This is a genomic window from Amycolatopsis vastitatis (assembly GCF_002234595.1).
Classification (GTDB): domain Bacteria; phylum Actinomycetota; class Actinomycetes; order Mycobacteriales; family Pseudonocardiaceae; genus Amycolatopsis; species Amycolatopsis vastitatis.
This window is the reverse complement of sequence record NZ_NMUL01000039.1, coordinates 56,644-114,314: the sequence shown is the minus strand read 5'-3', so window position 1 is coordinate 114,314 and position 57,671 is coordinate 56,644. Positions and strand designations below refer to the sequence as shown.

Annotated in this window: 50 protein-coding genes (2 of these 50 only partly in view); 28 read left to right on the top strand and 22 right to left on the bottom strand. The window is 71.6% G+C overall.

What is annotated here, in order from left to right; translation table 11 throughout:
• The 3 genes from CF165_RS33355 to araD all read right to left on the bottom strand — a co-directional run.
• Positions 1-5 carry the start of an MFS transporter gene (locus CF165_RS33355; protein WP_093951570.1) on the bottom strand. Its footprint begins 1,195 nt before the window's first position, so 5 of the gene's 1,200 nt are visible here — the first part of the coding sequence; it begins with the start codon at positions 3-5; its stop codon lies beyond the left edge, outside the window.
• Between the two features lie 51 nt (positions 6-56).
• A complete protein-coding gene (locus CF165_RS33350; RefSeq protein ID WP_093951569.1) occupies positions 57-1,838 on the bottom strand; it encodes a VanW family protein in 1,782 nt (593 codons plus the stop codon).
• Between the two features lie 114 nt (positions 1,839-1,952).
• On the bottom strand, positions 1,953-3,665 hold the full coding sequence (gene araD / locus CF165_RS33345; RefSeq protein WP_093951568.1) for an L-arabinonate dehydratase: 1,713 nt from the start codon (positions 3,663-3,665) through the stop codon (positions 1,953-1,955).
• Between the two features lie 74 nt (positions 3,666-3,739).
• Here araD and CF165_RS33340 point away from each other — a divergent pair, with 74 nt between their 5' ends.
• From CF165_RS33340 to CF165_RS33330, 3 genes are read left to right on the top strand one after another with little or no spacing between them, the layout of a single operon-like run.
• A complete protein-coding gene (locus CF165_RS33340; RefSeq protein ID WP_093951567.1) occupies positions 3,740-4,393 on the top strand; it encodes a GntR family transcriptional regulator in 654 nt (217 codons plus the stop codon).
• The gene (locus tag CF165_RS33335; protein ID WP_093951566.1) at positions 4,390-4,893 is read left to right on the top strand and encodes a metallophosphoesterase family protein; all 504 of its coding nucleotides are present in this window, start codon (positions 4,390-4,392) and stop codon (positions 4,891-4,893) included. Before CF165_RS33340 ends, CF165_RS33335 begins: the two co-directional genes overlap by 4 nt.
• A 9-nt stretch (positions 4,894-4,902) precedes the next feature.
• Positions 4,903-5,889, top strand: coding sequence for a PHP domain-containing protein (locus CF165_RS33330; protein ID WP_093951565.1), 987 nt, complete (start codon positions 4,903-4,905; stop codon positions 5,887-5,889).
• A 3-nt stretch (positions 5,890-5,892) separates the two neighbouring features.
• Here the strand turns inward: CF165_RS33330 and CF165_RS33325 are convergent, their stop codons facing one another.
• Together CF165_RS33325 and CF165_RS33320 are read right to left on the bottom strand one after the other, a co-directional pair.
• The gene (locus CF165_RS33325; protein ID WP_093951564.1) at positions 5,893-6,732 is read right to left on the bottom strand and encodes a chitosanase; all 840 of its coding nucleotides are present in this window, start codon (positions 6,730-6,732) and stop codon (positions 5,893-5,895) included.
• Positions 6,733-6,906: 174 nt separating this feature from the next.
• Positions 6,907-7,497: a TetR/AcrR family transcriptional regulator gene (locus CF165_RS33320; RefSeq protein ID WP_093951563.1), complete on the bottom strand. Its 591-nt coding sequence runs from the start codon at positions 7,495-7,497 to the stop codon at positions 6,907-6,909.
• 66 nt (positions 7,498-7,563) lie between these two features.
• Here CF165_RS33320 and CF165_RS33315 point away from each other — a divergent pair, with 66 nt between their 5' ends.
• Positions 7,564-9,042 carry a flavin-containing monooxygenase gene (locus CF165_RS33315; RefSeq protein ID WP_093951562.1) on the top strand — a complete coding sequence of 493 codons (1,479 nt, stop codon included), beginning with the start codon at positions 7,564-7,566 and terminating at the stop codon, positions 9,040-9,042.
• Here the strand turns inward: CF165_RS33315 and CF165_RS33310 are convergent.
• On the bottom strand, positions 9,029-10,189 hold the full coding sequence (locus tag CF165_RS33310) for a saccharopine dehydrogenase family protein (RefSeq protein WP_093951561.1): 1,161 nt from the start codon (positions 10,187-10,189) through the stop codon (positions 9,029-9,031). The genes CF165_RS33315 and CF165_RS33310 overlap by 14 nt on opposite strands.
• Positions 10,190-10,294: 105 nt before the next feature.
• On the opposite strand from CF165_RS33310, the gene CF165_RS33305 reads away from it, so the two are divergent.
• From CF165_RS33305 to CF165_RS33265, 9 genes are all read left to right on the top strand, one after another.
• A complete protein-coding gene (locus tag CF165_RS33305) occupies positions 10,295-11,458 on the top strand; it encodes a lactate 2-monooxygenase (RefSeq protein WP_093951560.1) in 1,164 nt (387 codons plus the stop codon).
• A 114-nt stretch (positions 11,459-11,572) separates the two neighbouring features.
• Entirely contained in the window at positions 11,573-11,821 is a 249-nt protein-coding gene (locus CF165_RS33300) for a hypothetical protein (protein WP_093951559.1), read from the top strand.
• Between the two features lie 169 nt (positions 11,822-11,990).
• A complete protein-coding gene (gene hrpA / locus CF165_RS33295) occupies positions 11,991-15,890 on the top strand; it encodes an ATP-dependent RNA helicase HrpA (RefSeq protein ID WP_093951558.1) in 3,900 nt (1,299 codons plus the stop codon).
• A gap of 132 nt (positions 15,891-16,022) precedes the next feature.
• The gene (locus CF165_RS33290) at positions 16,023-17,786 is read left to right on the top strand and encodes a sialidase family protein (protein WP_093951557.1); all 1,764 of its coding nucleotides are present in this window, start codon (positions 16,023-16,025) and stop codon (positions 17,784-17,786) included.
• Positions 17,787-17,999: 213 nt separating this feature from the next.
• The gene (locus CF165_RS33285) at positions 18,000-19,544 is read left to right on the top strand and encodes a sensor histidine kinase (protein ID WP_143268720.1); all 1,545 of its coding nucleotides are present in this window, start codon (positions 18,000-18,002) and stop codon (positions 19,542-19,544) included.
• Positions 19,545-19,546: 2 nt separating this feature from the next.
• A complete protein-coding gene (locus tag CF165_RS33280; protein WP_093951555.1) occupies positions 19,547-20,200 on the top strand; it encodes a response regulator in 654 nt (217 codons plus the stop codon).
• Between the two features lie 119 nt (positions 20,201-20,319).
• Positions 20,320-23,442 (top strand): efflux RND transporter permease subunit, encoded by a 3,123-nt coding sequence (locus CF165_RS33275; RefSeq protein ID WP_093951554.1) that lies wholly within the window; start codon positions 20,320-20,322, stop codon positions 23,440-23,442.
• A gap of 19 nt (positions 23,443-23,461) precedes the next feature.
• A complete protein-coding gene (locus tag CF165_RS33270) occupies positions 23,462-23,914 on the top strand; it encodes an efflux RND transporter periplasmic adaptor subunit (protein ID WP_093951553.1) in 453 nt (150 codons plus the stop codon).
• A gap of 16 nt (positions 23,915-23,930) precedes the next feature.
• Positions 23,931-27,077: an efflux RND transporter permease subunit gene (locus tag CF165_RS33265; protein ID WP_093951552.1), complete on the top strand. Its 3,147-nt coding sequence runs from the start codon at positions 23,931-23,933 to the stop codon at positions 27,075-27,077.
• On the opposite strand, the gene CF165_RS33260 is transcribed toward CF165_RS33265, so the two are convergent.
• On the bottom strand, positions 27,030-27,332 hold the full coding sequence (locus CF165_RS33260; protein WP_143268718.1) for a hypothetical protein: 303 nt from the start codon (positions 27,330-27,332) through the stop codon (positions 27,030-27,032). The two genes, CF165_RS33265 and CF165_RS33260, sit on opposite strands and share 48 nt — an antisense overlap.
• Here CF165_RS33260 and CF165_RS33255 point away from each other — a divergent pair.
• Entirely contained in the window at positions 27,331-28,002 is a 672-nt protein-coding gene (locus CF165_RS33255; RefSeq protein WP_143268717.1) for a hypothetical protein, read from the top strand. The two genes, CF165_RS33260 and CF165_RS33255, sit on opposite strands and share 2 nt — an antisense overlap.
• A gap of 102 nt (positions 28,003-28,104) precedes the next feature.
• Here CF165_RS33255 and CF165_RS33250 read toward each other — a convergent pair whose 3' ends face one another.
• The 6 genes from CF165_RS33250 to CF165_RS33225 are packed head-to-tail and all read right to left on the bottom strand — an operon-like array spanning position 28,105 to position 33,890.
• The gene (locus CF165_RS33250; protein WP_093951549.1) at positions 28,105-29,439 is read right to left on the bottom strand and encodes a sensor histidine kinase; all 1,335 of its coding nucleotides are present in this window, start codon (positions 29,437-29,439) and stop codon (positions 28,105-28,107) included.
• Positions 29,429-30,124, bottom strand: coding sequence for a response regulator transcription factor (locus CF165_RS33245; RefSeq protein WP_240521914.1), 696 nt, complete (start codon positions 30,122-30,124; stop codon positions 29,429-29,431). The genes CF165_RS33250 and CF165_RS33245 overlap by 11 nt, the downstream gene beginning before the upstream one ends.
• A gap of 26 nt (positions 30,125-30,150) precedes the next feature.
• Positions 30,151-30,660, bottom strand: a complete 510-nt coding sequence (locus CF165_RS33240; protein WP_143268716.1) for a hypothetical protein — start codon at positions 30,658-30,660, stop codon at positions 30,151-30,153.
• Positions 30,657-31,430, bottom strand: a complete 774-nt coding sequence (locus CF165_RS33235; protein WP_093951547.1) for an ABC transporter permease — start codon at positions 31,428-31,430, stop codon at positions 30,657-30,659. Before CF165_RS33235 ends, CF165_RS33240 begins: the two co-directional genes overlap by 4 nt.
• The gene (locus tag CF165_RS33230; RefSeq protein ID WP_093951546.1) at positions 31,427-32,161 is read right to left on the bottom strand and encodes an ABC transporter ATP-binding protein; all 735 of its coding nucleotides are present in this window, start codon (positions 32,159-32,161) and stop codon (positions 31,427-31,429) included. The genes CF165_RS33235 and CF165_RS33230 overlap by 4 nt, the downstream gene beginning before the upstream one ends.
• Before the next feature lie 40 nt (positions 32,162-32,201).
• On the bottom strand, positions 32,202-33,890 hold the full coding sequence (locus CF165_RS33225) for a bifunctional 3'-5' exonuclease/DNA polymerase (RefSeq protein ID WP_093951545.1): 1,689 nt from the start codon (positions 33,888-33,890) through the stop codon (positions 32,202-32,204).
• Between the two features lie 141 nt (positions 33,891-34,031).
• Between CF165_RS33225 and CF165_RS33220 the strand changes: the two genes are divergently transcribed.
• Entirely contained in the window at positions 34,032-35,666 is a 1,635-nt protein-coding gene (locus CF165_RS33220) for an acyl-CoA synthetase (protein WP_093951544.1), read from the top strand.
• Positions 35,667-35,722: 56 nt separating this feature from the next.
• Here the strand turns inward: CF165_RS33220 and CF165_RS33215 are convergent, their stop codons facing one another.
• Entirely contained in the window at positions 35,723-36,019 is a 297-nt protein-coding gene (locus CF165_RS33215) for a nuclear transport factor 2 family protein (protein WP_093951699.1), read from the bottom strand.
• 76 nt (positions 36,020-36,095) lie between these two features.
• Here CF165_RS33215 and CF165_RS33210 point away from each other — a divergent pair, with 76 nt between their 5' ends.
• Positions 36,096-39,062 carry a helix-turn-helix transcriptional regulator gene (locus CF165_RS33210; RefSeq protein ID WP_093951543.1) on the top strand — a complete coding sequence of 989 codons (2,967 nt, stop codon included), beginning with the start codon at positions 36,096-36,098 and terminating at the stop codon, positions 39,060-39,062.
• Between the two features lies 1 nt (position 39,063).
• Here CF165_RS33210 and CF165_RS33205 read toward each other — a convergent pair whose 3' ends face one another.
• Positions 39,064-39,984 carry a hypothetical protein gene (locus CF165_RS33205; RefSeq protein WP_093951542.1) on the bottom strand — a complete coding sequence of 307 codons (921 nt, stop codon included), beginning with the start codon at positions 39,982-39,984 and terminating at the stop codon, positions 39,064-39,066.
• 378 nt (positions 39,985-40,362) lie between these two features.
• On the opposite strand from CF165_RS33205, the gene CF165_RS33200 reads away from it, so the two are divergent.
• Genes CF165_RS33200 through CF165_RS33180 form a run of 5 tightly spaced genes read left to right on the top strand, consistent with a single transcriptional unit; the run spans position 40,363 to position 44,143 of the window.
• Complete coding sequence (locus CF165_RS33200) at positions 40,363-41,115, top strand: SDR family oxidoreductase (RefSeq protein WP_093951541.1); 753 nt, start codon at positions 40,363-40,365, stop codon at positions 41,113-41,115.
• Positions 41,112-42,170 (top strand): phosphotransferase family protein, encoded by a 1,059-nt coding sequence (locus tag CF165_RS33195; protein WP_093951540.1) that lies wholly within the window; start codon positions 41,112-41,114, stop codon positions 42,168-42,170. The genes CF165_RS33200 and CF165_RS33195 overlap by 4 nt, the downstream gene beginning before the upstream one ends.
• Complete coding sequence (locus tag CF165_RS33190) at positions 42,170-42,826, top strand: histidine phosphatase family protein (protein ID WP_093951539.1); 657 nt, start codon at positions 42,170-42,172, stop codon at positions 42,824-42,826. The genes CF165_RS33195 and CF165_RS33190 overlap by 1 nt, the downstream gene beginning before the upstream one ends.
• 10 nt (positions 42,827-42,836) lie before the next feature.
• Complete coding sequence (locus CF165_RS33185; protein WP_093951538.1) at positions 42,837-43,754, top strand: SMP-30/gluconolactonase/LRE family protein; 918 nt, start codon at positions 42,837-42,839, stop codon at positions 43,752-43,754.
• On the top strand, positions 43,754-44,143 hold the full coding sequence (locus tag CF165_RS33180) for a VOC family protein (protein ID WP_093951537.1): 390 nt from the start codon (positions 43,754-43,756) through the stop codon (positions 44,141-44,143). Before CF165_RS33185 ends, CF165_RS33180 begins: the two co-directional genes overlap by 1 nt.
• Positions 44,144-44,151: 8 nt before the next feature.
• Here CF165_RS33180 and CF165_RS33175 read toward each other — a convergent pair whose 3' ends face one another.
• The 5 genes from CF165_RS33175 to CF165_RS33155 form a co-directional block, all read right to left on the bottom strand.
• Positions 44,152-44,367 carry a hypothetical protein gene (locus CF165_RS33175; RefSeq protein WP_143268715.1) on the bottom strand — a complete coding sequence of 72 codons (216 nt, stop codon included), beginning with the start codon at positions 44,365-44,367 and terminating at the stop codon, positions 44,152-44,154.
• A 92-nt stretch (positions 44,368-44,459) separates the two neighbouring features.
• Positions 44,460-45,287, bottom strand: coding sequence for an enoyl-CoA hydratase family protein (locus CF165_RS33170; protein WP_093951535.1), 828 nt, complete (start codon positions 45,285-45,287; stop codon positions 44,460-44,462).
• Complete coding sequence (locus CF165_RS33165; protein WP_093951534.1) at positions 45,284-45,976, bottom strand: SDR family NAD(P)-dependent oxidoreductase; 693 nt, start codon at positions 45,974-45,976, stop codon at positions 45,284-45,286. Before CF165_RS33165 ends, CF165_RS33170 begins: the two co-directional genes overlap by 4 nt.
• Complete coding sequence (locus tag CF165_RS33160) at positions 45,973-47,493, bottom strand: benzoate-CoA ligase family protein (RefSeq protein ID WP_093951533.1); 1,521 nt, start codon at positions 47,491-47,493, stop codon at positions 45,973-45,975. Before CF165_RS33160 ends, CF165_RS33165 begins: the two co-directional genes overlap by 4 nt.
• Entirely contained in the window at positions 47,486-48,292 is an 807-nt protein-coding gene (locus tag CF165_RS33155; protein ID WP_093951532.1) for a creatininase family protein, read from the bottom strand. Before CF165_RS33155 ends, CF165_RS33160 begins: the two co-directional genes overlap by 8 nt.
• A 48-nt stretch (positions 48,293-48,340) precedes the next feature.
• On the opposite strand from CF165_RS33155, the gene CF165_RS33150 reads away from it, so the two are divergent.
• The 4 genes from CF165_RS33150 to CF165_RS33135 all read left to right on the top strand — a co-directional run bounded on the left by CF165_RS33150 (position 48,341) and on the right by CF165_RS33135 (position 52,372).
• Positions 48,341-49,156 (top strand): PaaX family transcriptional regulator, encoded by an 816-nt coding sequence (locus CF165_RS33150; RefSeq protein WP_093951531.1) that lies wholly within the window; start codon positions 48,341-48,343, stop codon positions 49,154-49,156.
• Complete coding sequence (locus CF165_RS33145; protein WP_093951530.1) at positions 49,153-49,947, top strand: tryptophan 2,3-dioxygenase; 795 nt, start codon at positions 49,153-49,155, stop codon at positions 49,945-49,947. The genes CF165_RS33150 and CF165_RS33145 overlap by 4 nt, the downstream gene beginning before the upstream one ends.
• Positions 49,944-51,137, top strand: a complete 1,194-nt coding sequence (locus CF165_RS33140; RefSeq protein ID WP_093951529.1) for a kynureninase — start codon at positions 49,944-49,946, stop codon at positions 51,135-51,137. The genes CF165_RS33145 and CF165_RS33140 overlap by 4 nt, the downstream gene beginning before the upstream one ends.
• 161 nt (positions 51,138-51,298) lie before the next feature.
• Entirely contained in the window at positions 51,299-52,372 is a 1,074-nt protein-coding gene (locus tag CF165_RS33135) for a Glu/Leu/Phe/Val dehydrogenase dimerization domain-containing protein (protein ID WP_093951528.1), read from the top strand.
• Between the two features lie 72 nt (positions 52,373-52,444).
• Here CF165_RS33135 and CF165_RS33130 read toward each other — a convergent pair whose 3' ends face one another.
• Complete coding sequence (locus tag CF165_RS33130; RefSeq protein ID WP_086839736.1) at positions 52,445-52,630, bottom strand: DUF5302 domain-containing protein; 186 nt, start codon at positions 52,628-52,630, stop codon at positions 52,445-52,447.
• A gap of 82 nt (positions 52,631-52,712) precedes the next feature.
• Positions 52,713-53,669 carry a winged helix-turn-helix transcriptional regulator gene (locus CF165_RS33125; RefSeq protein ID WP_093951527.1) on the bottom strand — a complete coding sequence of 319 codons (957 nt, stop codon included), beginning with the start codon at positions 53,667-53,669 and terminating at the stop codon, positions 52,713-52,715.
• A gap of 126 nt (positions 53,670-53,795) precedes the next feature.
• Here CF165_RS33125 and CF165_RS33120 point away from each other — a divergent pair, with 126 nt between their 5' ends.
• The 3 genes from CF165_RS33120 to CF165_RS33110 all read left to right on the top strand — a co-directional run.
• A complete protein-coding gene (locus CF165_RS33120; RefSeq protein ID WP_093951526.1) occupies positions 53,796-55,268 on the top strand; it encodes a carotenoid oxygenase family protein in 1,473 nt (490 codons plus the stop codon).
• 74 nt (positions 55,269-55,342) lie between these two features.
• Complete coding sequence (locus tag CF165_RS33115) at positions 55,343-56,974, top strand: class I adenylate-forming enzyme family protein (RefSeq protein ID WP_240521913.1); 1,632 nt, start codon at positions 55,343-55,345, stop codon at positions 56,972-56,974.
• Between the two features lie 4 nt (positions 56,975-56,978).
• Positions 56,979-57,671: the 5' portion of an acetyl-CoA acetyltransferase gene (locus CF165_RS33110; RefSeq protein ID WP_093951524.1), read on the top strand. 501 nt of this gene lie beyond the right edge of the window; 693 of the gene's 1,194 nt are visible here — the first part of the coding sequence; its start codon is at positions 56,979-56,981; its stop codon lies off the right edge, out of view.

Genomic DNA, 57,671 nt, shown 5'->3' with positions numbered 1-57,671 from the left:
GTCATGGGCACTCAGGGTACCGCCGTGGACGCCCAGCGTGAACGGCCGTTAGGAGGTCACTGATTCTCGCCGCACGTGATTTTCGGCTGCGGGTTGTAGTGGACGGTCCGGGTCGACCGGCTCACCTCGCGACCGGTGGCGGCGTCCTTGAGCACGCGGGTGTCGGTGGTGGTGAAGCCAGGGGCGCCGTTCGAGGCGTGGCAGTTCTCCGCCGGTCCCGGCTTGGGCTGCGGGTCGCTCTGGTTGGTCTGCGCGCCGGGGATCGATTCGACGGTGTAGCGCTTGGTGCCCCACAGCTTCACGGTGATCGACGACGACGTCCAGATCGTCTGGATCGCGATGCCGGAGGGCGAGTCGTTGGTGAACTTGAGGTCGATGACGCTGGCGCCGTCGGGGTTCTGGAACACCGTGGCTTCGCGCGCCGCGGGGTAGCGGCTGATGTAGTAGCTGTGTTCCTTGTGGCCCGCGTCCTTCAGGCCCGCGAAGTACGCCGCGTTGTAGAGCGTGGTCGCGAACTGCGAGATGCCGCCGCCGACCTCGCGCCCCGGGGCGCCGTCCTTGATCACGCCCGCTTCGACGTAGCCCTGCGCCTTGCCGCGCGGGCCGGTGAACCCGTTGAGGCTGAAGGTTTCCCCCGGCTTGACGATGGCGCCGTTCACCTTCTGCGCGACGACGCGGATGTTGACCCCGGACTCGGGGGCGAAGCCGCCGGTGGTGAACTCGCCGACGACCTCCTTGACGCCCAGCTGGTTCGCCTGGTCGGTGGTGACCTTCGCCGGGCTGTCCTTGTAGATCGCGGCGACCTCGCGGCCGTCGGTCTTCTTCAGCACGTCGGGCAGCGGCTTGAGGCTCGGGTCCCAGTCGATCGTCCGGCCGTCGGTGGACGGGTCGACCGCGGGCTTGCCGCCCTCGAAGACGGTGGTCGCGTCCTTGCCCGCCTTTTCGGTGGACTTCAGCTGCGGCCCGGCGGCTTCGGCGATCTTGGCGTTGTCGATCTTCGGGGTCAGGCCGCCGCCGTCGGCGGGCTCGAAGGTGATCGCCGCGGCGATCGCGTCCGGCTTCACGGTGGCGTTCTTGCCTTCGCCCTTGACCACGAGCGGGCCCGAGACGGCGGGGCGCGCGAACTGCTCCAGCGCGGCCTGGACGCCTTCGGGGGTGGTGCGGACCGGCGTGCTCGTCACCGGCAGCGCCAGGGTTTCCCCGCGCGCCCACTTCTCGATCACGGCGGCGGTCGCCCCCGGCACGTCGAGCTTCTGCCCGGCCTTCGGCGGCACGGCGACCGGCTCGGCGCCGTCGAACTTCACAGTGCCCTCGACCGGGTCGCGGTCGACCTGGCCGCGCAGCGACTCCAGCGCGGCGGCGAGCTTGGCGTCCTCGGCGTGGCTGACGACGCCGACCTCGCGGCTGGAGAACAGCGAAGAAAGGCGCGTGAACGGGTTGAGCGGCTGCTCGCCGGCCTGGTCCAGGGTCTGCGGCCAGTCCAGGCGCAGCCCGGCGAACGTCGGCGACAGCGTGCCCTGGACGTCGCCCGCGGTCACGGCGAGGGGACGGGTGAGCCGCGGCTCGATCTTCCCGCGCAGCTCCTGCTCGGCGGCGTCGCGGTCCATCCCGCCGACGTCGACCCCGGCCACGGTCACACCGCGCGGAACGCTGCCCTGGCTCACCAGCAGGTCGATCCCGTAGAGCGCGACGAGGAGACCGAACAGCCCGCCCGCGATCCAGCCGGCCTTGCGCAGGTTCCGGCGCCGCGGGGGCGTGGCTTCCGGTTCCGGCCGGACGACCGGGAGGACGTCCGTCTGCTCACCGTGGGAATCGGGCCAGCGCGGTTCGTACGGCAACTCTCCACCCCTTCGACGCGGCGCCGTTCGCGCCCGTGACGGGCCTCAGCGTACGGGGCACCCGGACAAGCCGTACGACTCGCCCTAACGGGGGATAAACCGGTCACAGATCGATTAACCGGCGTCGGGTTCCGGGTTGTGGCCGGCGCGGGACAGGAAGTCGAAGTCGCAGCCCTCGTCGGCCTGGGTGATGTGCTCGCTGTAGAGCGCGCCGTAACCGCGTTCGAACCGCGGCGCGGGCGCGGTCCATTCGGAACGCCGCCGCGAAAGCTCCTCATCGGACACTTCCAGCCGCAGCACGCGCGAGGGGACGTCGAGGGTGATCAGGTCGCCGTCGCGGACCAGCGCGAGCGGGCCGCCGACGTGCGACTCGGGGGCCACGTGCAGCACGCAGGCGCCGTAGCTGGTGCCGCTCATCCGCGCGTCGGAAATCCGGACCATGTCGCGGACGCCCTGTTCGAGCAGGTGCGCGGGGATCGGCAGCATCCCGTACTCGGGCATGCCGGGGCCGCCGAGCGGGCCGGAACCGCGCAGCACCAGGACCGAGTCCGCGGTGATCGCCGGGTCGTCGATCCGCTTCTTGAGGTCGGGGTAGTTCTCGAACACCACGGCCGGGCCGGTGTGCGTCAGCAGGTGCGGCTCGGCGGCGATGTGCTTGATCACCGCGCCGGACGGCGCCAGGTTGCCGTGCAGCACGGCGACCCCGCCCTCGGCGGCGACCGGCTTCTCCCGCGGCCGGATGACGTCGTCGTTGTGCACCTGCGCCTGGGACAGGTTCTCGCCGAGGGTCCGGCCGGTGACGGTGAGCCGTTCGGTGTGCAGCAGATCGGTCAGCCGCGACAGCAGCCCGGGCAGGCCGCCCGCGTAGTAGAAGTCCTCCATCAGCCAGTCGCCGCCAGGGCGGATGTTCGCCAGCACCGGCACGCGCCGGGCGATCGCGTCGAAGTCCGCGAGCGAGACCGGGATCCCGCTGCGGCCGGCCATCGCGATCAGGTGGATCACGGCGTTGGTCGACCCACCGAGGGCGAGCACGGTGGTGATCGCGTCCGCATAGGCCCGTTTGTCCAGCACCTGCGTGATCGTGAGGTCCTCCCAGACCATGCCGACGATCCGGGCGCCGCTCGCCGCGGCCATCCGGTGGTGCGCCGAGTCGACGGCGGGGATCGACGCCGCGCCCGGCAGGGTCACCCCGAGCACCTCGGCGGCCGACGTCATGGTCGACGCCGTCCCCATCGTCATGCAGTGCCCCGGCGAACGCGCGAGGCCGCGCTCCAGTTCGGACAGTTCGGCGTCGCCGATCAGGCCGGCGCGCTTGTCGTCCCAGTACTTCCACATGTCGGTGCCGCTGCCGAGCACTTCGTTGCGCCAGTGCCCGCGCAGCATCGGCCCGGCCGGGACGAAGATCGCCGGCAGGCCCGCGCTGGCCGCGCCCATCAGCAGGGCCGGCGTGGTCTTGTCGCAGCCGCCCATGAGGACGGCGCCGTCGATCGGGTAGGAGCGGAGGATCTCCTCGGTCTCCATGGCGAGCAGGTTGCGGTAGAGCATCGGCGTCGGCTTCTGGTAGGTCTCCGACAGCGTGGCCACCGGGAACTCCAGCGGGAAGCCGCCTGCCTGCCAGACGCCGCGCTTGACCTGCTCGGCGCGTTCGCGCAGGTGCATGTGGCAGGGGTTGATGTCCGACCAGGTGTTGAGGATGCCGATGACCGGCTTGCCGAGGTGCTCTTCCGGGTTGTAGCCGAGCTGGCGGCTGCGGGCGCGGTGGCTGAAGTTGCGCAGTTCGCCGCCGCCGAACCACCGGTGGCTGCGGAGCTCCTCGGGTCGCTTCATGCGATCCAGTATGGCATCTGATATACGATCTGACGGGCCTGGTTGAATGGGACCACAGATCGAGGGAGCGCGCTATGACCGGGACGTTCAGCCTGCCCGCCTCCCGGACCGAAGTGGTCCTGGAGGAGATCCGCCGCGGCATCCTGACCCGGGAGCTCCTCCCCGGTCAACCGCTGGTCGAGGCCGAGCTGGCCGCGCGGCTCGGGGTGTCGAAGACGCCGGTGCGCGAAGCGCTGAAGGTGCTGTCCAACTCCGGGCTGGTCACCTTCAGCCCGTACAAGGGCGCATCCGTGGTCAAGGTCGACGCCGAGCTCGCGAAGTCCGTCTACGACGTGCGGATGGTGCTCGAGCCGGAGGCCGTCCGGCGGACGGTCGGGCGGCACGACCCCGAGCTGCTCGAAGACGCGGCGGAGGCGCTGAAGGAGGCGTCCTCGGCGATCGCGGACAAGGACCAGGCCGCGCTGAGCCTGCTGAACCGCCGGTTCCACCGCGCCCTCTACCGCGGCTGCGGCAACCCGCTCATGGTCACCATCCTCGACGACCTCAAGGACCGCGCGGCCTTGATCAGCGTCGTCGGCTGGGAGGCCAACCCGAGCTGGAAGAAGGAGTGGAACGAGCACAAGGCGGTCCTCGCGGCGGCCAAGAAGGGTGACGCCGACGGCGCGGCCACGCTGCTGCGCGACCACATCGGCGGGTTCCTGGAACGGGTCCTCAAGGCCATCGGATGAGGCTGCTGCTCGTCTCGGACACGCACCTGCCCGCGCGCGCCCGCGAGCTGCCGTCGCAGGTGTGGGCCGAGGTCGAGGCCGCGGACGTCGTCGTGCACGCCGGCGACTGGATCGACGTCGCCCTGCTCGACGAGCTGGAGGAGCGCAGCAAGCGGCTGATCGGCGTGTACGGCAACAACGACGGCCCGGCGCTGCGGGCGCGGCTGCCGGAGATCGCGCGGGCCGACCTCGACGGTGTCCGCCTGGCCGTGATCCACGAGACCGGCGCCAAGCAGGGCCGCGAGCAGCGGTGCGATGCGCTGTTCCCGGACACCGACGTGCTGGTCTTCGGGCACAGCCACATCCCGTGGGACACGACGACCCCGGCCGGGATGCGGCTGCTCAACCCGGGTTCGCCGACCGACCGGCGGCGCCAGCCGTACTGCACCTACCAGACCGCGTCGATTTCCCACGGCCGGTTGACGGACGTCGAGCTGCGTCGACTGCCCCGCAGGGGGTAGACAGGGCGTATGGATCCGGCATGGGCTTTGCGGGAGATCGCGTTCCAGCTCGAACGCGCGGGTGAACCGACCTATCGCGTCCGCGCGTTCCGCAACGCGGCCGCGACGGTCGACAAGGCCGGTGTCGAGAAGCTCTCTCAAATGGCCGCCAACGGCACGCTGACGTCGTTGCCGGGGATCGGCAAGGCCACCGCCGGGGTCATCGAGGACGTGCTCGCCGGGCGCGACCCGGCGTACCGGGCGAAGATCGTCGAGAAGAAGCTCCCGGACGGCGAGCCGCTGCGGTCGGCGTTGCGCGGCGACTGCCACACGCATTCCGACTGGTCCGACGGCGGCAGCCCGATCGGCGAGATGGCCGTCGCGGGCCGGGACCTCGGGCACGAGTGGATGGTGCTGACCGACCACTCGCCGCGGCTGACCGTCGCGAACGGGCTCTCGGCCGACCGGCTGCGCATGCAGATGCAGGTCGTGGCGAAGGCCAACGAACTCATGGCGCCCTTCCGGCTGCTGCACGGCATCGAGGTCGACATCCTCGACGACGGCTCCCTCGACCAGGAAGAGGAGCTGCTGGGCCAGCTGGACTTCGTCGTCGCGAGCGTGCACTCGAAGCTGCGGATGCCGGCTCGCGACATGACCCGGCGGATGGTGACGGCGGTCCGGAACCCGCACGTGCGGGTGCTGGGGCACTGCACCGGACGGCTGGTCGTCGGCCGCGGCCGACCCGAGTCGGAGTTCGACGCCGAAGCGGTGTTCACCGCCTGCCGCGAGAACGGCGTCGCGGTGGAGATCAACTCCCGCCCGGAACGGCTCGACCCGCCGATGCGCCTGCTGCGCCTGGCCGCGGAGATCGGCTGCGACTTCGCCATCGACAGCGACGCGCACGCGCCGGGGCAGCTCGACTGGCAGCCCTACGGGTGCGAGCGCGCGGTCAAGGCCGGGATCGGGCCGGAGCGCATCCTCAACACCCGCACGGCGGATGCGCTCCTGACCCGGTGAACCTCAGTTGATCGTGTACGAGTCCCCGTAGACCTGCCACTTCAGCGGGGTGTGCAGGTCGAAGTTGCCTTCGTTGAGGAACTTCAGCTGCTCGGTGTCGACGCGGGAGGTGTCGGCGTGCGCCTCCTCCTGCTTCATGATGACCTTCCGGGCGGCGAAGAACGCCTTGAGGTAGGTCGCCTCGTCGCCGCCCTGGGCCGGCGTCTTCGCCTTCTTCATCGCGGCCTTGCGGATGCCGCCGAAGCTGTCGGAGCTGTCGCCGGGGCCGTGCATCACGATGGCGTCGTAGTAGGCGAACTGGCCGAGGTTGCTGAGGCCGTCCGACTTCCCCTGGTTCACCGAGGGGTTGAAGTAGACGCGGTCGCGCTCGTTGTTCTGGGCGGTCTGGAACGCGCTGGTGGCCGCGGCCTGCTTCCACGCGTTGACGAACGGCGTGCCGAGCCCGGCGTGCGAGTCGGTGCCGTTCACCTTCCGCAGCGCGGGCAGGAACTTCGCCAGCGGGTTGTCGGGGACGGAGTTCGTGTACGCCTCGACGAGTTCGAGCATGTCGCCGGTGCCGGAACAGAAACCGATGATGCCGGCGGTGTAGCCGCGCCCGTCGCCGATGTCTTCGATGTACTTGTACTGCGCTTTCCAGTCCAGCGACGAGTTTTCCGCGCTGGAGACCAGCTTCATCGCGATTTCCTTCTTCGCGGGGGCCGAAAGGTCGCCGACCGCGAGCACGGACGCGGCGGCCACGGGCGCCGGGGCCGCCGAGGAGAACGTGGGTGTGGTGATCACGAGGGCCGCGACGGAGGCGGCGCCGAGCGTGCCGATGAGGACCGGCCGCAACTTCTTGCTCATGGGGAGTAAACCCTTTCCGCGGGATGCGCCGTCGATGCACGGCGGGTACGGGCAAATCGGGTGGAGCTGCGGCGTAGCGACACGGTAGCGAAGAGTCAGCGAGCTTCACAAGAGGGGGAAGTCGTTCATGTTCGTGAACGGTCCAGACCACCGCGACGAGTCCGCAAAGGACGGTCAGCGGATCCCGGCGAAGAGGCGGATGACGTCGGGCAGCACGGTCACCGGGATCGTCGGGTCGATCGCGCGCTGCACGCCGAGCCCGATGCCGAGGCTGAGCAGCGCCGTCGCGGCGTCATCGGGCGACATCGGGAGCGTGATCCCGAACCGCTGCGCGTACCCGGTGAGCAGGCCGGCGATCGTGTCGCGGATGGCCTTGTCCCGCGCGGCCAGTTCGGCACGCACGTGCGGGTCGCGCCGGGCGTTCGTGGCGAACTCGACCTCCAGCGCGGTCCACGCCTCGTCGCCGATGCTGCGCTCGGCCCAGGTCTGGAACGCCGTGAGCAGCCCGTCCACGCCCTCGGCGCCGACCAGCGCCTCGGCGATCAGCGCGACCTGCTCGTCGTGGATGCGGTCGAGCACCGCCAGGCAGAGTTCGTCCTTGTTGCGGAAGTTCGAGTACACCGCGCCCTTCGAGTACCCGGCCTCGTCGGCCACCTTCTCCAGCGACGTCACCGAGTAGCCGTCGCGCAGGAACAGCAGCTTCGCGGTCTCGATCAGCTGCTCGCGAGTGCGCGCTTGGCTTTCCGCGCGGGTGAGTCGGGCCATGGGGGCACTCTAGCGAACCGTGGAATCGGGGTACCAACAGTATTGAGATACTGCTAGTCTCCGAAAATGGAACTCCGCCGCACTGAAGAACAACGCGACTTCGCAGTCCTCGTCATCGGTGCGGGGGCGTCGGGGCTGGGCGCCGCCATCCGCTTGGGCCAAGCCGGGATCGGGGACCTCGCCGTGCTCGAGAAGGCCGGCGAGCTCGGCGGGACCTGGCGCGACAACACCTACCCCGGCTGCGCCTGCGACGTCCCGTCCGCGCTGTACTCCTACTCGTTCGCGCCCAATCCGGAATGGACGCGCGCGTTCGCCGGCCAAGCCGAGATCCGCGCCTACCTGCGGGAAACGGCCGCACGGTTCGGTGTCACCGAGAAGATCCGGTACGGCGTCGAGGTGACGCGCGCGCAGTGGAACGAGCGCGACGCACGCTGGGAGCTGGAGACGTCGCAAGGGCCCTACAGCACGCGGGTGCTGGTCGCCGGCACCGGGCCGTGGCACGAGCCGCTGATCCCGGACCTGCCCGGACTCGGCGGTTTCCCCGGCGAAGTGTTCCACTCGGCGCGCTGGAACCACGGCTACGACCTGACCGGCCAACGGGTCGCGGTGATCGGCAGCGGCGCGTCCGCGGTGCAGTTCGTCCCCGAGATCGTGCCGCGCGTGGGACGGCTGCACCTGTTCCAGCGCACCGCGCAGTGGGTCCTGCCGAAACCGGACCACCCCGTCCCCGGCGTGGAACGGCTGCTGCTGCGGCGGTTCCCGGCCCTGCAGCGGGCGTTGCGCCGTGCCGAATACGGCGCGATGGAGACGCTCGGCTTCGGGTTCCGACACCCGTGGCTGCTGCGGCAGGTGCAGAAGATCGGGCTGGCCCACCTGCGCCTGACCGTGCGGGATCCCGCGCTGCGGGCGGCTTTGACGCCGGACTACACGCTCGGCTGCAAGCGCCTGCTGATGTCGAACACGTACTACCGCGCGCTGACTAAGTCCACTGTGGACGTCCACCCGACGGCGGTGCGGGCGATCGAGGGGAACCGGGTGCTGGGCGCGGACGGTTCGGCGGCCGAGGTCGACGCGATCATCTTCGGCACCGGCTTCCACATCCTCGACATGCCGGTGTCGGCGCGCGTGTTCGACGCGGAGGGCCGCAGCCTCGACGACCACTGGAAGGGCAGCCCGCAGGCGTTCGCGGGGACGACGGTCGCCGGGTTCCCCAACCTCTACCTGCTGCTCGGGCCCAGCCTCGGCACCGGGCATTCGTCGGCGTTCATGATCCTCGAGGCGCAGCTGAAGCACACGGTGGCCGCGGTGACCCGGACGCTGCGCGCGGACCGGACGTCGCTGGCGGTCCGTCCCGAGGTGCAGGAGGCGTTCAACGCCGAAGTCCAGGCCGCGCTGCCGGGCACGGTCTACCAGTCCGGCGGCTGTTCCAGCTACTACACCGACGTCAACGGCCGCAACAGCTTCAGCTGGCCGTTCTCCACCGGGCGGCTGCGGTCACGGGTCGGTTCGTTCGACGAGGCGGACTACGAGATCACAGCGTCGTGAAGCGGATGCCCGCCTTGGTGAGGCGGTCCACGAGCGCGTCGCCCATCGCGGTCGCCGTGGTCACCTGGCCCGCCGTCTCCGGGAGTTCGTCCGTCGCGAGGCAGAGCGCGGACTCCGCCAGCATCTTCGCCGTCTCGTCGTAGCCCGGGTCGCCGCCGGACACCTCCGTCACGACCCGCTCACCGCCGCCTTCGCCGACGAACCGCACCGAGAACCACGACCGGGCGCGCCGCTCGGGGCTCGGGCCGCTGCCGGGGGCCAGCCGCCGGGAGAGCGCCCGCCGGGCCGGCGGGATCTGCGCCGCGGCGAGCAGGGCACCCGCCCCGGCGACGCCGCCCGCGAGCACCGGCAGGTGCTTGACCGCGGCGAAGTGCCGGTAGGTGAAGTCGGGCCCGTACCGCTCGGACGCGGCCGCCGACCGGCGGACGATCTCGGGGTCGATCGTCGGCAGCGGCACCGCCCACCAGCCGGCGTCGGCGACCCGGTGCGGGCGCCCGAGCGGGGCGCGCGTGAGCCGCCCGGCCGGCCGCGGCTCGGCGGCTGCCCGTTCCTTCGCCACGCGGGCCCCGGCCGGCAGCCGCGACATGATGGTCAGCGCGCTGAGCACCGTGCCACCGGAGGGCATCCCGCTCGCCCGGACGTAGCCGTCGACCTGCAGGGGCACGCCTTCCGGCAGCTGCCGCACGGTGAACCACGCGCCGAGGTCGTGCGGGATGGAGTCGAACCCGCACGCGTGCACCAGCCGCGCCCCCGTCTCGCGGGCGCGCCGGTCGTGCGCCAGGTACATCCGGTCGACGAACTCGGGTTCGCCGGTGAGGTCGACGTAGTCGGTGCCCGCTTCGGCGCACGCCGCCACCAGCGGTTCGCCGTGGTCCAGGTACGGGCCGACGGTGGTGATCACCACCTTCGTGGCCTCGGCGACGGTCCGCAGCGACGCCGCGTCGCCGGAGTCGGCGACGAGCAGGTCGAGCGAGGAGAACCGGTCGTCGACCTCCGCGAGCCGCGTCCGGACGGCCTCGAGCTTGCCGCGGTTGCGCCCGGCCAGCGCCCAGCGCAGGTCCGCGGGCGCGTGCCGGGCCAGGTACCCGGCCGTCAGGCCGCCGGTGAAGCCGGTGGCGCCGAACAGGACCACGTCGTACGCGCGCATGTCTTCTCCTCCGGGACGTCGAGCTCAGGTTACCCGCCGGTCACTTCCTCGCGCCGGGTGGAATTCCGGCGGGTACAGTGCCCCCTCGAACGCGAGGAGGCACCCGTGACCGAACGCTTCGGCAGCTATCAGAACGAGCTCTACCTGCAGGGACTCGGTGGTCAGCTGCCGCCGTGCTCGACCGACGCGACGAAGCTCGAAGCGTCGGCCCGCGAGGTCATGGCGCCCGGGCCGTTCTCCTACGTCGCGGGCGCGGCGGGCTCCGGCGCCACCGCCCGCGCCAACCGCGAGGCGTTCGACCGCTGGCGCGTCGTGCCCCGCATGCTGACCGGCGCCACCGACCGCGACCTGGCCACGACGGTGCTCGGCACCCGGCTGCCCGCACCGGTGGCCGTCGCGCCGGTCGGCGTCCAGTCGATCGTCCACCCGGACGCCGAGTCCGCGACCGCCCGCGCCGCCGCGTCGCTCGGGCTGCCGTTCATCCTTTCGACGGCGTCGTCCACGGGCATCGAGGACGTCGCGGCGGCCAACGGCGACGGCCCGCGCTGGTTCCAGCTGTACTGGCCCGGCGACAACGACGTCTGCGCGAGCCTGCTGACGCGGGCGAAGAACGCCGGCTACACCGCGCTGGTCGTCACCCTCGACACGTGGACGCTGGCGTGGCGACCGTCCGATCTGGACCAGGCGTACCTGCCGTTCCTGAAGGGCGAAGGCTGTGCCGTCCCGTTCACCGACCCGGTGTTCCGCGGCCTGCTGGAGAAGACGCCGGAAGAGGACCCGAACATGGCGATCCTGCGGTGGATCGGCATGCTCACCGGCACCGACCGGACGTGGGACCAGCTGCCGTTCCTGCGTGAGCACTGGGACGGCCCGATCGCGCTGAAGGGCATCCAGCACGTCGAGGACGCGCGCCGCGCGGTCGAAGCGGGCGTGGACGGCATCGTGGTTTCGAACCACGGCGGCCGCCAGGTCGACGGCGCGATCGGCGCCCTGGAGGCCCTCCCGGGCATCGTCGCGGCGGTCGGCGACCGGCTGGAGGTGCTGTTCGACTCGGGTATCCGCACCGGCGCGGACGTGCTGAAGGCGCTGGCGCTGGGCGCGCGGGCGGTGCTGGTCGGCCGCCCGTGGGTGTACGGCCTGGCCCACGCGGGCGAGGACGGCGTGCGTCACGTCCTGCGCAGCTTGCTGGCGGACTTCGACCTGACCATGGGGCTTTCCGGCCACCGCGCACTCGCCGATCTGGGGCCGGACTCGCTGCAGCGAAGCTGAGATAACGAAACGGGAAACTGCGCGACAGTGCCGGAGCGGGCCGCTAATGTTCGGGTCCCATCGCGGGCCGTCGGGGCGGCCTGCTCCCATTTGCTTTCCTGTAGGGGGTTCTCCATGTCTTCGATCATGTTGCGGATCGGCATCCTGTTCACGGTGCTCGGCTTCGGCTCGTTGATCCTCGAGCAGTTCGACTACGAGTTCACGCTGATTTCCTGGGCGAGCGACATGCAGCCCGTCTTCGGCATCGTGCTCGGCCTGGTCGGCGTCGCGCTGATCGGCGGTTCGGTCGCGATGAGCCGCGCGAAGGCCGCGCCGCAGCAGGCCCCGGTCCAGCCGCCGCAGCAGCCCGGCCAGGCCGGCTGAGCCCGAACGCCCCAATGTGGCGTTGGTTGCGTCCAACGCACCGAACGCCACATTGGGTGCGCTGGACGCACCGAACGCCACATTGGGGCGCTTGAGCAGGTGCGCCCGGTCACGTAGCGGGGATATTCGGAGGCCCGGGTCGTCACGCACGGCTATCCTTGGCCCAAGTATGTCCGAGCCATCTCTCTTCCACGCGCTGCGTGCGCGCCTGCCCGAGCTGATGCCGCGCGACGAGCAGCGGCTGCGCCGCCGGCTCGAAGGCGCCCGCAAAGCCCGCGACCGCGATGCCGCCCTCGCGCAGATCTCCGCCGACATCGACAAGGCCGAGCTGCGGGTCCAGTCGCGGCGCGCAAGCGTGCCCAAGATCGAGTACCCCGAAGAGCTGCCGGTCAGCAAGCTCAAGGACGAGATCGGCGCGGCGATCGAGAAGCACCAGGTCGTGATCGTCGCGGGCGAGACCGGCTCGGGCAAGACCACCCAGCTGCCGAAGATCTGCCTGGAGCTCGGGCGCGGCATCCGCGGCCAGATCGGGCACACGCAGCCGCGGCGGCTGGCCGCGCGCACGGTCGCCGACCGGATCGCGAGCGAGCTGAAGACCGAGCTCGGCGAGACCGTCGGCTACAAGGTGCGGTTCACCGACCAGTCCGGGCAGGACACGCTGGTCAAGCTGATGACCGACGGCATCCTGCTGGCCGAGATCCAGACCGACCGGTCGCTGCGCCAGTACGACACGCTGATCATCGACGAGGCCCACGAGCGCAGCCTCAACATCGACTTCATCCTCGGCTACCTCAAGCAGCTGCTGCCGCGCCGTCCCGACCTCAAGGTCATCATCACCTCGGCGACGATCGATCCCGAGCGGTTCTCGAAGCACTTCGACGACGCGCCGATCGTCGAGGTTTCCGGCCGGACCTACCCGGTCGAGACGCGCTACCGGCCGCTCGTCGACCCCGACGATCCCGGAGGCTCCGGGGACGCTGACGAGCGGGACCAGACGCAGGGCATCCTCGACGCCGTCGAGGAGCTGTGCGCCGAAGGCCCCGGCGACATCCTGGTTTTCCTTTCCGGCGAACGCGAGATCCGCGACACCGCGGACGTGCTCAACCGCGCGAACCTGCGGAACACCGAGGTCCTCCCGCTGTACGCGCGGCTGTCGGCGGCCGACCAGCACCGGGTGTTCCAGTCGCACGCCGGCCGCCGCGTGGTGCTCGCGACGAACGTCGCCGAGACGTCGCTGACCGTGCCGGGCATCAAGTACGTGGTCGACCCGGGCACCGCGCGGATCTCGCGCTACAGCCACCGGACCAAGGTGCAGCGGCTGCCGATCGAAGCGGTGTCGCAGGCTTCGGCGAACCAGCGCAAGGGCCGCTGCGGCCGGACGTCGGACGGCATCTGCATCCGCCTCTATTCCGAAGAGGACTTCGAGGCGCGGCCCGAGTTCACCGACCCCGAAATCCTGCGGACGAACCTGGCGTCGGTCATCCTGCAGATGACGTCGCTGGGCCTCGGCGACATCGCGGCGTTCCCGTTCGTCGAGCCGCCGGACCGCCGCCAGGTCGCCGACGGCGTCGGCCTGCTGCAGGAGCTGGGCGCGTTCGCCCCGGGCGGTTCCGGTTCCGACCGCAGCCTGACCGACATCGGCCGCAAGCTCGCGCAGCTGCCCGTCGACCCGCGGATGGGCCGGATGGTCCTGGAGGCGGCGCGCAACGGGTGCGTCCGCGAGGTGATGATCATCGCCGCCGCACTGTCCATTCAGGACCCTCGCGAGCGGCCGGCCGAGAAGCAGCAGGCGGCGGACGCCCAGCACGCGCGGTTCGCCGACCCGACGTCGGACTTCCTCGCCTACCTGAACCTCTGGGAGTACGTCTCGGAGCAGCAGAAGGCGTTGTCCGGCAACCAGTTCCGGCGCATGTGCCGCACCGAGTACCTGAACTACCTGCGGCTGCGCGAATGGCAGGACATCTTCAGCCAGCTGCGTCAGCTGGCGAAGCCGCTCGGGATCTCCCTGAACACGAACACGGCCCCGGCCGACCCGCAGCGCGTGCACACGTCGCTGATCGCCGGGCTGCTCTCGCACATCGGGCTCAAGGACCCCGCGAAGGGCGACTACCTGGGTGCGCGTGGCGCCCGGTTCGGCGTGTTCCCGGGGTCGGCGCTGTTCAAGAAGCAGCCGCGCTGGGTGATGTCGGCGGAGCTGGTCGAGACGTCGAGGCTGTGGGCGCGGGTCAACGCGCGCATCGAACCCGAGTGGGTCGAGCCGCTGGCCGAGCACGTCGTGAAGCGTTCGTATTCCGAGCCGCACTGGGAACGCAAGCAGGGTGCGGTGATGGCCACGGAGAAGGTGACGCTGTACGGCGTCCCGCTGGTCGCCGACCGCCGCGTCAACTACGGCCGGATCGACCCGGAGATGTCGCGGGCGCTGTTCATCCGGCACGCGCTGGTCGAGGGCGATTGGCAGACGCGCCACCACTTCTTCGCCGAGAACCGTGCCCTGCTGGAAGAGGTCGAGGACCTCGAGAACCGCGCGCGGCGGCGAGACATCCTGGTCGACGACCAGACGCTGTACGAGTTCTACGACGCGCGGGTCCCGGCGGACGTCGTGTCGGTGCGCCACTTCGACAGCTGGTGGAAGAAGGCGCGGCACACGGATCCGGACCTGCTCTCGTTCGAGAAGTCCATGCTCATCAACGAGACCGCGGGCAGTGTCCGCGAGTCGGACTACCCGGACTCGTGGACTCAGGGCACGCAGGTCTTCAAGCTGACCTACCAGTTCGAGCCGGGCGCGGACGCCGACGGCGTCACGGTCCACGTCCCGCTGCCGGTGCTGAACCAGGTGACGCCGGACGGGTTCGACTGGCAGGTGCCGGGGCTGCGCCCGGAGCTGGTCACGCAGCTGATCAAGTCGCTGCCGAAGGCGTTGCGCCGCAACTTCGTCCCGGCGCCGGACACGGCCCGGGACGTCCTTTCGCGAGTGTCCCCTTCGGACGGTCCGCTGCTGGAGGTGCTCGGCCGCGAGCTGCGTGCGCTGCGCGGGATCACTGTCCCTTATGCGGATTGGGACCCGGCTTCGGTGCCGGAGCACCTGAAGATGACGTTCCGCGTGGTCGACGAACGCGGCAAGCGCGTCGCCGAGGGCAAGGACGTCGCGGAGCTGCAGCGGCGGCTGGCCCCGAAGGTCCGGGAGACGATCTCGAAGGCGGCCAACACCCTGGAGAAGGCGGGCCTCACGAAGCCGTCGTTCGGGTCGCTGCCGCAGGTTTTCTCGTCCCACCAGCGAGGTCACGACGTCAAGGCGTACCCGGCGTTGGTGGACGAGGGTGCGACCGTGGCGGTGCGGCTTTTGGACACGCCGGCCCAGCAGGAACACGCGATGTGGGCGGGCACCCGGCGGATGCTGCGGCTGAACCTGAACTCGCCGATGAAGTTCATCACGCGGTCGCTGTCCAACTCGTCGAAGCTGGTGCTGAACCGCAACCCGCACGGCAGCGTGGCGGCGTTGCTGGAGGACTGCGTCGACTGCGCGGTGGACGCCCTGATGACGTCCGGCGGCGGGCCGGTGTGGGACGAGACCGGCTTCAAGGTGCTGCTGGAGAAGGTCCGGGCGGGCCTGCACTCGCAGGTCCTCGAAGTCCTGACGGACGTGGAGAAGATCCTCCGCGCGGCGAACGACGTCGAGGTGGCGTTGCCTTCGTCCCGTGGTCCCGCGGAGTCGCTGGCCGACATCCGCGCCCAGCTGGCGGGCCTGGTGTACCCCGGTTTCGTGACGGCGACCGGCGCTTCGCGGCTGCGCAACGTGGTGCGCTACCTCCAGGGCATTTCGCGCCGGCTGGAGAAGCTGGTTTCGGAGCCGACCCGCGACCTGCAGCGGACGGCGGACATCGCGTGGATCCAGGGCGAGTACGCCGACGCGCTGGCTTCGTTGCCGCCGGGAACGTCGTCACCGGCGTTGGACGAGGTGCGGTGGATGATCGAAGAGCTGCGGGTGTCGTTCTTCGCCCAGACGTTGGGGACGGCGCACCCGGTGTCGCTGAAGCGGATCACGAAGGCCATCGACGACGCGGTGGCCTAGCCTCCCTGCCTGAAGGTCACGGACCGGCCGCGACGCCGGGAATGTCCGGCTCACGACTTCCGTCGGTTGACCGCGTTCCTTCGCCGGACAAGCCTGTGTCGGCTGGAGACCTTCCTGGGAGAGGACTTTCCGATGTCCTTGGGTGTTTCGTCCGCCAGACGGAGAATCGTCGCCGCCTGCACCGCGCTCCTCTTACCGCTCGCGGTCGTCCTCGCGCCGGCCGCCCATGCCGCGCCACTGCCCGTGGATCCGCACCACGGCAAGCACAAGATCGCCCGGCTGGCGCAGGAGCCGCGGCACGACGTGCCGAACCCGCTGCTCAAGGAGCAGTTCGCCGACGAGGAAGAGGAGGACGGCGACGATCCCGCGCTGTCCGCGCTCTGCCAGACCTACATCGGCAAGCCCAACCCCTACCGGCCGCTCGCGCCGAACACCGACGTCATCGACGGCGACACCATCGTGCCCACCGGCAGCCAGACCGGGTGCAGCACCGCCCAGAACGAAACCACCATCGCCGTCAACCCGGAGAACCCGCGCAACATCGTCGCCGGGGCGAACGACTACCGGCTCTACAACACGCGCGAAGCCCGCAACGACTCCGGCGGCTTCGCCTACACCTCGTTCGACGGCGGCCGCACCTGGGCGAACGTTCAGCTGCCGCACCTCGACTTCCCCACCGGGGCGGCCGCGCCACTGTCCTACATGGACGCCGCCGGCGACCCGGCCATCGCCTTCGGGCCGCACAACACGGTGTATTACGCGACGCTCGTCTTCAGCCGCGCGGCCGTGCCGGACGACCAGCAGCTCGCCAGCGGCATCGCCGTCTCCGTGTCCCACGACGGCGGCCGCAGCTTCGGCGACCCGGCGATCCTGCACCTCGACGGCGTCACGCCGGCGGGCACGGCGACCCCCACCAACATCTTCAACGACAAGGAGTGGATCGCCGCCGACCCCGTCTCCGGCGACGTCTACGTGACCTGGACGCAGTTCACCTACGACTCGACCGGCGCGTTCACCGAGTCGCCGATCGTGCTGTCGAAGTCCCGCGACTTCGGCCGGACGTGGTCGCCGATGCGCCGGGTTTCGCCGTCGCTGACCGGGTTCCACGGCGGGATCACGCCGTTCGGCAGCGGCTCCAACCCGGTCGTCACCCGCGACGGGACGCTGCAGGTCGCCTACGAGACGTCGGTGTGCGCGACGGCCGCGTGCGACCAGCCGTCCGACCACGACGCGGTCGTCGTGGCCACCTCCCGTGACGGCGGCCGGACCTTCCGGCACACCGAGGTGGGGCTCGACTTCGACTTCCCGGTCGACGAAGACGTCGCCAACAACGCGCTGACCGGCGAGAACTTCCGGATCAACAGCTTCCCGCAGCTGACCTACGACCGGGTGACCGACCACCTGTGGGTGACCTGGGCCGACGACCGCAACGGCACCTACCGTGACGGCGAGTCGGTCAAGACGAACGGCGACGCCTTCCTGAGCGGGTCCGACGGGCGGCACGGCTGGTCGGAGCCGGTCAAGATCGGCACGGGCGCCGACGAGGTGTTCCCCGCGGTCGCGGCGCTGGCCGGGCGGGTCGCGGTCACCTTCTACACCCGCGCCTACGACCCGGGCGGCATCGGGCTCGACTACGCCTACGCCACCGGCTGGGGCGACGGTTTGTCCCCGATCCGCCGCATCACGACGCAGACGGCGAACCCGCAGGTGCAGTTCGTCTCGACCGGCGCGGTGACCGGCAAGGAACTGCAGGGCGTGTTCATCGGCGACTACACGGCCGCGGCCGTCGGCGCCGACTTCCGGCTGCACCCGGTCTGGACCGACTTCCGCGGCAACCCGGGCCGGACGTTGCCGAACCAGGACGTCGGGACGCAGAGCCTGCCGATGTTCCCGTAGGGACGGCGTCCGGGAATCCCCAACACAGACGAAAACGCGCGAGAAGCTCAGATATCCGTTGGATAACCGTGAGTAACGTCCTCGGCATTCCGGTCGACTCGAAATTCAAGGAAGGGTAAACGGCCGAGGGGCGCGAACATGCGGTCGCTGCGTTCACTCACGGTGGGGGTGGGAGGCGGGAGAACTCCCGCGGCACTGGTGGAGGCCGGGGTCGTGACGGCCCTCGTCGTGCTCGCGTTGTGGCAGTTCGACCGCTGGGACGGCGTCCCGCTCGGCTCGCCGGCCCGGGACGCGGGTGCGGTGCTGGCGCTGGCCGCCGCCGGGGTCGCGACGGCGGCGGCGGTGGTCGCCGCTCTCGGCCCGGCGGAGGCCGGGCGCCGCAGGCAGGCTGCGGTCGGCCACCGGAGGCCGTTCGGGACCGGCCGCCGGAACCATGGCGTGGCTGGGCGCGGGAACCCGGCGGAGCCCGGCCGCCGGAATCCGGCGGAGGCCAGGCGCGGGAATCCGGCGGAGGCGGTGCTCCGCAACCCGGCGGAGGCCGGGAGCCGGAAGCCCGCCGAAGCCGACCACCAAAGATCAGCCGCGACCGGCCGCCGTAACCCTGCCGAGATCGGCCGTGGGAAGCCGACCCGAGCCGGGTACCGGCGGCTGGCCGCCCCGCTGGGGTTCTACGGCCTGGTGGTGATCCCGGCCGGGGTCGTCGGCGCGGCCGGCCCGGGCATGACGATCGTGCGGTTCGCGGCCGGCTGCTTCTTCCTCGTGCTGGCCGCGACCGCGCTGCCGGTGTCGACGCGCCTGCGCCGTCCCTTCGCCCTCGCTGGGTCGCTGCTCGCGGCCGGTACCGTCGTCGCGCTCTCCCAGGGCGCCCCGGAGGCCGCGCACGTGATCGTCGTCGGCGGGTGGTGGGTGGTCGCGGCCGGGTTCGTGGCCGCCGGCACCGCCCGCGCCGAGCCGGCGACCTGGCGGATCGGGATCGGCCTGTCCCTGGTCGCGCTCGCCCACCTCGAGGCGTTCACCGGCGTCCCGGAGTTCCCGTCTTCCCCCGAGCTGGAGCTCGGCGGCCTGCGCCTGCTCGGGCTCGTCGTGGTGCTGGTGGTGCTGGCCCGGCCGGTCGCCGGCGCGCTGCGCGCGGTCCGGGGGGCCGCCGAGCGCGAGCACGAGATCCGCAACGTCCTTTCCGGACTGTCCGGGGTCGGCTACCTGCTGGGGGCCGGCCCGGACACGCTGGACCGCGGCGCGCGGGCCGAGCTCGCGTCCGCGATGCGCGCCGAACTCGAGCGGGTCGGCGAGCTGCTCGGCGGCCTTCCGGACGACCAGGACGGCGACACCCTGCTGCGGCCGGTGCTCACCCGGCTCGTGGCGCTGCGGTGCGCCCGCGGCGAGCGGGTCGAGCTCGACGTGGCGCCGTGCCTGCGGGTGGCCATGCCCGCGCACGCGCTGACCCAGGTGCTGACGAACCTGCTGGCCAACTGCGACCGCCACGCGCCCGGCAGCCGCGTGCGCGTCGCCGCCGCGGCGGACGGTGACCGCGTGACCATCACCGTGGCCGACGACGGGCCCGGCCTGCCGGGCGAAGGCCGGGCGGAACCGGGGATCGGCCTGAACGTGTGCACGCGGCTGCTCGCCGAGCACGGCGGGCACCTGTGGCTGAGCCCGCCCGGCCCGGGCTGCACGGTCGAGGTCCGCCTGCCCGCCGTGGCGGACGTCCCGGCCGCGCGGGGCAGTCCCGTCCGCGTCGGGTTCCCGCAGGTCGTCTGATCATGGTCCGCCGTCCGGTCGTGGTCATCGACGATCACCCCCTCGTCAGCACCGCCCTGGTGGTGGCGTTGCGTGCCGAGCGGATCGACGCCGCGCGGATCCCGGTGACGGACCGGGCCGCGATCCTGGCCGCCGTCGGTGCGCACCCGCCGGGCCTCGCGCTGCTGGACCTCGACCTCGGCGACACGTCCGGGCTGGAACTGATCGGCCCGCTGCGCGACGGTGGCTGGGCGGTGCTGGTCGTCACGGCCTGCCAGGACCGCCGTCCGATCGCCGCGGCGGTCTCCCGCGGCGCGATCGGCTGGGTCGGCAAGCGGGAGCCGTTCGAGCGGCTGGTGGCGGTGGTGGCCGACGCGGCGGCCGGCCGCGAGGTGCTCGCGCCCGCGATCCGCGACGAGCTCGTGCGGCTGCACCAGTCGGCACACCTGCGCCACGAGCAGCTCCGGCGGGGACTCGCCCGGCTGTCCGCCCGCGAGCGGCTGGTGCTCACCCGGCTCGCCGCCGGGCACGCCGCCGCCGACGTCGCCGCGGAGTTCGCGGTCTCGCTGACCACGGTGCGCGCGCAGATCCGGTCCATCCTGGCGAAACTCGACGTCCGCTCGCAGCTGGCCGCGGTCGCGGTGCTCAACGAAGCCGGGCGCGCCGGCCTCGGCTGAGCTCACAAGAGCAGGTCACACAGCGCAGATTACAGAGCGGCTTTCCTCAACTTTGACGATGCGGCCGCGCCCGCCGCGATGGCGCAATGGAAGACCAATCGTGCGGGAGGGGTCCTGCCATGACGCGCTGGATCGTCGCTCAGAGCGTGAAGCTGCGGCTGCTGGTGATCGTCGCCGCCGTCGCGGTGCTGGCGTTCGGCTTCACGCAGCTGCGGGCCGCGTCCCTGGACGCGCTGCCGGAGTTCTCGCCCACCTCGGTCGAGGTGCAGACCGAGGCGCTGGGGCTTTCGGCGGCCGAGATCGAGCAGCTGATCACCGTGCCGCTCGAGGCCGACCTGCTCAACGGTGTCGCGTGGCTCGACACGATCCGGTCGGAGTCGCTGCCCGGGCTGTCCTCGCTGACGCTCGTGTTCGAGCCCGGCACCGACCCGCTGAAGGCGCGCCAGGTCGTGCAGGAGCGCATCACCCAGGCCAAGGCCCTGCCGAACGTGTCGAAGCCGCCGATCATGCTGGAGCCGCTGTCTTCCTCCAGCCGGGTCATGATGATCGGCCTGAGCCCGAAGACGCTTTCGCTGATCGACACGTCCGTGCTCGCCCGGTGGACGATCAAGCCGCGCCTGATGGGCGTGCCCGGCGTCGCGAACGTGTCCATCTGGGGCCAGCGCGACCAGCAGCTGCAGGTCCAGGTCGACCCGAAGCGCCTGGCCGCCTCCGACATCTCGGTCGCGCAGGTGCTGCAGACCGCGGGCAACGCGATGTGGGTTTCGCCGCTGAGCTTCCTCGAAGCGTCCACGCCCGGATCGGGTGGGTTCTTCGACACGGACAACCAGCGGCTCGGCATCCAGCACGTGTCGCCGATCGTCTCGGCCGAGGACCTCGCGAAGGTCACCGTCGAAGACACGCCGAACCGCATCGTCAAGCTCGGCGACGTCACCACCGTCGTCAAGGACCACCAGCCGCTGATCGGTGACGCCGCCGTCCACAGTGGACCCAGCCTCATCCTGGTTGTCGAGAAGTTCCCCGGCGCCGACACCCTTTCCGTCACCCGCGGGCTCGACGAGGCGATCGGCGACCTGGGTCCCGGCCTGCAGGGCGTCGACGTCGACACCGGCGTGTTCCGGCCGGCGGCGTTCCTCTCCTCGGCGATCGGCAACGTCGGCCTGTGGCTGCTGATCGGCGGGATCCTGCTGCTGGCCGTGTTCGCGCTGACGCTGCGCTCGTGGCGGGGCGTGCTCGCCGGCGCGGTCTCGCTCGTGATGTCCCTGGCGGCCGGCTGGCTCGTGCTGAGCCTGTTCACCGCGGCAGTCGCGACGGTCAACCTGCTGACCGTCGCCGGGCTGGTGGCGGCGGCCGGGCTGGTCGTCGACGACGTCCTGACCGGCCTGCGCGAGATCCGGCTCGGCCTCGGCGACGACGGGAAGTCCCGGGCGGAGCTGGTCGTGGAGGCGAGCCTGGCCGCGCGGAACTCGGCGGTCTTCGCGACGGCGATCGCGCTGCTGGCCGCGGTCCCGGTGTTCTTCCTCGACGGCCAGGCCCGCACGTTCTACCTCCCGCTGGTGCTGGCCTACGGCGCCGCCGTGCTGGCGTCGCTGGTGGTCGCGCTGACCCTCACCCCGGTGCTCGGGCTGCTGCTCCTCCGGCCGACGCACCCGCGGGCCGGGCGGGAATCGCGGTTCCTCTCGCGCGCCCTCGGCCACCCCCGCCGGATCCTGGTCGGCGCGCTGGTCGTGGTGGTCGCCGGGATCGGCCTGTTCCCGCTGGTGTCCCGCTCGTTCGTCCCGGCCGCGAAGGACCCGGACGTCCTGGTCCAGTTCAACGGCCCGGCCGGGACCTCGCTGCCGGAGATGAACCGCATCAGCGGACGGGCCGGCGACGAGCTGAAGCGGATCGGCGGCGTGCGGAACGTCGCCGTGCAGGTCGGCCGCGCGGTGCTGGCCGATCAGGTGGTCGGGACGAACTCCAGCCAGCTGTGGCTCACACTCGAACCCGGCGCGGACTACGACGCCACGCTCGCGTCGGTCCGCCGCGCCGTGAGCCGCTATCCCGGCATGAAGAGCGAAGTCCAGACCTACGGCGAGAGCCGCGCGGCGGAGATCCTCGCGACGAGCAGCGACGACGTGACGGTCCGGCTGTACGGCCAGGACGTCGACGTCCTGCACCGCAAGGCCGACGAGGTCCGGGCCATGCTCGCCGGGGTCTCCGGCATCGTCGGCCCGCGGATCGAGACGCAGGACGAGGAACCGACCATGCTCGTCGACGTCGATCTCGCCGCGGCGGCGCGGGTCGGGATCAAGCCGGGTGACGTCCGGCGCGAAGCGGCGACGCTGGTGAACGGCACCGAGGTCGGCAGCCTGTACGAGGGCCAGAAGATCTTCGAGGTCGTCGTGCGCGGCACGCCCGCCACCCGCAGCAGTCTTTCCAGCGTGCGCGACCTCGTGCTCGACACTCCCAGCGGCGGGCACGTGCGGCTCGGCGATGTCGCCAACGTGACCATCGGGTCGAAGCCGACGGTGATCAAGCGCGAGGACGTCTCGCGGCGGATCGACATCACGGCCTCGGTGTCCGGACGGTCGGTGAGCGACGTGTCCGCGGACGTGCGGAACCGGCTCAAGGACGTCCGGTTCCCGCTCGAATACCACGCCGCGCTGCTCGGCGACCACGCGGAAAAGCAGGCCGCGCAAGGCATGCTGCTGGCGGTCGCGATCGCCGCCGCGCTGGGCGTGTTCCTCCTGCTGCAGGCCGCGTTCGCGAGCTGGCGCCTGGCCGGGCTGACGTTCGTCGCGCTGCCGTTCGCGCTCTCCGGCGGGGTGCTGCTGACCGTCCTGGCCGGCGGCGTGCTGTCGCTCGGCTCCCTGGCGGGTCTGCTGCTGGTGCTCGGGGTCGCCGTGCGGGGCACGGTCGCGCTGGTCCGCCGCTACCGGCGCCTGCGTGACGACGGTGCCGGGTTCGGCCCCGGGCTGGTCGTGCGCGGCACGCACGAGGCGCTCGGCGGCGTGGTCGCGACCGCCGTCGCCCTGGCGCTGTTCTTCCTGCCGGTGCTGTTCTTCGGCACCGCGGCGGGGCTGGAGATCGTGCACCCGATGGCGGTGGCCGTGCTCGGCGGGCTGGTCACGTCGACGGTTCTGGTCGCGTTCGTCGTCCCGGCGCTGTACCTGGTCTTCGGCGCCCGGCGCGGGGATCCGATGACGGACACGGCACTGGCCGGGGAAACCGAAGTGTCCACAGTGGATGAGCAAGCCTGAGTCCGCGGAGAGGAGCGAAATGCTTATCAGCAAGCACGTACGGACCGGCGTCGTCGTGATCGCCGCGGGCCTGGCCTTGGCCGGGTGCGCGAAGGCGTCCGGGACGTCGGCCGGTGGGCCGAACGAGGCACCCGCGATGGTCGAGCAGGTCCCCGAGGGCGAAATCCCCGCGGTGACCCTGACTTCCGACGCGGCCGAGCGGATCGGGCTGCAGACCGGCACCGTGCGCGAGGAGAACGTCGACGGCGTCCCGCGCAAGGTCGTGCCCTATGCGGCCCTGCTGTACGACCCGAAGGGCGACGCGTACGTGTACGCGACTTCGGCACCGCTGGTCTTCAAGCGGGCCAAGCTCGTCGTCGACACGATCACCGGCGACCGCGTGGTGCTCGCCGACGGCCCGCCCTCGGGCACGACCGTGGTGACCGTCGGCGCGTCCGAACTGTTCGGCGCCGAAGTCGAAATCGGCGAGTGACGCGGGGAGTCGTGCGATGCTGCGGTGGATCGTCGGGTCGAGCCTCAAGGGCCGGTTCCTGGTACTCGCGCTGGCCGGCGCGCTGCTGTTCTTCGGCTCGCTGGAGCTGAAGAAGGCACCGGTGGACGTGTTCCCCGAGTTCGCGCCGCCCCGCGTCGAGGTGCAGACCCTGTGCACCGGGCTGAACGCGACCGAGGTGGAGAGCCTGGTCACCGTGCCGCTCGAGCAGGCGTTCAACGGCGTCGCGGGCATCGACACGATCCGGTCCAAGTCGGTCTCCGGGGTCTCGTCGATCGAGATGATCTTCAAGGACGGCACCGACGTCCTCAACGCCGAGCAGCTGGTGTCCGAGCGGATCGGCACCGTCGCCCACCAGCTGCCGACGTGGGCGGCGCCGCCGGTGATCCGGCCGCCGCTGTCGGCGACCAGCCGCGCGATGCACATCGGGGTCAGCTCCAAGACCGTCGGCCTGCTCGACCTGTCGAACATCGCCTACTGGACGCTGCGGTCGCGGATCCTGCGCGTTCCCGGCGTGGCGAACGTGGCGATCTGGGGCGAGCGGCTGGACCTGCAGCAGGTGCAGGTCGACCCGAAACGCCTGAAGGACAAGGGTGTCACGCTCACCCAGGTCATGGAGGCGGCGTCGAACGCGGTCGACTCCGGGCTGCTGCAGTTCACCGACGGCGCGGTCCTCGGCACCGGCGGGTTCGTCGACACCCCGAACCAGCGCCTCGGCCTGCAGAACCTGCCGCCGATCGTCACCGCGAAGGACCTCGCGCAGGTCGCCGTCGAGCGGACCAACGGGCCGCCGGTGCGGCTCGGCGAAGTCGCCGACGTCGTGCGCGACCACCCGCCGCTGATCGGCGACGCGGTGATCAACGACGGCACCGGCCTGATGCTCGTCGTGGAGAAGTTCCCGTGGGGCAACTCCCTCGACATCGACAAGGGCGTCGAGCAGGCGATCGACGAGATGCGGCCGGGGCTGCAGGGCATCGACATCGACACGACGATCTTCCGGCCGGCGACGTTCATCCAGGCGGCACTGGGCAACCTGACGACGTCGATGGTCATCGGCGCGCTGCTGCTGGTGCTGATGCTGGGCCTGTTCCTGTGGGACTGGCGGACCGCGCTGATCAGCCTGGTGGCGATCCCGCTGTCGGTGATCACGGTCGGGTTGATCCTCGACGCGGCGGGCTACACGATCAACACGATGATCCTGGCCGGGCTGGTGATCGCGCTCGGCGACGTCGTGGACGACGCGATCGTCGACGTCGAGAACGTGTTCCGGCGGCTGAAACAGCATCGCGCCGACCATCCGGACGCGACGCGCGGGGCGACCGCGCGGGTGATCTTGTCGGCGTCGCTGGAAGTGCGGAAGGCGATCATCTACGCGACGGCGATCGAAGTCGCCGCCGTGGCGCCGGTGATCCTGCTGCCGGGGCTGTCAGGCTCGTTCTTCCGGCCACTGGCGTTGGCCTACGCGCTCGCGATCCTCGCGTCGATGTCGGTGGCGCTGACCGTCACCCCGGCGTTGTGCCTGATCCTGTTGCGCAGAGGCAACTTCGAACGGCGCGAGTCCCCGGTGGTGCGCTGGCTGCAACCCCGGTACACGGCGTTGCTGAGCCGGGTCGTGCGCCATCCGCGGCGCGCGTTCGCCGGGGCCGGAGTGCTGCTGATCGCCGGGATCGCGGTGTTCCCGCTGCTGGGGGCGTCGCTGTTCCCGGAGTTCAAGGAACGCGGCTTCCTGATCCACTGGATCACCAAGCCGGGCACGTCCCTGCCCGAGGAGCGGCGGATCGTCGAGAACGTCAGCCACGACCTGCGCGCGATTCCCGGGGTGCGGAACTTCGGTTCGCACATCGGGCAGGCGTTCCTCGCCGAGGAGATCGCCGGCGTGGACTTCGGCGAGAACTGGATCAGCGTCGACCCGGACGTCGACTACGACAGCACGCTCGAAGCCGTCGAGGACGTCGTCAACCGGTACCCGGGGATGTTCCACAACGTCGAGACCTACCTCGCCGAACGCATCGAAGAGGTGCTGACCGGGTCGAGCAACCCGATCACCGTGCGGATCTTCGGCACCGACCTGGAGACCATGCGCGCCAAGGCGGAGGAGGTCAAGAACGCGATCGCCGGCGTCGAGGGCACTGTGGACGCGAAGGTCGAGCTGCAGCAGGACGAGCCGCAGCTGCAGGTGACGGTGAAGCTCGACGCGGCCCAGAAGTACGGGCTCAAGCCGGGCGACGTGCGCCGGGCCGCGGGCACGCTGGTCGCGGGCGAAGAGGTCGGCGACATCTACCGCGGCGGCAAGACCTACGACGTCCAGGTGTGGAGCACACCCCAGACCCGGCGGAGCGTCACCGACGTCCAGAACCTGCTGCTGGACACGCCGTCCGGCGGCCAGGTGAAGCTGAGCGACGTCGCGGACGTCGCCGTCGTCCCGGTACCGAACTCGATCCGGCACGAGAACGCCGCACGCCGCATCGACGTCCTGGCCGACGTGTCCGGGCGGGATCTCGGCGCGGTGGTCGGCGACATCGAGCAGAAGCTGAAGGCCGTCCAGTACCCGCAGGGGTTCCACGCCGAGCTGCTCGGCACGTACCAGGAGCGGCAGGCCGCGCAGGACCGGATCCTGCTCGTCGCGATCGGCGCGGCGATCGCGGTCCTGTTGCTGCTGCAGTCGGCGTTCCGCAACTGGCGGATGACGGTGCTCGCGTTCTTCGCGCTGCCGATGGCCGTCGTCGGCGGCATCCTGGCCGCGCTGATCAACGGCGGGGTGCTGTCCCTGGGCGCCCTGGTCGGCTTGTTCACCGTGTTCGGCATCGCCGCGCGCAACGGCATCATGATGATCAGCCACTTCCACCACCTGGAAGAGGCCGAGGGCGTGCCGTTCGGGCTCGACCTGGTGCTGCGCGGGGCCCGCGAGCGGCTGCGGCCGATCGTGATGACCGCGCTCGCGACCGGGCTCGCGGTGCTGCCGCTGGTGGTCGCCGGGGACATCCCGGGCCACGAGATCGAGCACCCGATGGCCGTGGTGATCGCCGGCGGCCTGGTCACCTCGACGCTGCTCAACCTGTTCGTCCTGCCTGCCCTGTACCTGCGCTTCGGCCGGGCTTCACGGCCCGCCGGGATCGAGGAATCCGATGCGCCGCAGCACGTTTAGCCTTCTCACGGTCGGCCCGCTGCTCGTGGTGAGCGGGTGCGGGACGACGCCTTCCGCGCCACCGGCGTCGCCTTCGCCGTCCAGCACTTCCCGGGTGGCTCCTGCTCCTTCGACGTCCGCCACCGTGCAGCCCGCGGTCGCGGTGCCGACGTGCGGGCCGGTGCACATCCCGGCACTGGACCCGCGCGTGTTCTCGCAGCCGACGAAGATCACCGGCCAGTGGATGCCGCTCGTGCCGGGGACCCGGATGGTCATGGAAGGCCGAGCCAACCGCGGCGGCGGCGTGCTGCCGCACCGGATCACGTTCACGGTCACCGACCTGACCAAGGTGATCGACGGGGTCCCGAACCTCGTCACCTGGGACGTCGACACCGACAAGAACACGGTGTCGGAAGCGGAGCTGGCGTTCTTCGCCCAGGACGACGGCGGCAACGTGTGGAACTTCGGCGAGTACCCGGAGGAGTACAAGGGCGGCAAGTTCAGCGGCGCGCCGAGCACGTGGATCGCCGGGCTGTCCCGCGCGGAGGCGGGCATCCAGGTCCCGGCGAAGGTGCAGCTCGGCACGCCGGAGGTGCTGCAGGGCTCGTCGCCGGACGTCGAGTTCCTGGACTGCGCCAAGGACGTCAAGGCCGCGGACAAGACGTGCGTCCCGCTGGGCTGCTACGACCAGGTCCGGGTGGTGGACGAGCGCAGCCCGCTGGCCCCGGATTCCGGCGTCCAGCGCAAGTCGTACGCCCCGGGCATCGGCAACGTCCGCGTGGAAGCGGTCGGCGACCCCGAGGGGGAGACGCTGGTGCTGGTCGAGCGGACGACGTTGAGCCCGGCTGAGCTGGCGAAGGCCCGCGAGGAGACCCGCAAGCTGGACCAGCACGGCCGCGCCACCCACCCGATCTACAAGAACTCGGCTCCCCTGCAAGGCCCCTGACGTCCCGCGGCGCCCAAACGCCCCAATGTGGCGTTGGTTGCGTCTGACGCACCGAACGCCACATTGGGTGCGTTGGACGCACCGAACGCCACATTGGGGCGCTCAGGTCTCACGGGGCAGGCGGACGTGGACCTCGGCGCCGCCGGGGGAGTCGGCCACCCAGGCGGAGCCGCCGTGGCCGGTCGCGACTTCGCGGACTATCGCCAGCCCGAGGCCCGTGCCGCCGTCGTCGCGGGTTCGGGCCGCGTCGAGGCGGCTGAACCGCGCGAACACGCGCTCGCGGTCCGCGGGCGGAATCCCCGCCCCGTCGTCGGTCACCACCAGCTCCGCGTGACCGTCCTCAGTGGACAAGCCGACCGTCACCCGGGACGTCGCGTGCCGCTCGGCGTTGTCCAGCAGGTTGCGGATCAGCCGTCGCAGCTCGCCCGCCCGGCCCGGCAGCCGCGCCGGGGTGAACGGCGAAAGCCCGACCCGCACCTTCCCGCGTGCGCTCAGCGACTCCGTCTCGGCGAGCACGAGCTCGTCCAGGTCGACCGGCCCCGTGGCACCTGATGAAGAGTCCAGTTTGGACAGAGTCAGCAGCTCGTCCGTGACGGCGGCCAGCCGTGCGGCTTCCTGGTGGGTGTCCCGCGCCAGCCGCGGCCAGTCCGTCCGGTCCGGGTGGGCCAGGCCGACCTCCAGCCGGGCCAGCATGCCCGCCACCGGGCTCCGCAGCTCGTGCGCGGCATCGGCGACGAACCGGGACTGCCGCTCGGCCGAGAACTGCAGCCTGCCGAGCATCGCGTTCATCGTCCGGGCGAGCAGGCCGACCTCGTCCGCGGTCGCCGGTTCGGGCACCCGCCGGGCCAGCTCGCCGGCGCCGATCCCGGCCACCTCGTGGCGGATCGCCTCGACCGGCCGCAGTGCCCGTCCCACCAGCAGCCACGCCAGCGCCGCGATCCCCGCCAGCAGCACCGGTGAGCTGACCGCCAGCGCCGACGTCGTCGCGTCCACGGCCTCGGCGGCCGGGTCCAGCGAACTCGCCGCGTAGACGGCCAGCGAGCCGGAGCCGGCGGTCACCGTCACGCCCGCGACCGTGTAGTCGTGGTCCTCCTCGATGCCCGGGTTTTCGACGATCGCCGGCCCCGAACCGTCCGGCCACCCCGGCAGCAGCGGGCCGCGCCCGGCCAGTGCCGTCCCCGCCGCGACCACCCGGCCACTCCGGTCGACGACCTGGACCAGGGCGGCCCCGAGCGGCACGCGTCCCGTCCCGGCGGCGGCCACCTCGGCAGCCGTGTCGTGAGCCCGTTGCCGCGCCAGGTTTTCGGCGTTGACCGTGAGGTTCTGCCGGACCAGCGTGACGACGACCGCGCCGCCGGCCAGCAGGCCGAGCCCCACGACGAGCACCGCCAGCACGGTCAGCCGGACCCGGACCGTGCCCAGCCGCCTAACCGCCATCGGGATCGAGCCGGTAGCCGGTGCCGCGGACGGTGCCGATCGCGTGCCGCCCGAACGGCAGGTCGACCTTGCGCCGCAGGTAGCCGATGTAGACCTCCAGCACGTTCGTCTCGCCGGCGGCCAGGACGCCGTCCCAGACCCGTTCCAGGGCGAACGCCTTGGGCACCACCCGCCCCGGCCGGGACATCAGCAGTTCCAGCAGCGCGAACTCGCGCGGCGTCAGGTCGATCGCCGCCGTGCCGCGGCGGCACGTGCGCGCCGCCCGGTCGAGGACGAGGTCGCCCGCGGCCAGGCTCGTCGCGTCCCGCGGCCCGGTCCGGCGCAGCAGGGCCCGCAGCCGCGCCAGCAGCACGCGGTAGGAGAACGGCTTGGGCAGGTAGTCGTCCGCGCCGAGGGTCAGCGCCCGCACCTGGTCCTGCTCGCCGTCGCGCGCGGTCAGCACCAGCACCGGCGTGCCGATCCCGGCCGCCCGCCACCGCGTGCACAGGTCGAACCCGGCGAGCCCAGGCAGCATCAGGTCGAGCACGATCAGGTCGTACCGGCCGTTCAGGCCGAGGTCGAGCGCGACCAGCCCGTCCCCGGCCGTCTCGACGGCGAACCCGTCGTGCCGCAGCCCTTCGGCCAGGGCGGCCGCGACCGTGCGCTCGTCCTCGACGACGAGCACGCGTGCGGCCGAAGGCGTCACGGGCATTCCTTAGTCTAGCCCGCTGATCAGCGGTTTCTCGCCCGTCGATACCGGATCGCGCCCGCGCCGAGGCCGAGCAGCACCGGCACCACGAGCACCACCGGAAGCGCGCCGCCGGCGTCGAGCGTCCGTTTCCCGGCGACGTCGAGGTGCACCGGCGGGCTCACCACCAGCGGCCCCCGGCCGGTGTCCGGCAGCAGCACGACGTAGACGGCGAAACTGCCGGCGTCGACGGCCTGGATCGGCCAGCTCAACGTCCGGGCTTCGCCGGGCCCGAGGTCCTCGATCACCTGGCTGCGCTCCGACGACCAGTCCTCCGGGTCGACGTACACGCTGTCGGTGAGGCTGACGACGTTGAGGTGGGCGAGGATCTGCCCGCTCGGTCCGGCACCGGGGTTGCTGATCGTGCTCGCGAGTGTCACCCGCTCGCCGACGGACATCGCGACGGCGGCCCGGTCGAAGCTCACGTCGGCGGCGGCCGCGGGCGAGGCCAACGCGAACAGCAGGCCCGCCACGAGAAGGAGTGTCTTCGTCATGCCGCCCGCACCCCCGGGAACAGCCGGACCAGCCGCGGGCTCCACGCGGTCAGCACGGCCGTGGCCAGCGCGAGGAGGGCAACCGGGGACACGAGGTAGCCGAGATCCCGCGTCCAGGCGTGCCCGCCCACCAGCACCAGGCCGACGTAGTGCAGCCCGGACGCGACCGGGTTGGCCCGGGTCAGCACGTCGAAGAACCAGCCGCGCGGCAGCCCGCCGGGCAGCTGCGTCGGCGCGAACAGCGCGAGCAGCAGGAACAGGCTGATCGCCAGGCTGGCCTTGTTGCCGCCGGACACCGAGCTGATCAGCAGGCCCGCCGCGGCCAGCCCGGCGGCGAGCAGGGTGCCGACGGTCAGGGCGAGCACGAGCGCGCCGACCACCAGCGAAACACCGTTCCCGAGCACCCAGATGTAGGGCACCGTGACGACGAAGGCGCCGAACCACACCGAAAGCGCGGCGACGAGCTTGCCGAGCAGGATCGACCGCCGCGGGACCGGGGTGAGCAGGAGGCATTCGAGCGTGCCGCGTTCGCGTTCGCCGCTGATGCCGTCGGCACTGACCACCAGCGTCACGAGGACGCCGACGCCGACCGCGATCTGCAGCGTGAAGTTCACGGCTTCCCGGTGCTCCAGGAAGTTCAGCGTCTGGTCGATCGCCGTGAAGTACGTGATCGCGCTGACCAGCAGGCTGAACGCGAACAGCAGCCACGGCGCCCGCCCGCTCAGCCACAGGTCGCGCGCCTCCTGCGCGGCCACGACCCGGGCGCTCATCCGGCCGCCTCCCCGGTCATCACGAGGAACGCGTCGGCGAGCCGGTCCGCACCGGCCTGCCGCGTGACGTCTTCGGGCGTGCCGGTCATCAGGACCTTGCCCCGGTGGAGGATCAGCACGTGCGTGCACAGCTGCTCCACCTCGTGCAGGGTGTGCGTGCTGAGGACGACGACGGCGCCGCTGCGCCGCGCGACGTCCCTTACGAGGTCGAGGATCCGGGCTTGCCCGGCGGGGTCGAGGCCGAGGGTGGGCTCGTCCAGGAACAGTGCGGCGGGTTCGTTGACCAGCGCGCGGGCGATGCCGAGCCGCTGGCGCATGCCGCGGCTGTAGGACGCGATCCGCGTCCGGGCCCGGTCGGCGAGGCCGACCTCGCCGAGCAGCCGTTCGGCGCGCTCACCGGCGGCGCGGGCGTCGAGGCCGAAAAGCCGGCCGTGGTAACGGAGGTACTCCCAGCCGGTCTCCTGCGCCGGGTAGCCCGCGCTCTCGGGCAGCACGCCGACGCGGCGGCGGATTTCGGCGGGTTCCGTCGACGGCACCCCGGCGACCGAGAAGGTGCCGCCGGTCGGGGTGAGGATCGTCGTCAGCAGCCGGATCGTGGTCGTCTTCCCGGCACCGTTCGGGCCGAGGAGCCCGAGGATCTCCCCGGCGTGCGCGCTGAAGCTCAGCTGGTCCACGGCGACGCGCGGGCCGTACCGTTTCGTGAGCCGCTCGGCGGCCAGCACGGGTTCCATCCCCCCAGCGCACCACCGCCGGATGTGAGAACGATAAGAGCTACTTCGCGTCGGCGTAGGTGTCGACCGGGGCGATGTGCAAGGGGAAGCGGACCGGGCAGGCCGGCCCGAACAGCAGCTTCGCCGCCTCGTCCATCGAGTCCACAATGGACTGAGTGACTGCCTCGGCCAGCTCGGCCGGGGTGTGGACGATGACCTCGTCGTGCTGGAAGAAGACCAGGTGGGCCGGTGCGGGGAGGCGACGGCGCAACGTCGCCAGCATCACCGCCGTCATGTCGGCCGCGCTCGCCTGGACCACGAAGTTGCGGGTGAACCGGCCCCAGCCGCGCGACGCCCGGCGGGCCTTCAGCTCCCCGGCTTCGTCCGAAGCCAAGCCGCCGGTCAACGCCCGCCAAGCCGCAGAGGGCGCGGGAGACGTGCGGCCCAGCCGGGACCGGACTCGTTCGCCGCGCTCACCAGCCTGGGCCGCTCGCTCCACATAGGACACCGCGTCCGGGAAACGCTGCCGCAGCAGGCCCAGCAGCGGCCCCGCCTCGCCGGAGGTGCCGCCGTACATCGCCGAGAGCATCGCGATCTTCGCCCGGGCGCGGTCGTCACGGTCGTCGTCCGCGGCCGGCACCCAGCGGGCACCCGAGAACAGCGCTTCGCCCAGCCGCGCGTACAGGTCCGTCGCCGCCGCGACGCCGGCCAGCCGCCGGTCGCCCGACAACGCCGTCAGCACCCGGGGTTCCAGCTGGGCCGCGTCGGCCACCACCAGCTTCCAGCCCGGGTCCGCGCGCACGCACGTCCGCAGCACCTTCGGGATCTGCAGCGCCCCGCCGCCGCGGCTGGCCCACCGCCCGGACACCACCCCGCCGACGACGTAGTGCGGCCGGAACCGGCCGTCGGTGACCCACTCCTCGAGCCACGCCCAGCCGTTCGCGGCGAACAGCCGCGACAGCTCCTTGTACTCCAGCAACGGCCCGACCGCGGGGTGGTCGGTGCCCTTGAGGAGGTACTTCCGCGCCGCCGTCACCTCGATCCCCTCGCGGGCCAGCGCCCGGACCACGCTCGGCGGCGAGTCCGGGTTGACCGGCCGCCCGCCGAACGCCTCGCTGATCTTCGCCGCCAGCTCCACCAGGGCCTTCGGCCGCTGCCCGGCCGGCACGCGCGGCCCCAGCCGCGATGCCAGCAGCGCCTCGTGCACGTCGGCCCGCCACGGCAGCCCGTCGGCCGACATCTCCGCCGCGGCCAGCGCGCTCGCCGACTCCGCGGCCAGCAGCAGCCGAAACCGGTCCGGGTGCTCGGCCGCGGCCACCCGGCGCTCCTGCTCCGCCAGCACGCGCCGCGCGGCCGTGACCACCGGCACGCCCTCGGGCAGCGTCGGCACGCGGGTTTCGAACAGCGTCGGCTGCGCCAGTTCGACGTCCGCCGAATCCTCGGGCGGTTCCTCGCCGTTCGCCCTGGCCCAGGCCGCCCGCAGGCTCCGCGACTGCCCGTCTAGGCCCTCGTACGCCAGCAGCAGCCCCTCCGCCAGCGCGAGGTCGTGGCAACGGCGCACCCGCAGCCCGGCCGCCATCAGCACCGGGTACGTCCCTTCCACCGAGGGGAACACCCACCGCGGCTCCTGCGCGGCCTCCAGCTCCCTGGCCAGCGCCGCGAAACCCGCCTCGTCGAGCCCGGTCGCCGTCGACGACGGCGTGTGCACGGTGAAGCTCCCGTCCTCCTCCCGCCCCGCGATCACCTGCACGAAGACATCATGCCGACCACCACCGACAAAAAGCGCCGGGTGCGCATCCGGCCCGGTTGGTTTACTCTCCAGTAGCCCCCATACCGCCGGTACGCCCGCCGTCGGCGTGGGCTCTTTCCCTGCAGCAACGGAGGTGCCTGGATGAGCCTGGTCGCGCTCGCCACGCAGGTGGCGGACAAGGTGGCCGAGACGGCCCGCAGCGTCGACGTGATGCGGCGGGCGGGTCTCGTCCCCTTCCCCCGGCTCGACGAGGGGGTGCGCTCGCTGGTCGCGCTGCGGAAGTACGGCCCGTTCGCCGGCGCCAACCACATCTCCGCGCGCCGTGACCCGGCCGCCGTCGGCATCGTCGACGAGCTCGGCCCGCTCACCTACAAGCAGCTGGACGACCAGTCGAACGCGCTGGCCAGGGCGTGGTCGGAGCGCGGCATCCGGCCCGGCCAGGTCGTCGCCGCGCTGTGCCGCGACCACCGCGGCCTGGTGCTCACGATGGCCGCGTCCGGCAAGCTCGGCGTCCGCCTGCTGCTGATGAACACCGGCTTCGCGAAGCCCCAGCTGGCCGATGTCGCCAAGCGCGAAGGCGTCACAGCGCTCGTCTACGACCAGGAGTTCACCGGCCTCCTCGACGCGATCCCGGACGGCGTCGACCGCTACCTCGCCTGGGTCGACCCCGGCACCGACCTGACCGACCGGACCGTCCCGGTGCTCGACGAGATCATCGCCAGCACCGACGACCGGCCGTGGCCCGCGCCGGCCAAGCCGGGTGGGTTCGTCCTGCTGACCAGCGGCACCACCGGCACGCCGAAGGGAGCGCCGCGCCCGCACACCTCCGCGCTCGCGTCGGCGCAGTTCCTCGACCGGATCCCGCTGCGGTCCAACGAGGCCACCTACATGGGCGCGCCGCTGTTCCACGGCACCGGGCTGTCCCAGTTCATCCTGTCCTTCGCGCTCGGCTCGAAGGTCGTGATGCGCCGCAAGTTCAACCCCGAAGAAGCGCTGCGCGGCGTCGCCGAGTACCGCTGCACCGCGCTCGTGCTGGTGCCGACCATGCTGCAGCGCATCGTCGACCTGCCGAAGGACGTCCGCGAGAAGTACGACACGTCGTCGCTGCGGATCATCTTCGTCGCCGGTTCGGCGCTGTCGCCGGATCTCGGCAACCGCGCGAACGAGGCGTTCGGCCCGGTCGTGCACAACCTCTACGGCTCGACCGAGGTCGCGGTGGCGACCGTCGCGACGCCGGAGGATTGGGCGAAGGCGCCGGGCACGGTCGGCCGCGCGCCGGTCGGCTGCAAGGTGGCGCTGTACGACGAAAAAGGCCGGAAGATCACCGAGCCGCACGTGACCGGCCGCGTGTTCGTCGGTAGCGGGCTCAGCTTCGGCGGCTACACCGACGGCCGCCACAAGGAGATCATCGACGGCCTGCTCTCCAGCGGCGACGTCGGCCACTTCGACGAGGACGGCCTGCTGTTCATCGACGGCCGCGACGACGAGATGATCGTCTCCGGCGGCGAGAACGTGTTCCCGATCGAGGTGGAGAACCTGCTGGTCGAACGCGAAGACGTGATCGAGGCGGCGGTGATCGGCGTCGAGGACCCCGAGTTCGGGCAACGGCTGAAGGCGTTCGTGGTGCGAGCCGAAGGTGCCGACCTCGAGGCCGACGAAATCCGCGACTACGTCAAGGCCAACCTGGCCCGTTACAAGGTGCCGCGGGACGTCGAGTTCCTCGACGAGCTGCCGCGCAACGCGACCGGGAAGGTGCTGCGCACCAAGTTGCTGTGACAACCGAGGCTTCGCCTCGGGCCGGGGGCTTCGCCACCCGGACCCCCGAAAAGCTGTCATGAGCCACGCTGGACGTTGACGATCCGCCAGCGTCCGTCCCGGTTTTCGGCCACCACCGTGCAGGCGACGCCGTCGCGGTGCCCGCTCGCGACACCGACCCCCGGCGTCACCTCCAGGCGCGTCCACCGGAACGCGGCCGACGGCGGCCTGCCGGGCCAGTCCGCCTTGCCGAGCACGCGCCCGGCCGGGCCGTCGCCGCGGAAGCCGTCGGCCAGCAGCGGCTGCAGCGCGCCGGTGTCGCCGCCCGCGTCGGCGTCCCGCCAGCGGGCCAGCAGCTCTTCGAACGTCTCCACGGTTCCGAAGGTCGCAGGCACCGGGTGGCCGAACATCGGCCACCTGGCCGAGATCCGCTGGCAGACTGGCCGGGCCATGACTGAGACGAAACTCCTCCCGGCGGGCACGGTCACGATCCTGTGCGCCGGCGACGCCACCCCAACCGTCTTCGCGACGCCCGAAGCGGCCTTGGCGACACTGACCGGCGGCCCGGCGGCCGTCCACACCGGAGAAGTGCTGGTCCGCGACGACGGCACGCCTGCCGGGCCGGCCGTCCGCCGCTGCGAGCACTTGCGCGCGCTGGCGGACGACGGCCGGATCCTCGTGTCGGCGCGCACGGCGGCGGCCCTCGGGGACGCCGTCACACTGCGCGACCTCGGCGTCCACCGCCTGCCGGACCTCACCGCGCCCGAGCGGGTCTACGAACTCGGCGAGACAGCCGATCCGCGGCCGCTGCGCTCGCTCGACGCGGTCCCGAACAACCTGCCCGTGCAGCTGACCGGGTTCGTCGGCCGCGAGACCGAGGTCGGCGACGTCCGGCGGCGGCTCGCCGAGACGCGGCTCGTCACGCTGGCCGGCCCGGGCGGCAGCGGCAAGACACGGCTGGCCGCGCAGGTGGCCGCCACCGACGGGTGGCCCGGCGGCGTGTGGTGGGTGGAGCTGGACGCCGTCACCGGGCACGCCGAGGTCGCCGAACTGGTCGCCGCGACGCTCGGCGTGCCGGTGGAGCCGCACGTGGGCGCCGCCCGCTCGGTCGCGACGGAGCTGCGTGACCGCCGCGTGCTGCTCTGCCTCGACAACTGCGAGCAGGTGCTCGACGGCGTCGCCGACGTCGCCGTCGAACTGCTGCGGTCGTGCCCGGAGGTCGCGGTGCTGACGACCAGCCGGGAACCGCTCGGCGTGCCGGGGGAGACGGTGTGGCGGGTGCCGCCGCTGGCCGTCGAGGAAGCCGTCGCGTTGTTCGTCGAACGCGCGGGCGCGGTCCGGCCACTGTTCACTTTGGACAGTTCCAGCGTGACCGCCGTCCGGTCGATCTGCACGCGGCTCGACGGCATCCCCCTGGCCGTCGAGCTGGCCGCCGCCTGGCTGGGAACCCTGGCGCCGCACCAGATCGACGCCGGCCTCGACGACCGGTTCGCGCTGCTCACCCGCGGCCCCCGCGGGGTGCCGGCGCGGCAGCGGACCCTCGAAGGCTCGATCGCGTGGAGCCACGACCAGCTCGTCGCGGAAGACCGCGCGGTGTTCCGGCGGCTCGCGGTGTTCGCCGGCGGGTTCACCCTCGACGCGGCGGGCGGCCCGGCCGTGCTGCCCGCGCTCGGCCGGCTCGTCGACAAGTCCTTGGTGCTGGCCGAAGACGGGCGCTACCGGCTGCTGGAGACGCTCCGCGAGTACGCGGCCGCCCGGCTGGCCGAGGCCGGCGAGACCGACGCCGTACGAGACCGCCACCTCGACCACTACCTCGCGCTGGCCGAGGCCGCCGAGCCCGAGCTGGACCGCGACAAGGACGCCTGGCGGGCCCGGATGGAGCCCGAGCGCGACAACCTGCGCGCGGCCCTGGAATGGGGGCTGGCGCGGGAAGACGCCACGCGCGGACGACGGCTCGCCGCCGCCGTCGCGTGGCTGTGGAACCTGCGCGGCCGCGGCCACGAGGGCTTGGCGTACCTGAAACGCGCGGTCGCGCGGTGCCCGGACGACCGGACGGTCCTGCAGGCCCGGCTGCTGACCGGGATGGGGCTCGTCGCGGACACGACGGCGCCGTTCGACCTCGAAGCCGCGCGGCAGGGCCTGGACCTCGCCACCGAACTCGGCGAAGCGGGCCTTCGCGCGCGATGCCTTTCGCTGACCGGCCTCGGTCACCTGTACACGGACCTGGACACCGCCTGGGACGTCGCCGTCGAAGCCGAGAAGGTCGCCGAAGACGCCGGAGACGGCTTCGCGCGCGACAGCGCGTTGATGCTGCGCGGGATCGTCCAGTTCGTCCGCGACCGCCACGACGAAGCCGCGCCCTTGCTCACCGAAGCGGGTGAAGGACTCCTCCGCCACGGAGACCGTGGCCTCGGCTCCACCGTCCTCAGTGTCCGGTCGATGATCGCGCTCGACGCGGCGGACCTGCCGCGGGCGCGTGAACTGGCCGGGCACGCCGTCGACGTCGCCGCGCCGCTCGGGGACTTCCACCGGGTCAACACGACGCTGTGCCAGCTCGCGCTGGTGCACTGCCTGGCCGGGGACGTCGAGGCCGGGTTCCGCGTGATGGAGCCGTTCCTCCGGCTGGTCGAGACCGCTGGCGACGTCTTCGTGCCGGGCATGGCCCGGGTGATGGGCGAGCTGCACTGGCGGCGCGGCGAGTTCGAAGCGGCGCTGGGCTGGTTCGAGCGCGAAGCCGTTCCCGGGACGTACATGGCGTCGCAGGGACTGGCCGAACGCGGGGCCGTGCTGCGCGCGCTCGGCCGGACCGAGGAGGCCGCTTCGGTGCTCACCACCGCCGTGGAGCTCACCCGCCGCTGGGCCCTGCCGTCACCCCTGGCCGGTGTCCTGGAGCAGCAGGGGTACCTGGCGGAGCCGGAGCAGGCCGCCGAGCTGCAGCACGAAGCACTGACGCTGCGCGTCGACCACGGCCTCCGCCTCGGCGTCCTGGCCAGTCTCGACGCGCTGACCACGCTGCTCGCGCGCACCGGACGCGAGGCCGACGCCGCCCGGGTGCTCGTCTCGGCTTCGCGGGCCCGGGCCGAGCTGGGGTTCCCACGCCGTCCCAGCGAGCAGGCCGAGCTGGACGCCCTCGGGCTCGCGACGGACGAGACGCCGATGCGCCTCGACGACGTCGTCGCGTTCGTCCGCCGCACCCGAGGAGCCCGCGGCCGCCCGTCGAGCGGCTGGGGGAGCCTGACGCCGACTGAGCTGGAGGTCGTGAAGCTCGCGGCCGAGGGCTGCACGAACCCCGAGATCGGCACCCGGCTGTTCATGAGCCGCGGCACGGTGAAGACGCACCTCGCGCACGTCTACGCCAAGCTGGGCATCGCGAACCGCACCGAGCTGGCCACCGTGGCCGCGGCGCAGCTGACGTGATTCAGTCCCAGTCGATGCCGAAGACGCCGGGGCCGAAGTCCACCGCCACCGCGTGGACGCCGTCGGCGCCGTCGAGCTTGAGGGGGCGCCGGGCGAGCGTGCCGGTCGTGCCGTGGCGGGAGTACTGCCAGCAGCTGCCGGGCGCGGTGCCCGGCGCGAACCGGACCTCCAGCAGGTACTCCGGCACCGGGCGGCGGAACTCGCGGTAGTGGGTGTTGCGGCACTCCGGGTACGGCGGCCCGCTGTTGGTCAGCGTGTACTCGATCAGGTGCGTCTCGCCCCGGTTGATCTGCGTGCCGAAGAGCAGTTCGGCGACGATGAGGCCGTGGGCTTCGTCGACCTCGGCGCGGCCGACCCGGCAGTTGCGCACGGCGTGCAGCTCCGGCGGGCCCGCCGCGGGGTCGTCCTGGGTGTAGATCAGCAGCCAGCGGTCCTGGCCGTCCGCGGCCGCCTGGAACACCGCGCGGGCGGTGACGGCGCGCTGGCCGCCGTCCTCGGCGATTTCGCACAGGTCGTGCAGCCCGACCAGCTTCAGCGGGTGCGGGCGCTCCAGTGCCTGCGGCGCGCCGACCTTGTCCAGCAGCGGCTGCAGCACTTCACGCGGGAAAGCCATCGGCTCGCGGGTGTGCCGCTTCCCGGCGCCGCCGCGCGGCCTGGGCGGCGGCAGCAGCCCGAGCAGGGCACCGGCGGGGATGTCGAGGATGTCTTCGAGCGTCCGGACGGCCGACAGCGAGCTCTGGCGCTCCGGCTGCCGTTTCCCGGACTGCCAGTAGCTGAGCGCCGTCACGCTGACGACGACGCCGCGGGCCCGCAGCCGCGCCTGGATCCGGTCGAGCGACAGCCCGCTGGTGGCGATGGCCGCGCGCAGCTGAGTCGCGAACGCGGTGCGCTCACCGTCCTGACCGCCCGTGCTGCCCGCCATTGCCGATCCGACCCGCCCCGTGCCGTCCCCCTGGATCTCCGACACGGAGCACGTTAGCAGGATCCGGGGTACCCCCAGCGCCCCTCTTGCCCACGGCCGCCCGCAGGGGGTCATTCGGGCGAACGGGCTAGTACTGGCAACTGTGAACCATTGCCCCGGCCTGGGCGGGCACGCTTACATAACTTGCCTGCGCCGGTGGCTCCGCCTCCCCCTCACGGCCCATCCGGGCGCAGGTGACCGGCCGCGAGAGCGGGTCCGGCTCCGGTTCACCCGGCCGCGTTGTGCGACCGGCCGGTGTGGCCGCGCGATGACCGGTGGCCCGGCGACGCCCCCAGCGCCGGGCCACCGGTCTTGTTACCACCGGGTAGCATCCGGGACATGACGCTCCGGCAGAACATCCTGATCACCGGCGCCAGCAGCGGGTTGGGCGAAGGAATGGCCCGCCGGTTCGCGGCTAAGGGGCGCAACCTGGCGCTGTGCGCACGGCGGACCGAGCGGCTCGAGAAGCTGGCCGCCGAGCTGACCGCCGCGCACCCGGGGATCAAGGTCGTCACGCGCACTCTCGACGTCACCGACCACGACCGCGTGTTCACCGTCTTCGAGGAGTTCCGCGCCGAACTCGGCTCCCTCGATCGGGTGATTGTGAACGCCGGGCTCGGGAAGGGGCAGCCGGTCGGCACGGGCCGGTTCGACGCCAACCGCCAGACCCTCGAAGTCAACTTCGTCGCGGCCGCGGCCCAGATCGAAGCCGCCGCCGGGATCTTCCGCGAGCAGGGCCACGGGCACCTGGCGGTGGTCTCCTCGTTCACCGCGCTCCGCGGCTTCCCGGGCAGCCTCACCGCGTACGCCGCTTCGAAGGTGGGGATCTCGGCGTTCGTCGACGGCACCCGGATCGAGCTGAAGCGCAAGGGCATCACCGTCACCGACGTCCGGCCCGGCTACATCGAGTCGGAGATGAACGACCGGATCGGCCGGAACCCGCTGCTGGCCAAGGCCGAGCGCGGCGCCAGGGCGCTGGCCAAGGCGATCGAGGCCGAGCCGGCGCGCGCCTACGTCCCGGCGTGGCCGTGGGTGCCGCTGAGCGTCGTCATGCGCCTGCTGCCGGGCTCGCTGCTGCGGAAGATCGCGTGAACGCCCCGGTCGAGGTCCGCGCGGAGGACGCCTTCGACGCGGCCGCGGTGCACGCCTGGCTGAGCACGAAGGTCGAGGGCCTCGGAGACGAACCGCCGCTCGTCCGGCAGTTCCCCGGTGGCGCGTCGAACCTGACCTACCAGCTGACCTACCCGGACCGGGAGCTGATCCTGCGCCGCCCGCCCGCCGGGCACAAGGCCGCGTCGGCGCACGACATGCGGCGCGAGTACCGCGTCCAGCACGCGCTGAAGCCGGTGTTCCCGTACGTGCCGCGGATGCTGGCGTTCGGCGACGACGAGCGCGTGCTCGGTGGCGACTTCTACGTCATGGAGAAGCTCGACGGCCTGATCCTGCGCGGCGACCTGCCCGAGGGAATGACGCTGACACCGGAGCAGGCGCGGGAGCTGTCCGGCAAGGTCGTGGACCGGCTCGTGGACCTGCACGCCGTCGACGTCGGGAAGGCCGGGCTCGCCGATCTCGGCAAGGGTGCGGGCTACGTCGGACGGCAGATCCGCGGCTGGTCGGAGCGGTACGTCGCGGCGCGCACGGAGAACGTCGGCGACTTCGCCGAAGTGCGCGCGTGGCTGGCGGAGAACCAGCCCGCCGAGGTGAAGATCTGCCTGATCCACAACGACTACCGGCTCGACAACCTGGTCCTGGACGGCCCGGAGACGCTGAACATCACCGGCGTGCTCGACTGGGAGATGGCCACGCTCGGCGACCCGCTGATGGAGCTCGGCAGCATGCTGGCCTACTGGGTCGAGGCCGGCGACGACGACGTCATGCACGCCAGCCGTCGGCAGCCGACGCACCTGCCGGGCATGTTCACCCGCGAGGAGTTCGTCGCCCGCTACGCCGAAAAGACCGGGCTCGAGATCGGCGACTGGCGGTTCTACGAGGTCTACGGCCTGTTCCGGCTCGCGGCCGTGCTGCAGCAGCTGTACCGGCGTTACCACGACGGCGCCACCCGCAACCCGGCGTTCAAGGACTTCTGGCAGTTCGTCGGCTACCTCGACTGGCGCTGCCGGGAGATCATCGCGAAGGGACGGGTCTAGTGGGCGCGATCTACCTGGTCCGGCACGGACAGGCGTCGTTCGGCGCGTCCGACTACGACGCGCTGTCCCCGCGCGGCTTCGAACAGTCCACTGTGGTCGGTGCGGAACTGCTGCGGCGCAACGTCTCCTTCAGCCAGATCCGCTCGGGTACGCTGGCCCGGCAGCGCGACACGGCGGCCACGGCGCTGAAGGCGCTCGGTACCGACGTCCCGGTGGTCGAAGACCCGCGCTGGAACGAGTACGACCACGTCGACATCGCGCTGCACCACGCCGGCGGGGCACCGCAGGAGGATTCCCGGGCCTACCAAGGGCTCCTCGACGCGGCGCTCACGGCGTGGACGTCGGCCGGCGCCGACGGGCCGTGCGCCGAGACGTGGCCCGCGTTCCTCTCGCGGTGCCGTGACGCCCTCGCCGACCTCGTCGTCTCGCTGGGCAAGGGCGAGCACGCGGTCGTGTTCACCTCCGGCGGCGTGATCGCCACGGTCTGCGGCCTGCTCATGGGCACCCCCGAGACCGGCCTGCTCAAGCTCAACCGCGTCACGGTCAACGGCGGCATCACGAAGCTGGTGTCCGGACGCGGCGGCGTCACGCTGCTGTCGTTCAACGAGCACCCGCACTTCGAGGCGGACGCGGCCTCGTTGCTCACCTACCGGTAGGAGGCACCCGATGCGGTTCGGTGACGTCACGCTCATCCCGGTCGGCGGCCACGGCCCGGAGGACGTCGTGGTAGACGGCGAAGGCCGGGTCTACACCGGCGTCGACGACGGGCGCGTCCTGCGTGTCTCGCCCGACGGACGGCACATCGACGTCGTCGCCGACACCGGCGGCCGCCCGCTGGGGCTGGAGCTGTACGGCGACGACGAGCTGCTGATCTGCGACGCGCGGGCCGGGCTGCTGGTGGTGCCCTTGTCGGGCGGGACGCCATCGGTGCTCGCCACGTCGGCCCTCGGCCTGGACTTCGTGTTCTGCAACAACGCCGCGGTGGCCGCGGACGGCACGATCTACTTCACCGACTCCTCCCGCCGGTTCGGCATCGACAGGTGGCGCGACGACCTCATCGAGCAGACGGCGGGCGGCCGCCTGCTCCGGCGCTCCCCGGACGGCTCGATCGACCTGCTGCTCGACGGCCTCCAGTTCGCGAACGGCGTCGCGCTGGCCCCGGACGAGTCGTTCGTCGCGGTGGCCGAGACGGGCGCGTTCCGGGTTTCACGCGTGCGGCTTTCCGACGGCCGGTCCGACGTGTTCGTCGACGGTCTGTGGGGTTTCCCGGACAACATCTCGACCGGCACGGACGGGCTCATCTGGGTCACGCAGGCGTCGCCCCGGGTGGCGGCGCTGGACGTGGCGCGCCGCCTCCCGGCCTTCTTGCGCGCGGGGATCCGCGCGCTCCCGACGTCGTTGCAGCCCCGTCCGGGCCGCGAGGTGGGGGTGCTGGGCGTCGCGGCGGACGGCAAGGTCGAACGCGAGCTGCGCGGCGAGATCCCCGGGTTCCACATGCTCGTGGGTGTCCGCGAGTGGCGGGGGAAGCTGTATTTCGGCTCTTTGGAGGAGTCGGCGATCGCGGTGACACCTACCATCGGGTAATGCTGAGCAACGTCCGGATCGAAGCGCGCATCCCCACCCAGGACCTGGCCCGCGCCCGGCGCTGGTACGCGGAAAAGCTCGGGCTCGAGGCCGTCGAAGAACGGAGAAGCGGCCTGCGTTACGAAGGTGCGTCGGGCGTTTTCTGCCTGTACGCCTCGACAGGGGTGTCGGACGGATCGTTCACGCAGGTCGCCTTCTACGTCGACGACCTCGAAGCGACGGTCGCCGTGCTGCGGGAGCGCGGCGTCGTCTTCGAGGAGTACGAAGGCATGCGCGGCGGCATCATGGAGATCGACGGCAACTACCCGAGCAAGGGCAGCGGCGAGCGGGCCGCGTGGTTCCGCGACAGCGAGGGCAACCTCATCGGCCTCGCCGAAGTGGTGCCCTGACGCGCTGCTCAGGCCCGGCTGCGCCGGCGCTTGAGGCGGGTGAGGACGAACCACGTGTGCCCGATCCCGAGCGGAATCACGATCAGGGCCCAGAAAACGAACTCACCGGTGCTCGGCCGGTCGTATTTCACCGTCAGCCACCAGGCGAGCACGCCACCGAGGACGGCGACGAACAGGCACGCCCACACCCGGTGGCCGACCGCCCACGATTCGAGCTTGGACAACGGCCTCTCGTTCCGCACCATGGATTCTTCCCCTCAGCCGGTCGAAGGAAGAATGCCCGGATTGCCCGCTCCCAAACCCGGCCTGGGACGGCTCAGCGGCCCGTCCAGCGCGGCTCCCGCCCCGCGGTCCAGGCCGCGTAGAACTCCTTGTGGTCCTTGGCCGTCATCAGCAGCGCCTGCGTGATCGCCTCCAGCTCGATCGCACTGCCCAGGTCCATGTCCAGCTCACGGGTCAGCAGCACCTTCGTCGTCGCGTACGCCAACGCCGGACCATCGGCCAGCCGCCGCGCCAAGGCCGCGGCAGTGGCAGGCAGCTCCTCATCGGAAACCACCTGTGAAGCCAGCCCGATCTCCGCCGCCCGAGAAGCCGATACCTTGTCGCCCAGGATCAGCAGCTCCGTCGCGCGGCCCAGTCCCACCAGGCGCGGCAGCAGGTACGCCGACCCCATGTCCGCGCCCGCCAACCCCACCTTCGTGAACAGGAACGCGAACTTCGCCGACTCCGCCAGCAGCCGGAAGTCGCTGGCCAGCGCGATCACCGAACCCGCGCCCGCCGCGACGCCGTTGACCGCCGCGATCACCGGCAGCGGGCACTCGCGCAGCGCCTTCACCACCGCGCCGGTCATGCGCGTGAACTCCAGCAGCTCCGCGGTCTCGAACTTCTGCAGCTCGCCGATGATCTCCTCGACGTCGCCGCCGGAGCAGAACCCGCGGCCGCGGCCGGTGATCACCAGCACCCGGACGTCTTCGTGCTGCGGCAGCTCGATGATGAGGTCCCGCAGGTCGGCGTAGACGTCGAAGGTCAGCGCGTTCAGCTTCTCGGGCCGGTCGAACGTGACTGTGGCGACGCCGTCGGCCACGGTGAACTCGAAGTGTTCCCACTCCTTCGTCAGCGGTGCGGTCGCGCGGAACGGGCTCATGACTGGATTCCTCCGCCGTCGAGTACGAGGGTCTGGCCGTTGATCGCGGCGGCTTCCGGCGCCGCCAGGAAGGAGACGGCGAAGGCCACCTCCGAAGGTTCCAGCAGCCGGCCGAGCGGGGACGCCGCCGCCAACGCGGATTCCGCTTCCGAAGAGGAACGTCCGGACCGCGAGACGATCCTCGCCACCGAGGTCGCCGTCATGTCGGTGCGGACGAATGCCGGGCACACCGCGTTCGCCGTGACGCCGGTGCCGGCCAGCTCCGCCGCCACGGCGCGCATGAATCCGACGGCCGCATGCTTCGACGCCGTGTATCCGGCCGTGTAGCGGTAGCCGACGTGCGAGGCCGTCGACGCCACCGTGACGATCCGGCCGCTGTCGCGCGAACGCATCCCGTCCAGAACTGCGCGCGTGCACAGGAAAGCGCCCGTCGCGTTCACCTCGAATTGCTCGCGCCAGTCGTCGAGCGAAGTCCGCGCCACCGGGGCGCTCGAAGAGATCCCGGCGTTGTTGACCAGCACGTCCACCGGCTCCGCCGACGCGAAATAGGCCGCGACGGCTTCCTCGTCGGTGACGTCGCATTCGGCCCGGCCCGGCGCGAGCACCGTGTCACCCGCAGCGCGGAACCGGGCCGCGATCGCCGCGCCGATGCCGCGCGTGCCGCCGGTGACCACGACCAGGCGGCTCACGGGCGGCCCGCCAGGGCGCGCCGGTCGAGTTTTCCGTTGGCGGTGCGGGGGAGTTCCGGCATGAAGACCACCTCGCGGGGGTACTTGTGCTTGGCCAGGTGGGCTTTCGCGTGGTTCTTCAGCTCATCGGCGGAGACCGCGGAACCCGGCCGCAGCACGACGTACGCGCGCGGGACGACCAGCCCCTCGGCCTCGTGACCGACCACCGCGCAGTCCATCACCGCAGCGTGGCCGAGCAGGCAGTCCTCGATCTCGCCGGGCGCGACGAACACGCCGCCGACCTTGAGCAGCGCGTCGGCGCGCCCGTGGTGGCGGAAGCACCCGTCCGGGTCGCGGCTGAAGAGGTCGCCGGAGGTGAGCGTGTCGCCGTCGAACGTCCGCGCGGACCTCTCCGGGTCGCCGAAGTACTCCAGCGCGATCGTCGGGCCGGTGACCCGCAACGGCCCGATCTCCCCGTCCGGCAACGGTTTTCCGAGCTCGTCGACGACCTGTGCCGAGTACCCGGGCACCTCGGTGCCGAGCGTGCCGACGCGAGCTTGCCCCGGCCGGTTCGACAGGTAGATGTGGTACGCCTCGGACGAGCCGATCCCGTCGACGACCGGCACGCCGAAGGCCGCGTCCCACTTGCGGTGCAGCTCCGAGGGCAGTGCCTCACCCGCCGACGTCGTCATCCGCAGGCAGCTCAGGTCCTGCCCGGCCGCGGCCGGGTGCGCGACCATCGCGCTCATCATGGTCGGCACGTTGACCAGCACGGTCGGGCGGTGGCGGGCGATCAGCTCGAAGATCAGGTCCGCGGTGCTGCGCTCGGGGAAGGCGATCCCGGCGGCGCCGACGCCGAACGGGAACAGCGCCACCAGGTCGCGCGCGTACCCGAAGAACAGCTTGGGGACGGCGAGAATCCGGTCGTCCTCACGCAGGCCGAGCACCTGGACGGCGTACCGTTCGAAGCTCTCCAGCGGACTGCGCAAGGGATGCACGCACGCCTTGGGCGCACCGGTGCTGCCGGTGGTGAACTTCCAGATCCCGACGTCGTCCACGGTGGTCGGCGCCGCTCCGAGGGTGTCCGGCGCCGCGTCGACGAGCGTCCGGAATGGACGTTCACCCGGGCGCAGCTCGTCCTCTGGCACGCCGGTGACCAGCAGGTTCCGGGCACCCGCCTCGCGCAACGCGGGCAGCGTGACAGCGTCCGCGAGCACCACGGCGGCTTCGGTGTAGCCGAGGTAGTACGCGTAGTCCTTCGGCTGCAGGAACGGGTAGACCTCGGCGGTGACCGCGCCGATCTTCTGCGCGCCGTACCACGCCGCGACGAACTCGTCACCGTCGCTCAGCGCCAGCAGCACGCGCTGTCCTTTTCGGACACCCGCGTCGAGCAGCACGTGACCCACGCGGTTGGTGAGCCGCGCCAGCTGCGCGTAGCTGATCGAACGATCCCCGACGAGCAGGGCGGTCCGGTCGCCGCGGCCCTCGGTCACGTGCCGGTCGAGGAAGTGCGTGGCGAGGTTGAACGGCTCACTCACCGGCCAGCTCCCGGATCGCTTCCACCAGCAGGTCGGTCAACGTCGAGAACGTCTCGGTGCCTTCTTCGGCGGTCGCCTCGGCGGGCTTGCCGCAGTACGCCTCGGGCATCCCCATGGCGCGGAACCCGCCGTCTTCGGGGGCCGCCGCCAATCCATCCATGCCCCCGCCACCACCCTCAACGGAGGCGCTTCGCGCCGCTGTCAAACTGACCGGCACGTGCGGCAGCGTCCGCATCAGCGCCTGGTCGACCAGCTCGGGCCGGTCGGCGAGCACCAGCGACGTCTCGTACCGCCCGGCGTGGCACTCGCCGGACCGGAACTCCTCGGTCAGCCGCTGCGCGTGCCGCCGCCGGACCAGGTCGAGCAGGGCGACGCGTCCGTCGTAGGCGAAGTTCAGCGTCTCCACCGCCCGCCGCAGCGTGACCAGGTGCGCGGGCTCGAAGTGGTTGTTGACCAGCAGGATCCGGCGCAGGCGCTGGCCGATCAGCGACGCGCCGATGTCGACGAGCAGCGAGTGCAGCGTCTCCTCGCCGATGTGGACGCCGCCGGCGAACCCGGACGCGAACCGCGTCACGCCGTAGGGCACCTCGGGCAGGACCAGCACGTGGACGTCCTCGTCGGCGGCCAGCCGCTCGGCCGCGCGCTCGCACATCCCGCGCGAGATCAGCGGGTCGGTGCCCAGTGGCGCGTGCGGGCCGTGCGGCTCGATCGCGCCCAGCGGGAGCAGCAGGACCGGGACGCGGGGGCCGTCCACAAGTGCGGCCACCTGCGGCGAGCTGAGGTCCGCGAAGTACGTCACGCAAATCAAGCTACACCGCAGCGGCCTGAGGTGTATAGAGTTGCGTTCATGCCCGCCGACGCCTTCGAAGCCAGCCCCCAGGAGCTGGTCGTGACGTTGCTGGGCAGCTACGTGCACCCGCGTGAGACCCGCCGGGTGTGGTCGGGCGGCCTGGTCGCGGTGCTCGCCGAGCTGGGTTTCTCCGACGGCGCCGCCCGCATCGCGCTCACCCGCCTGGTGCGCCGCGGCCTGCTGCAGCGCCACCGCGAAGGCCGCACCGTGCACTACTCGCTGACCCGGCGCACCATCGCCCTGCTCGCCGACGGCGACCACCGGATCTTCTCCCTCGGCCGCCGCGAGCGCGCCGCCGGCGAGTGGACCGTGCTGTGGCAGAGCATCCCGGAGAGCCGGCGGCAGGCCAGGGAACGCCTGGTCAGGCGGCTGCGGTTCCTCGGGTTCGGGCCCTATCAGGACGGCACCTGGATCGCCCCGCACGATCGCGAGGCCGAGGTCGTCGCCCTGCTCGGCGAACTCGACGTCACCGAGCACGCCGGGCTGCTGCTCGGCCGGCCGTCGGCCGCGCTGGACGTCCGCCGCTTCGCCGGGCGGGCCTGGGACCTCGACGACCTGGCCGCGCGGTACACCGCGTTCGTCGGCCAGTTCGGCGGGTACGCGGACAAGGACGTTTCGGACGCCGAAGCGTTCGAGGTCCGGACCCGCCTGGTGCACACGTTCCGGGCGTTCCCCTCGCTCGACCCCGAACTGCCCGCCGACCTGGTGCCCGCACCGGATCGCCGGGCGGCGGCCGTCGAGCTGTTCCACGATTTGTACGCCGCGCTCGCGGACCCCGCTCAGCGCCATTTCGACGAGGTGACCCAAGGATGACGGAAACCAGTCAAGCGACCCAGGAAGCGCTGAGCTACACCTCGTACCTCGCGCTGGACGACGTGCTGAACGCGCAGCGCACGCGGTCGGACGAGCACGACGAGCTGCTGTTCATCGTGATCCACCAGGTCTACGAACTGTGGTTCAAGCAGATCCTGCACGAAATGACCTTCCTGCAGGAGAACCTCCTGGCGGGCAACACCGCGCACTCCATCCGCACGCTGCGCCGGATCCTGACGATCCTCAAGGTCGCCGTCGCGCAGATCGACGTGCTGGAGACCATGACGCCCAGCCAGTTCACCAGTTTCCGCGCCCGTTTGGACGCTTCGAGCGGCTTCCAGTCGGCCCAGTTCCGCGAGCTGGAGGCGGTGCTCGGGCGCCGTGACGAGCGCGTGTTCGCGCACTACCCGGAAGACGGCGAACAGCGGAAACGCATCGCCGACGCGATGGCGCGCCCGTCGTTGTTCGACTCTTTTCTCGCGTACCTCAAGGCTTCCGGCTACCCAGTCGAGTGTGACCGAGACGTCACTCGACCGGTGGAGCCGTCCCCGGCCCTGCAGGCGATATTGCTGGACGTGTACAGCGACGACGGGGGACCCTCGGTCGTCGCGGAGTCTCTGGTCGATCTCGACGAAGGGATGCAGGAGTGGCGCTACCGGCACGTGAAGATGGTCGAACGCACCATCGGCGACAAGACCGGGACAGGAGGATCATCCGGCGCTACGTACCTGCGTACCACGCTGTTCCAGCCGATGTTCCCGGATCTCTGGGCCGTACGGAGCCGACTTTGACCACTTTGGACGATCTGCGCGCGGACGACAACGCCCTCGCCGCGCACTACTCCCGGTTCGCGGTGGCCGAACGCCTCCTGCTGTCCGGGCACTCGCACCAGGCCTGGCCGGACGTCGCGGAGGAGGGACTGCTCGAGTCCTTCGCCGACGCTGCGCGCGACGTCGACGTGAAGTGGGAGCGCGCCTTCGCGAAGGCGGACGAGCTGCGCGCGGGCTTCCGCCTGCTGCTCGGCGACCCGCACGGCGAGTACGCGCTCGGCGCGAGCACGCACGACCTGGTGCTGCGGTTCCTCTCGGCGATGGAGCTGCCGCGGCGGCCGCGGCTGGTCACCACCGACGGCGAGTTCCACACCCTGCGCCGTCAGCTCGCCCGCCTCGAAGAGGAGGGCGTCGAGGTCGTGCGGGTGCCGCTCGACCCGGTGAAGACGCTCGCCGAGCGCGTCGCCGCGGAGGTCGACGGCAACACCGCGGCGGTGCTCGTCTCGGCGGTGCTGTTCGAGACGTCGAGGCTCGTGCCCGGGCTGGCGCACCTCGCCGACGTCTGCCGCGGCCGCTCGATCGAGCTCGTCGTCGACGCCTACCACGCGCTCGGCGTCGTGCCGTTCCCGCTGCACGACCTCGGGCTCACCAACGCCTGGGTGCTCGGCGGCGGCTACAAGTACCTCCAGCTGGGCGAGGGCAACTGCTTCCTGCGGCTGCCGGCCCACGCCCAGGAGCTGCGGCCGGTGATCACCGGCTGGTACGCCGAGTTCGGCGCGCTCGCCGACGAGCGGCACCCCGGCAAGGTCCCGTACGCCACCGGCGGCGACCGGTTCGCCGGCGCGACCTACGACCCGGCCAGCCACTACCGCGGCGTCCGGGTCCAGCGGTTCTTCGCCGAGCAGGGGCTGACCCCGGAGTTCCTGCGCGAGGTTTCGCAGCACCAGGTGGGGCTGCTCGCGTCGGTGTTCGACAAGCTCGCGCTGCCCGAGGACGTCGTCACCCGCGACCGCGAGACGCCGCCCGGGATGCTCGGCGGGTTCCTCTCGCTGCGCTGCGCCGACGCCGCCGGGCTGCAGGCGGCGCTGGCCGCTCACGGCGTCCGCACCGACAGCCGGGGCCCCTACCTGCGCTTCGGCCCCGCGCCGTACCTCTCCGACACGCAGCTGGAGACGGCGATGGGCACCCTCGGCACGGTGGTCCGAGGCTGATCACCCGTTCGTATCCCGGACCGCCACTGGTCCGGCGCACGGCGAAGATCTAGGTTGATCCCGGGCACCCGGGCGGACGACCTCCGCGCCGGGTTTCCGACAACCCCCGTGAAGCGCGTCCCGGCCACGAACCGGGCGCGGGAGACAAAGGAGTCACCACCGTGACCGAAGGAGTGTTCGCCCGGGGCACCGGGCACGAACAAGTCGTGTACTGCCACGACGCGGCCAGTGGCCTGAAGGCCATCATCGGCATCTACTCCACCGCGCTCGGTCCCGCGCTGGGCGGGACGCGCTTCCACCCCTACGCCACCGAATCCGACGCGCTCGACGACGTCCTCGCGCTGTCCAAGGGCATGGCGTACAAGAACGCGCTGGCCGGGCTCGACCTCGGCGGCGGCAAGGCCGTCATCATCGGCGACCCGAAGACGCTCAAGTCCGAAGCGCTGCTGCGCGCGTACGGGCGTTTCGTGCAGTCCCTGGGCGGCCGCTACATCACGGCGTGCGACGTGGGCACGTACGTCCACGACATGGACGTCGTGGCTCGCGAGTGCCAGTACGTCACCGGCCGCTCGCCCGAGGACGGCGGGGCGGGCGACTCGTCCGTGCTCACCGCGTTCGGCGTCTACCAGGGCATGCGGGCCTCGGCCGAGCACGTCTGGGGCAGCCCGGACCTGGCGGGCAAGCGCGTCGGCGTGGCCGGCGTCGGCAAGGTCGGGCACATCCTCGTCGGGCACCTCGTGGACGCCGGCGCGCAGGTGACGATCACCGACGTGTGGTCGCCGGCCATCGAGCGCACCCGGTCGGTGTACGGCGACGTCCAGGTGGCGTCCGATGTGGACACCCTGCTGCGGTCCGAGCTGGACGTCTTCGCGCCGTGCGCCCTCGGCGGCGTGCTGAACGACGAAACCGTGCCGGTGCTCGGCGCCCGCGTCGTCTGCGGCGCGGCGAACAACCAGCTCGCCCACGCCGGCATCGACAAGCAGCTCGCCGACCGCGGCGTCCTGTACGCGCCGGACTACCTGGTGAACGCCGGCGGCGTCATCCAGGTCGACGACGAGCGGCACGGCTTCGACTTCGACCGCGCGAAGCGCAAGACGACGGCCATCTACGACACGACGAAGGCCGTGTTCGCGCTGGCCGACACCGAGGGCGTGCCCCCGGCGACGGCGGCCGACCGGCTCGCCGAGCGGCGGATGGCCGAGGTCGGGCGGCTGCGCTCCATCCTGACCGTCTAGTTCCGGAACGTCACGAGGGGCACCCTCATGGACACCATGGCCATGAAGGTGCCCCTCGGGGAGCGCGAAAGCTCAGCCGCTCTTGCGGCGGAAGGTCCGCTTGTTGGCCGCCGGGCCGTGGGCGTGCTGGTTCTTGCCGCCGGCGTTCTCGTGCGACGCGCCCGACCGGGCGTGGGCCTGCTTGCGTTCCAGTGCCTCGCGGAACTTGCGCTTGACGTCGTCCTCCTCGCCGCTGGGCGACGGGGTCGGTTCACTCATGCTTACCTCCGAAAACGACGACGTGTGACCGCTCCAGCCTGTCACCACTCAAACCGCTTGGCGAGCCGATTTGTGTCACCCTTCAGCGTTTGGGGGACGGCACGCCGCCGAACTGCACCGACGTGCGGGTCAGCGGGCGGCCGCAGTGGTCGCACAGCAGCATCGGCCGCAGCCGGTTGCCGCATTCGACGTGGTGCAGCGTGATGTCCGGCTCCTGGCCGGCCACCTCGAACCCGCGTGACCACTCGGCGATGAACGCGAGCGCCGGGAAGAACGCCAGGCCCTTCGCCGTCAGCCGGTAGTCGCGGGCGTCGGTGCGGGTCTTCGCCGTGCCGGTGCGCAGGACGCCGACCTCGACGAGCTTGCTCAGCCGGGCCGACAGCACGCTCGGGCCGATGCCCAGCTCGCGCTCGAACTCCGAGAAGTGCCGGCAGCCGAGCAGTGCCGAGACGACCAGGCCGGTCGACCAGCGGTCGCCGAGCAGCTCCATGGTGTCGGGGAAGAACATCATCGGGTCGCCGGCGAGGGATTCGGCGTCCTTGCGGCGGAAGCGCTTGGACGCGGTCGCGGCGGCGACGCCGGTGCTGTCGAGGCGTTCCGCGCGGACGTCTCGCGCGTCGACGCGGCGCCCGCAGGCGGCGCAGCCGAGGGGCGCTGATGTAGCCAGCTCGCAGTCGAGGTGGATCAGCGTCGGCAGCACCTCGCGGCGGCCTTCGACCCACTCGCGCTCCCACGCCCAGATGCAGATCAGCAGCGGCCACAGCTCCAGGCCGCGTTCGGTGAGCCGGTACTCGTGCCGCGTGCGGCGGGCGTCCCGGTACGGCACGCGGGTGAGCATGCCCGCGTCCACCATGTCCCGCAGGCGCCCGGACAGCGCGGTCGGGGAAATGCCGAGCCGCAGGCGCAACTCCTCGTACCGCCGGAAGCGCAGGAACAGGCTCTGCAGGATGAGCAGCGTCCACTGGTCGCCGACCAGTTCCAGCGCTCTTCGCAGCGGATCTCCCGCCGGTCGGACGCGGTGCGCGGTCGCTTCGGTCACTGTCATCCCCTCGATTGCTCTCTGCGGCCCAAGCGTACCTGACTACATCAAAAGAAGCCTATTGACACCTGGGTACACAAATCATAGTCTCATCTCCAACAGCCCGCGCAGCCAGGGAGCAGCCCGATGACCAGGACCTCCGAACAGCCGCTGATGGTGGCCAGGACGGCGGACACCGACGAGGCGAACCCCTACCTGCTCGGCGTCTACGCCCCGGTCGGCACCGAGATCGACGCGGAAGACCTGCGGGTCATCGGCGAGATCCCGAAGGACCTCAACGGCGTCTACCTGCGCAACGGCCCGAACCCGCGGTTCGCCCCGGAAGGCCGCTACCACTGGTTCGACGGCGACGGCATGATCCACGCCGTCCACCTGGAGAACGGCAAGGCCCGCTACCGCAACCGCTGGATCCGCACGAAGGCCTTCGAGGCCGAGTCCGCGGCGGGCAAGGCGCTCTGGACCGGCGTCATGGAGAACCCGGCGGACAACCCGTTCGGCAACTCCCACGGCCTGGGGCTCAAGGACAACGCCAACACCGACGTCGTCTTCCACCGCGGCCGGATCCTCGCCACCTGGTACCTGTGCGGCTCGCCGTACGCGGTCGACCCGCTGTCGCTCGAGACGCTGGGCGCCGAGGACTTCCTCGGCACGCTGGTCGGCGACATGATGGCCCACCCCAAGGTCGACGAGACCACCGGCGAGCTGTTCTGGTTCGACTACGGGCCGCGCCCGCCGTACCTGCGGTACGGCGTGATCAGCGCGGACGGCCGGGTCGTGAACACCACCGAGATCGAGCTGCCGGGCCCGCGCCTGCCGCACGACATGGCCATCACCGAGCACTACGCGGTGCTGATGGACCTGCCGCTGGTCCAGGACCTGCAGGCGGCGGAGCAGGGCCGTCACAAGCTGCACTTCGACCGCTCGATGCCGAGCCGCTTCGGCGTCATGCCACGCTACGGAGACGGTAGCCAGATCCGGTGGTTCGAAGCGAGCCCGTGCTACATCTACCACGTCGTCAACGCCTGGGAGGACGGCGACGAGGTCGTCCTCGACGTCTGCCGCGTGCAGCGCCCGCAGCCGCGAGCCGACGCGCACACCCCGCTGGCGAAAATGCTCTCCTATCTGCGGCTCGACGCCCAGCTGCACCGCTACCGCTTCGACCTGCGGACCGGTGCCTGCCGCGAGACGCCGCTCGACGACGGCAACACCGAGTTCCCGACCGTCGACGCCCGCGGCGTCGGCAGGCGGAACCGGTACTCCTACACGGTGCACATCTCGCCCGAATCGACGCTGAAGTTCGACGGGCTGGTGCGCCACGACAATCTTGCCGGCAACAAGACCGAATACCGGTTCGGTCCCGGCCGGTGGGGCAGTGAGGCTCCGTTCGCACCCCGCGAAGGAGCACCCGTCGATTCGGCGGACGGTTATCTGGTGACGTTCGTGCAGGACGAGCGTGAGGGACGCTCGGAACTGGACATCTTCGACGCCACCGATCTCGCTGCCGGACCCGTGGCCAGGGTCCTGCTTCCCCAGCGTGTCCCGCTCGGTTTTCACGCGACCTGGGTCCGGGCGGACCAGCTGGAAAACCTCCGCTCATGAGATGCCATCGAGAGGGTCGCGCCCGGGACTTCCGGGCGCGGGGATGGTGGAGCGCGGAGACGATCGACCAGCTCGTGAAGGAGCGGGTCAGTGCCGACCCGGAGGGTCTCGCGCTGGTCGATCCACCGAACACCACCGCACTGGTCGGACGCGACCCGGTGCGGTGGACCTGGAACCGGCTCGACGAACGCGTCGACGTCCTGGCCGCGTTCCTGCTCGCCAGAGGGGTGCGAGCAGGTGACGTCGTGGCCGTGCAGCTGCCGAACTGCTCGGCCCTGGTCCAGGCGTTCCTCGCGATCGTGCGGATCGGCGCGATCGTCACCCCGTTCCCGGTGTCCTACCGGGAGCACGAGCTGGGCCCGATGTGCCGGCGCACCGGGTCCGCGGGAGTGGTGACCGCATCCAGATACGGCGAGCACGAGCTCGCCGGGGCGGCCCTTGGGCTAGGCGCTTCGGCGCCGTCGGTCCGGTTCGTCGTCGCCAGGGGGGACGACGAACCGGCCGGCGCCCTGGCCTGGCCCGAAGATCCGCTGTCCGAAGCCGGGAAGTCCGCTTTGGACGAGTACCTGTCCGCGCTCGAGACCGACGTCGACGACTGCGTGACGATCTGCTGGACGTCCGGCACCGAAGCCGAGCCGAAGGCGGTCCCCCGCTGCCACGGGGACTGGCTGGCGACGGCCGCCGGCTGCGTCCAGGCCGCCGGGATGACCCGCGACGACGTCCTGCTCTCGCCGTTCCCCATGACGAACATGGCCGGCATCGGCGGGATGTTCCTGCCGTGGCTGCTGACCGGCGCCGTGTTCGTCCCGCACCACCCGTTCGACCTGCCGGTGTTCCTGGGGCAGCTCGCGGCCGAGCGGGTGACCTACACGCTCGCGCCACCGGCGTTGCTGACCATGCTGCTGCGCAACGAAACAGTGCTGTCCCAAAAAGTACTGTCCGGAGTGGACATTTCCGCGCTGCGGAAGATCGGGTCCGGCTCGGCCCCGCTCTCGCCGTGGCTGGTGCGCACCTGGGCGCAGCGGTACGGCATCGACATCATCAACTTCTTCGGCTCCAACGAGGGCACCGCGCTGCTGTCCGGTCCGGTGGACATCCCGGACCCGGACCAGCGCGCGAGCTACTTCCCGAACTACGCCTCCGCCGTCACCTGGTCGACGCCCGTCGCCGGCTGGACGTCGGTGCGGCTGCACGACCCGGTCACCGGTGAGCGGGTGACCGAACCCGGGCACCCCGGCGAGCTGCACATCGCCGGGCCGACGGTGTTCGCCGGTTATCTCCGGGAGATGGGCGAGCCGCTCGACACGTCGGCGTTCGACGACGACGGGCACTTCCGCACCGGCGACGTCTTCGAGATCGCCGGCGAGCGCGGGGAGTTCCTGCGCTACGTCGACCGGATGAAGGACCTCGTGATCCGCGGCGGCATGAACATCTCGCCGGCCGAAGTCGAGGGCCTGCTGGCCGGCCACCCGGACGTCGCCGACGTGGGCGTCGTCGGCGTGCCCGACGACGTCATGGGGGAGCGGGTGTGCGCGGTCGTCGTGCCCGGCGCGCGCAAGCCGACGCTGGAGGAGCTGGTCGCGTACCTGCGGGAGCGCAAGGTGGCCGCGTTCAAGCTGCCGGAACGGCTCGAATACGCGGACGCGCTTCCCCGCAACCCGGTGGGGAAGATCCTCAAGCGGCAGCTGCGGGAAAGCCTGGGGTGAGGTCATGACGGTGTTCGTGCTGGGCGGGGCACAGACCGACTTCGCGCGCAACTTCACGAAGGAAGGGCGCGGGATCCTCGAGCTGTTCGCCGAGGTCGTGCCCGCGGCTCTCGCGGACGCCGGTGTCGCGGCCGAAGACGTCGAAGTCGCGCACGTCGGAAACCTCGCGGCGGAGCTGTTCACCGGCCAGGCCCAGCTCGGCGGGCTGCTGGTGGCGGCCGTCCCGGAGCTGGACGGAGTGCCGTCGACCCGGCACGAAGCCGCGTGCGCGTCCGGCAGCACCGCCGTGCTCGCCGCGTGCGCGGACCTCGAAGCCGGCCGGTACGACCTGGCGCTGGTCATCGGGGTCGAGCTGATGCGCAACGTCGACGGGCAGCGGGCCGCCGAGCACCTCGGATCCGCCGCGTGGGCCGGGCATGAGGCCGTCGCCGCGAAGTTCCCGTGGCCCGCGCTGTTCGCGGACGTCGCTTCCGCGTACGACTCACGTTATGGACTCGATCCCGGGCACCTCGGGCTGTTCGCCGAGCACGCCTTCGCCCGGGCGACGCTGAACCCGCTGGCCCAGGCCCGCGACTGGCGTTTCCCGGCGGGCGCGTTCGGGCCCGACGACGAGCTCAACCCCGTCATCGAGGGCGGCTTGCGCAAACAGGACTGCGGCCGGATCACCGACGGCGCCGCGGCGGTCCTGCTGGCCTCG

Bases quoted from the DNA above. Each gene is read 5' to 3' on its own strand.
- CF165_RS33200 (WP_093951541.1), top strand. From the start codon at position 40,363: ATGACGCTCCGGCAGAACATCCTGATCACCGGCGCCAGCAGCGGGTTG.
- CF165_RS33300 (WP_093951559.1), top strand. From the start codon at position 11,573: ATGTCTTCGATCATGTTGCGGATCGGCATCCTGTTCACGGTGCTCGGC.
- CF165_RS33185 (WP_093951538.1), top strand. From the start codon at position 42,837: ATGCGGTTCGGTGACGTCACGCTCATCCCGGTCGGCGGCCACGGCCCG.
- araD (WP_093951568.1), bottom strand. From the start codon at position 3,665: ATGAAGCGACCCGAGGAGCTCCGCAGCCACCGGTGGTTCGGCGGCGGC.
- CF165_RS33145 (WP_093951530.1), top strand. From the start codon at position 49,153: ATGACGGAAACCAGTCAAGCGACCCAGGAAGCGCTGAGCTACACCTCG.
- CF165_RS33320 (WP_093951563.1), bottom strand. From the start codon at position 7,497: ATGGCCCGACTCACCCGCGCGGAAAGCCAAGCGCGCACTCGCGAGCAG.
- CF165_RS33255 (WP_143268717.1), top strand. From the start codon at position 27,331: ATGGAAGGCCGAGCCAACCGCGGCGGCGGCGTGCTGCCGCACCGGATC.
- CF165_RS33235 (WP_093951547.1), bottom strand. From the start codon at position 31,430: ATGAGCGCCCGGGTCGTGGCCGCGCAGGAGGCGCGCGACCTGTGGCTG.
- CF165_RS33265 (WP_093951552.1), top strand. From the start codon at position 23,931: ATGCTGCGGTGGATCGTCGGGTCGAGCCTCAAGGGCCGGTTCCTGGTA.
- CF165_RS33210 (WP_093951543.1), top strand. From the start codon at position 36,096: ATGACTGAGACGAAACTCCTCCCGGCGGGCACGGTCACGATCCTGTGC.
- CF165_RS33310 (WP_093951561.1), bottom strand. From the start codon at position 10,189: ATGCGCGCGTACGACGTGGTCCTGTTCGGCGCCACCGGCTTCACCGGC.
- CF165_RS33180 (WP_093951537.1), top strand. From the start codon at position 43,754: ATGCTGAGCAACGTCCGGATCGAAGCGCGCATCCCCACCCAGGACCTG.
- CF165_RS33315 (WP_093951562.1), top strand. From the start codon at position 7,564: ATGGAACTCCGCCGCACTGAAGAACAACGCGACTTCGCAGTCCTCGTC.
- CF165_RS33150 (WP_093951531.1), top strand. From the start codon at position 48,341: ATGCCCGCCGACGCCTTCGAAGCCAGCCCCCAGGAGCTGGTCGTGACG.
- CF165_RS33230 (WP_093951546.1), bottom strand. From the start codon at position 32,161: ATGGAACCCGTGCTGGCCGCCGAGCGGCTCACGAAACGGTACGGCCCG.
- hrpA (WP_093951558.1), top strand. From the start codon at position 11,991: ATGTCCGAGCCATCTCTCTTCCACGCGCTGCGTGCGCGCCTGCCCGAG.
- CF165_RS33130 (WP_086839736.1), bottom strand. From the start codon at position 52,630: ATGAGTGAACCGACCCCGTCGCCCAGCGGCGAGGAGGACGACGTCAAG.
- CF165_RS33335 (WP_093951566.1), top strand. From the start codon at position 4,390: ATGAGGCTGCTGCTCGTCTCGGACACGCACCTGCCCGCGCGCGCCCGC.
- CF165_RS33280 (WP_093951555.1), top strand. From the start codon at position 19,547: ATGGTCCGCCGTCCGGTCGTGGTCATCGACGATCACCCCCTCGTCAGC.
- CF165_RS33170 (WP_093951535.1), bottom strand. From the start codon at position 45,287: ATGAGCCCGTTCCGCGCGACCGCACCGCTGACGAAGGAGTGGGAACAC.
- CF165_RS33330 (WP_093951565.1), top strand. From the start codon at position 4,903: ATGGATCCGGCATGGGCTTTGCGGGAGATCGCGTTCCAGCTCGAACGC.
- CF165_RS33270 (WP_093951553.1), top strand. From the start codon at position 23,462: ATGCTTATCAGCAAGCACGTACGGACCGGCGTCGTCGTGATCGCCGCG.
- CF165_RS33340 (WP_093951567.1), top strand. From the start codon at position 3,740: ATGACCGGGACGTTCAGCCTGCCCGCCTCCCGGACCGAAGTGGTCCTG.
- CF165_RS33275 (WP_093951554.1), top strand. From the start codon at position 20,320: ATGACGCGCTGGATCGTCGCTCAGAGCGTGAAGCTGCGGCTGCTGGTG.
- CF165_RS33205 (WP_093951542.1), bottom strand. From the start codon at position 39,984: ATGGCGGGCAGCACGGGCGGTCAGGACGGTGAGCGCACCGCGTTCGCG.
- CF165_RS33120 (WP_093951526.1), top strand. From the start codon at position 53,796: ATGACCAGGACCTCCGAACAGCCGCTGATGGTGGCCAGGACGGCGGAC.
- CF165_RS33240 (WP_143268716.1), bottom strand. From the start codon at position 30,660: ATGACGAAGACACTCCTTCTCGTGGCGGGCCTGCTGTTCGCGTTGGCC.
- CF165_RS33325 (WP_093951564.1), bottom strand. From the start codon at position 6,732: ATGAGCAAGAAGTTGCGGCCGGTCCTCATCGGCACGCTCGGCGCCGCC.
- CF165_RS33260 (WP_143268718.1), bottom strand. From the start codon at position 27,332: ATGACCATCCGGGTCCCCGGCACGAGCGGCATCCACTGGCCGGTGATC.
- CF165_RS33220 (WP_093951544.1), top strand. From the start codon at position 34,032: ATGAGCCTGGTCGCGCTCGCCACGCAGGTGGCGGACAAGGTGGCCGAG.
- CF165_RS33250 (WP_093951549.1), bottom strand. From the start codon at position 29,439: ATGGCGGTTAGGCGGCTGGGCACGGTCCGGGTCCGGCTGACCGTGCTG.
- CF165_RS33290 (WP_093951557.1), top strand. From the start codon at position 16,023: ATGTCCTTGGGTGTTTCGTCCGCCAGACGGAGAATCGTCGCCGCCTGC.